General features: G+C 31.5%; 32 protein-coding genes, 1 tRNA gene and 1 pseudogene (1 of these 34 running past the window's edge). 9 read left to right on the top strand and 25 right to left on the bottom strand.

All coding sequences use genetic code 11. The features are described 5' to 3' along the window. The 17 genes from GQS57_RS07640 to GQS57_RS07560 form a co-directional block, all read right to left on the bottom strand. On the bottom strand, window positions 1-1,511 hold the 5' portion of the coding sequence (locus GQS57_RS07640; protein ID WP_165732098.1) for a glycosyl hydrolase 115 family protein. Its footprint begins 1,447 nt before the window's first position; the window shows 1,511 of its 2,958 coding nt (coding positions 1-1,511); the start codon lies at window positions 1,509-1,511; its stop codon lies beyond the left edge, outside the window. 6 nt (window positions 1,512-1,517) lie between these two features. Beyond that, the gene (locus tag GQS57_RS07635) at window positions 1,518-2,597 is read right to left on the bottom strand and encodes a phosphatidylinositol-specific phospholipase C1-like protein (protein WP_165732095.1); all 1,080 of its coding nucleotides are present in this window, start codon (window positions 2,595-2,597) and stop codon (window positions 1,518-1,520) included. Window positions 2,598-2,770: 173 nt separating this feature from the next. Next, window positions 2,771-3,652 carry an alpha/beta hydrolase gene (locus GQS57_RS07630; protein ID WP_165732093.1) on the bottom strand — a complete coding sequence of 294 codons (882 nt, stop codon included), beginning with the start codon at window positions 3,650-3,652 and terminating at the stop codon, window positions 2,771-2,773. Between the two features lie 59 nt (window positions 3,653-3,711). Beyond that, complete coding sequence (locus tag GQS57_RS07625) at window positions 3,712-5,577, bottom strand: family 78 glycoside hydrolase catalytic domain (RefSeq protein ID WP_165732091.1); 1,866 nt, start codon at window positions 5,575-5,577, stop codon at window positions 3,712-3,714. Window positions 5,578-5,617: 40 nt separating this feature from the next. Beyond that, window positions 5,618-8,173 carry a glycoside hydrolase family 3 C-terminal domain-containing protein gene (locus tag GQS57_RS07620; RefSeq protein ID WP_165732090.1) on the bottom strand — a complete coding sequence of 852 codons (2,556 nt, stop codon included), beginning with the start codon at window positions 8,171-8,173 and terminating at the stop codon, window positions 5,618-5,620. 66 nt (window positions 8,174-8,239) lie between these two features. Continuing rightward, window positions 8,240-9,541, bottom strand: coding sequence for an alpha-L-fucosidase (locus tag GQS57_RS07615; RefSeq protein ID WP_165732088.1), 1,302 nt, complete (start codon window positions 9,539-9,541; stop codon window positions 8,240-8,242). 28 nt (window positions 9,542-9,569) lie between these two features. After that, the gene (locus GQS57_RS07610) at window positions 9,570-11,903 is read right to left on the bottom strand and encodes a GH92 family glycosyl hydrolase (protein ID WP_165732086.1); all 2,334 of its coding nucleotides are present in this window, start codon (window positions 11,901-11,903) and stop codon (window positions 9,570-9,572) included. Between the two features lie 51 nt (window positions 11,904-11,954). After that, entirely contained in the window at window positions 11,955-13,931 is a 1,977-nt protein-coding gene (locus GQS57_RS07605; RefSeq protein ID WP_165732084.1) for a glycosyl hydrolase 115 family protein, read from the bottom strand. A 397-nt stretch (window positions 13,932-14,328) separates the two neighbouring features. Next, window positions 14,329-17,130: a heparinase II/III family protein gene (locus GQS57_RS07600; protein WP_165732083.1), complete on the bottom strand. Its 2,802-nt coding sequence runs from the start codon at window positions 17,128-17,130 to the stop codon at window positions 14,329-14,331. A 132-nt stretch (window positions 17,131-17,262) separates the two neighbouring features. Next, window positions 17,263-19,695, bottom strand: a complete 2,433-nt coding sequence (locus tag GQS57_RS07595) for a glycoside hydrolase family 3 N-terminal domain-containing protein (RefSeq protein ID WP_165732081.1) — start codon at window positions 19,693-19,695, stop codon at window positions 17,263-17,265. A gap of 231 nt (window positions 19,696-19,926) precedes the next feature. After that, window positions 19,927-21,075: a glycoside hydrolase family 88 protein gene (locus GQS57_RS07590; RefSeq protein WP_240915452.1), complete on the bottom strand. Its 1,149-nt coding sequence runs from the start codon at window positions 21,073-21,075 to the stop codon at window positions 19,927-19,929. 138 nt (window positions 21,076-21,213) lie between these two features. Beyond that, window positions 21,214-23,634: a glycoside hydrolase family 3 N-terminal domain-containing protein gene (locus tag GQS57_RS07585; protein ID WP_165732079.1), complete on the bottom strand. Its 2,421-nt coding sequence runs from the start codon at window positions 23,632-23,634 to the stop codon at window positions 21,214-21,216. A 358-nt stretch (window positions 23,635-23,992) separates the two neighbouring features. Continuing rightward, window positions 23,993-25,639 (bottom strand): RagB/SusD family nutrient uptake outer membrane protein, encoded by a 1,647-nt coding sequence (locus GQS57_RS07580; protein WP_165732077.1) that lies wholly within the window; start codon window positions 25,637-25,639, stop codon window positions 23,993-23,995. An 18-nt stretch (window positions 25,640-25,657) separates the two neighbouring features. After that, a complete protein-coding gene (locus GQS57_RS07575) occupies window positions 25,658-28,726 on the bottom strand; it encodes a TonB-dependent receptor (RefSeq protein WP_165732075.1) in 3,069 nt (1,022 codons plus the stop codon). A gap of 696 nt (window positions 28,727-29,422) precedes the next feature. Beyond that, window positions 29,423-29,509, bottom strand: a tRNA-Ser gene (locus tag GQS57_RS07570). 5 nt (window positions 29,510-29,514) lie between these two features. Beyond that, window positions 29,515-30,042 carry a ribosome maturation factor RimM gene (gene rimM / locus GQS57_RS07565; RefSeq protein WP_165732073.1) on the bottom strand — a complete coding sequence of 176 codons (528 nt, stop codon included), beginning with the start codon at window positions 30,040-30,042 and terminating at the stop codon, window positions 29,515-29,517. A gap of 19 nt (window positions 30,043-30,061) precedes the next feature. Continuing rightward, window positions 30,062-30,598, bottom strand: coding sequence for a 30S ribosomal protein S16 (locus GQS57_RS07560; RefSeq protein ID WP_165732072.1), 537 nt, complete (start codon window positions 30,596-30,598; stop codon window positions 30,062-30,064). Window positions 30,599-31,073: 475 nt separating this feature from the next. On the opposite strand from GQS57_RS07560, the gene GQS57_RS07555 reads away from it, so the two are divergent. The 4 genes from GQS57_RS07555 (at window position 31,074) to GQS57_RS07540 (ending at window position 38,587) form a co-directional block, all read left to right on the top strand. Continuing rightward, window positions 31,074-31,520 carry a PA2169 family four-helix-bundle protein gene (locus tag GQS57_RS07555; protein WP_165732069.1) on the top strand — a complete coding sequence of 149 codons (447 nt, stop codon included), beginning with the start codon at window positions 31,074-31,076 and terminating at the stop codon, window positions 31,518-31,520. Between the two features lie 682 nt (window positions 31,521-32,202). Next, a complete protein-coding gene (gene dnaE / locus GQS57_RS07550; protein WP_165732067.1) occupies window positions 32,203-36,543 on the top strand; it encodes a DNA polymerase III subunit alpha in 4,341 nt (1,446 codons plus the stop codon). An 80-nt stretch (window positions 36,544-36,623) separates the two neighbouring features. Beyond that, complete coding sequence (locus GQS57_RS07545; protein WP_165732065.1) at window positions 36,624-37,937, top strand: D-arabinono-1,4-lactone oxidase; 1,314 nt, start codon at window positions 36,624-36,626, stop codon at window positions 37,935-37,937. Then, window positions 37,937-38,587, top strand: coding sequence for an HAD family phosphatase (locus GQS57_RS07540; RefSeq protein ID WP_205860234.1), 651 nt, complete (start codon window positions 37,937-37,939; stop codon window positions 38,585-38,587). The genes GQS57_RS07545 and GQS57_RS07540 overlap by 1 nt, the downstream gene beginning before the upstream one ends. A 175-nt stretch (window positions 38,588-38,762) precedes the next feature. Here GQS57_RS07540 and gldA read toward each other — a convergent pair whose 3' ends face one another. The 4 genes from gldA to GQS57_RS07520 form a co-directional block, all read right to left on the bottom strand. Further along, a complete protein-coding gene (gene gldA / locus GQS57_RS07535; protein WP_165732063.1) occupies window positions 38,763-39,656 on the bottom strand; it encodes a gliding motility-associated ABC transporter ATP-binding subunit GldA in 894 nt (297 codons plus the stop codon). A gap of 48 nt (window positions 39,657-39,704) precedes the next feature. Next, window positions 39,705-40,475: a hypothetical protein gene (locus GQS57_RS07530; RefSeq protein WP_165732061.1), complete on the bottom strand. Its 771-nt coding sequence runs from the start codon at window positions 40,473-40,475 to the stop codon at window positions 39,705-39,707. Window positions 40,476-40,550: 75 nt separating this feature from the next. Then, on the bottom strand, window positions 40,551-43,280 hold the full coding sequence (locus GQS57_RS07525) for an outer membrane beta-barrel protein (protein WP_165732059.1): 2,730 nt from the start codon (window positions 43,278-43,280) through the stop codon (window positions 40,551-40,553). Between the two features lie 29 nt (window positions 43,281-43,309). Further along, window positions 43,310-44,164 carry a GLPGLI family protein gene (locus GQS57_RS07520; protein ID WP_165732057.1) on the bottom strand — a complete coding sequence of 285 codons (855 nt, stop codon included), beginning with the start codon at window positions 44,162-44,164 and terminating at the stop codon, window positions 43,310-43,312. Window positions 44,165-44,392: 228 nt separating this feature from the next. Here GQS57_RS07520 and GQS57_RS07515 point away from each other — a divergent pair, with 228 nt between their 5' ends. Then, window positions 44,393-45,007 carry a deoxynucleoside kinase gene (locus GQS57_RS07515; protein ID WP_165732055.1) on the top strand — a complete coding sequence of 205 codons (615 nt, stop codon included), beginning with the start codon at window positions 44,393-44,395 and terminating at the stop codon, window positions 45,005-45,007. Between the two features lie 152 nt (window positions 45,008-45,159). Here the strand turns inward: GQS57_RS07515 and GQS57_RS07510 are convergent, their stop codons facing one another. Further along, window positions 45,160-45,993: a small-conductance mechanosensitive channel gene (locus tag GQS57_RS07510; protein ID WP_165732053.1), complete on the bottom strand. Its 834-nt coding sequence runs from the start codon at window positions 45,991-45,993 to the stop codon at window positions 45,160-45,162. A gap of 193 nt (window positions 45,994-46,186) precedes the next feature. Beyond that, a complete protein-coding gene (locus GQS57_RS07505; RefSeq protein ID WP_165732051.1) occupies window positions 46,187-46,756 on the bottom strand; it encodes an RNA polymerase sigma factor in 570 nt (189 codons plus the stop codon). Window positions 46,757-46,957: 201 nt separating this feature from the next. On the opposite strand from GQS57_RS07505, the gene GQS57_RS07500 reads away from it, so the two are divergent. The 3 genes from GQS57_RS07500 to GQS57_RS07490 all read left to right on the top strand — a co-directional run bounded on the left by GQS57_RS07500 (window position 46,958) and on the right by GQS57_RS07490 (window position 51,237). Further along, on the top strand, window positions 46,958-47,821 hold the full coding sequence (locus tag GQS57_RS07500; protein ID WP_015482077.1) for an RNA polymerase sigma factor RpoD/SigA: 864 nt from the start codon (window positions 46,958-46,960) through the stop codon (window positions 47,819-47,821). Window positions 47,822-49,206: 1,385 nt separating this feature from the next. Further along, on the top strand, window positions 49,207-49,863 hold the full coding sequence (rpe, locus tag GQS57_RS07495; protein WP_165732049.1) for a ribulose-phosphate 3-epimerase: 657 nt from the start codon (window positions 49,207-49,209) through the stop codon (window positions 49,861-49,863). Continuing rightward, window positions 49,864-51,237: an exonuclease domain-containing protein gene (locus tag GQS57_RS07490; RefSeq protein WP_165732047.1), complete on the top strand. Its 1,374-nt coding sequence runs from the start codon at window positions 49,864-49,866 to the stop codon at window positions 51,235-51,237. A 51-nt stretch (window positions 51,238-51,288) separates the two neighbouring features. On the opposite strand, the gene GQS57_RS07485 is transcribed toward GQS57_RS07490, so the two are convergent. Both GQS57_RS07485 and GQS57_RS07480 read right to left on the bottom strand, forming a co-directional pair. Next, window positions 51,289-52,419 (bottom strand): PepSY domain-containing protein, encoded by a 1,131-nt coding sequence (locus GQS57_RS07485; protein ID WP_165732045.1) that lies wholly within the window; start codon window positions 52,417-52,419, stop codon window positions 51,289-51,291. A gap of 223 nt (window positions 52,420-52,642) precedes the next feature. After that, complete coding sequence (locus tag GQS57_RS07480; RefSeq protein ID WP_025562381.1) at window positions 52,643-53,059, bottom strand: CBS domain-containing protein; 417 nt, start codon at window positions 53,057-53,059, stop codon at window positions 52,643-52,645. A gap of 597 nt (window positions 53,060-53,656) precedes the next feature. On the opposite strand from GQS57_RS07480, the pseudogene GQS57_RS07475 reads away from it, so the two are divergent. Further along, window positions 53,657-57,671 (top strand): annotated as a pseudogene (locus GQS57_RS07475) (hypothetical protein); the annotation flags it as partial.

Raw genomic sequence — 57,671 nt, 5'->3', positions numbered from 1 at the left:
GCTGTTATTTCTTCCGCATTTTCATTTCCAAATTCTCTAGAGGCCCAATTTGTATGATGTTCTTTTACTTGAGTACTTTCTTTAAAATTTTCCATATTCCAAGCCATATCTAAAAACAGCTCAATATTGTATTCGTGTGGTTTTATATCTCCACAATTTAAAATCCATAAATTACGAGACTTAAACTCATAAGCTTTAGACATTTCTTCCCACATTAAAACAGGGTTTGTAGAGTTTAACCACAAATAATCATGAGGTCTTCCCCAATAAGATGTGTGATAATAAATACCTGCGCCACCACTTCTTAGTTGTTCTTCGGGAGTGCTTAACTGACGTATATAACCATAATTATCATCTGTCCAAACCAAACTAATATCTTCTGGCAACTCCATACCTCCTTGATAATAGGTTAACACTTCTTTATACGGAATAAAAATTTGTGGCACATCTTCTTTATTTTTCCCTGAGTTTAAATCTAGAATATTTCGTTGATCAGATACTACTTTTTCTAATAATTTCATTTGAGAATCTGAGTCATCTTCACCAACAATCATAGGCGAATCGTGCTCTCCACGCATTCCCATCGTATACATACTTTCAAATCCATTCGTTTCTTTTGTTCTATCCTTAAAAAGTTCTTTAATGCTAGTTTCGTTATTATCATAACGCCATTCTCCCATTTTTTTACTTTCCCATTCAGAATTAATATTACACAACATTGGCTCGCAATGAGAAGTACCAACAACAATTGCATAATCGTCTGCTACTTGCTTATTTTTAGGATACGAATAAAATGGCGCTGTACAAGAATGCATTGCAGGCCAAAGCGTATTAGCACGTAAACGCAACACCAATTCAAAAACTTTTGCATAAGTTTTAGGTCCGATATCTCCAGTTTCTGGCTCAAAATTTAAGGCTGCCCAACGTTGTAAACCCCAATCTTCATCATTTAAAAAGATACCTCTATATTTAACAGAAGGCGATCCATAAATTTTAGTTTCAACTTTTAAAACAATCTCTTTTTGTTTTGCTGGTGTAACATCTGCCCACCATTCCCACGGAGAAACGCCAATCATTCTTGAAATTTCTAACAAACCAAAAGCAGTTGCTCTTCTGTCTGAACCTACAACAACCAATGCTTTATCAATTTCTTTTGTAGGATTATTTACTACTTGAATAGAATAGGTTTCCCATTTATCTTTTACTTTAGAAACATCTATTTTATTATTCGAAATTAAATCATCAATCCATTTACTTTCTCCAATAGTTCCTGCAATAATTACATTTTTTGAAGAGCCAGAATTTAATAACACTTTAGAATTTGATACTTTTAAAATATCTTGAGAAAGTATTTCTGATGCTATTTCAACCACTTTTGCATCATCCTTATCAAAAAGAATTGATGTAGCTACTCCTTTTGTAACCACTGAAAACTTGCTTGTTTTTTGTGCAGAAACGGTAATTCCTATAAACAGCATAAAAGCTATTAATATCTTTTTTAGATTCTTCATATTCTATTACTGCTTAATTTGTTGGTAAGTATTATTTTTAAAACTAACTTTAAAAGTTGATGGAAATAAATTTGTTGGAATGTAATAATCTGTTGATATTACTTGTGCTCCAGAAGCTTTTGCTTTTTCAAACCTTGTATAATCGTTTGTGCGAGATTCTTTAGTTGCTGCATCTGCTCTGGTTCTAACCAAATATCCTTTTTTAACCAATTCTTTTATATAATCAAAATCTCTAATTGGGTTATTAATAATTCTAAAACCTGCTTCTGGATTTCCTTCCGGACTATTTACAAAAAGGACTCTATCTTTTAAGCCTGCGTGTCCCTCTAAATACCGACTTATTTTCTCAGTTTTTTCATCTAACACAAAAAGAAAACGTCCATTTACAGCTTCCATCTCTGGCCAACCATTTGTTAAAATTGCTTCTTCTAAACTTTCGAAATTACCTCTAACCAAATCGGGGGTAATTAAATCGTCCTTAGAAAAAACAGACAAAATTTCTTTATCTAAATCATTAAAAGCTTCTTTACTAAAGGAAAGAGGGTTGCGTGTTCCTTTTACTTTTTGATCTTTGGTATTCATCAACACAAAAATTGGAGTGTGATTTGGGTTTTTATCAGACCATTTTTTCATCATCTTTAAACAATCTTTAAATAAAAGGTGATGACTTCTAAAATCGATATCCTGAACATGAAACATCTTTAAACCTGGTTCTGCCAATTTATTTTCTAGATCATATGCTAACGGAGTTTCTCCGTTATTTCTAAGTAACTCTAAACCCTTTGGATTAGAAAAATGGCCTCCTTTTGGATCAAAAAAAACATCTAACTCAACATTTCTTAAACCTAAATTTAATTGTTCTAAAATAGAAACATGTCCGTATTGTAATGATTTTGCTTTTGCTGAATCTTGCGAGAACAAGTAATTCCAAAGTGGTTTTTCGATAGGGATTTTATAAGAATTATGACTACCAATAACTTGTATGTCATTTAGCTTAAGTGCTGCTTTATTTTCTACACAAGAAGTAAATATTGAGAAAATTAAATAAGCCGCTAAAAATGAGTAGTTATTTTTTAATAAGATCATTTAAATAAATTATAGGTCCTATCACAAATCTCAAGAAAAAAGATCACTTCTATATGAATGAATCCTTCATATATATGGACAAATCATTTAATATAAACAAAGCGTTCTAAGAAAAATGAATATTAACTACACACAACAACAGAACTCTAAAAAAATATTCTTCTAGACTTTGTTTATTTTTGATTTCTAACATATTTATTCAACTCACTAGAATCAACCATACGTCTTAACCAATCTTCTGCAAGAGAAGGCCAATTTTCTGCGGCAACATTACCTGCACGTAACCCATAACCGTGTCCTCCTTTATATTGATAATGCAACTCTACAGGAACATTATTATCTCTAAGAGCACTTGTCATTACTAAAGAACTATTTCCATACTTATCATCAGCAGTTCCAAAAATAAAACAAGGCGGTGTGTTATTACTTATTTTTAATTCAGGAGTAAGACTTCTATTTTTTCCTTTATCAAGGTAAGCCGGATAAATTAACATAGAAAAATCTGGTCGGCAAGACAACTGATCAATAGCATCTATTTTAGAATATGAAACTTCTTTAAATAGTGTTGATGCACGAGCACACAAACTTCCGCCAGCAGAAAACCCTATAACTCCAATTTTATTAGAATCTAATTGATACTCATTAGATTTACTTCTTACAAATCTAATAGCTCTTTGAATATCGTTTAACGCACCTTTTTGTTTCTGAGGTACACGATATTGCAAAACAAAAGCAGTATAGCCTAATTTATTTAGCCACTCTGCCACTTCGTACCCCTCTTTATCTACAGCTAAAATATTATAACCTCCTCCAGGACAAACAATAATGGCTGCACCTGATTTATTTGCTTTTTCTGGCTTAAAAACTATTAATGAAGGATTTGTAACTTTAGACAAGCGAATTACATTCCCTTTTGTATTCTTAGATTTTATTGCAGTATGTTTTACGTCTATTTCACCTGGTACTTTGTTAGGCCATAAGAATATAGTATCTCTAGCTTGTGCCTGACTAAGTAATATCACAAAAAATAAAAGTACCGTGAAAATTAATCTCATAACAAACTATTTATATCTGATTCTATATTTTGATTTAACAAGACTAAGATAAAAAAAGATTACTTACGCTTTATCAGCAAAACATTTACACCCTTTTTTAATTTTACAGTTTTCACATTAGAACTCATCATTTTCTTATTAAGAAGTACTTCTGTCTTATCACCCAAAATAATAAATTCACCGTCCATATTTTTAGGAAGCTTTATTTCATAACGCTCATAACCTTCATTTGTTAAGCTATACTTAGCAAATATACTTCCTTTAATTGTTGGTACTTTTATTTCTGATGAACTTAAAGTATGTAATTGAGGTTTAATTTGAACAGTTCCAAACCCTGGTGTTTTTGGTGTAATTCCCCACATATAACGAGAAATTATATTTGTAGGAGCGGTACCCCAAGCATGGTTCCAGTCAGAATTTGGTTTGTATTTCATATCCCAAGCTTCTAACGCCATTGTAGAACCAATTTTAATCATATTCCACCAAGAACGATCACTTTCTGTTTCTGTTATCAATTCTAATGCATACTCTGCTTCATTGGCTTTGTATAAACCTTCCAATAAATATTGTGCCCCATAAACACTGCAAGCCATTCCTCTTGTTTTAATAAATTCTGTTACCGTTTTTTTATGTTTATTTGGTACAAGATCAAATGCTAAAGGAAACATATTAGCATGCAGAGAAGCATGAGAAGATCCTTCTCCATCAATATATATCCCTCTAGATTCATCAAATAATTTATTATTTATAACTTCTTTAACTTGTGCTGCTTTCTGTGTAAAAAAGGTAACATCTTCTGTTTTATCAAGAGCATCAGCAATTTTAGACATTAAGTGTAAATTGTAATAGTAAAATGAATTCACTACGGTATTAATAGCCACCATTTCGTATCCATCTCGTTCTCCATTTTTATTGGCTAATTTCCATCCTGTATCTTTTTGTCCTGCTGGCCAATCTACTATATCTCTAACTCTAGTATCTGGTTTTGTAAAACCTAGTTCTAACTTAAAATCTCCTGTTAATTTATCAGATTTAGAGCTAATTAATCCATCTTTACGCTCTAAGTCCATTAAAGTTCTTGTCTTTAGAACATCGTAATACTTCTCTAGCATTTCCACTTCTCCTGTATACATGTAATCTTGATAAAACAATAATACCGTATGAAGAAGCCATTCTGTTGGCCAAGTAGGATGATTTATAAAGTATTCATTTGTTCTACGTGCTAACGAATATTCACTATCTAAAGCATAATGACTTAACTGATTGATGTATGCGTCAGCTTCATACGGAATGCGTTCCCTATCTCCATCTACATAATAACCTGTAAAACTTGTTGCCTTTATAGTATGTTTACCTAAATCCCAAACTGCATTTAATATAGTATCTGATGATTTAAAAATAGCTGCTTCATCATCAAATTTATAATAATATCCTTTTTGATAAATATCTAATTCCTCAATTGGAATTTTAAGATTCTCTATTTCACAATATCTAAAAGGCATAATTACCCCAAAAGAACTAGGCAATTGAATGGCACCTACTTTTGTGTTTCTTTTATCAGCCTTTAGGCTGATAACTATATTTTGATTAGCATCTAATTGATTTAACTTTGCTTTTTGATAACGTATTGTTCCTCCTGGTGTTTTATCAATTAGTTTATTATCATTTAATTTTTCGCCTAAATGAACAATCAAACTATCGTTTTGTTGCTTTTTAGAATGCATAACAACTGTACCAAAATAAGCCTTACCAAAATCGATAAAATAATGACCTTCTGCTACCTTTATTACTTTTACAGGCTTAACGAGTTCTGTTTCAAAATCATTCTTTGTTGGCGCACTTGTAATTTGCGATTGAACAAAAGTGAATGATAATAAAAAGATGGCTTGAAAAAAATAATACTTTCTTTTAGATCTTAATTTCATTAATTTATTTTTATACAATTAGACTCATAAAGGGTAAAACCTATTTTATCTTAAACGTTTTATTTAAACGGATGTCACTTGAAGATGCTCCTAACATAAATTCAAATTTACCCGCTTCAAAAACCCACTGATTACTTTCTTCGTCCCAAAACATTAATTTGTCTTTTGAAACTTCGAATGATATTGTTTTTGCTTCACCAACTTTAAGCGAAACTCTATCAAAACCAACTAATTGTTTAATAGGTCTTTTTACAGATGATTTTACATCGTTTACATACAACTGAACAACCTCATCTCCTTTATATTTACCTGTGTTTTTTACAGTCATAGAAACAGTAATAGTATCGTCTTTTCTATCAATTGACATATTATTGTATTCAAAAGAAGTATAACTTAAACCATATCCAAAAGGATAAAGAGCTTCACCTTCAAAATACATATAAGTTCTACCATTTGTTACTTCGTAATCATCCATTGGTGGTAAATCTTTCTCAGATTTATAGAACGTAAAAGGCAAACGGCCTCCAGGATTATAATCTCCAAATAACACATCAGCAATAGCTGTACCACCACTTTCTCCAGGATACCAAGCTTCTACAATTGCAGGCACATTTTTATCCATCCAATTAACAGATAATGAGCTTCCTGCTACAAGTACAACAACTACATTTTTGTTTATGCTATACATTTTCTTTAAGTAGTTTACTTGATCTTCAGGTAATCCTAACTCAGTTCTATCTTTTCCTTCTTTTTCTATAGTTTTATTAATTCCCATTACAGCAATAACATAATCGCTAGTTCTGGCAGCTTTCCAATCCTCTTCATATATATCTCCAGAACCACCTGGAACTTTCCATAATAATTGGCAAATAGCATCTCCTCCATTATCAAAATATTCTAACTTAATGCTGTATTTTTTACCAGCTTCCATTTTAATATCTACTTGGTCGGTCGTTTTACCTCTATTGTGCCATTCATCAACAACTAATTTATCATTTAACCATAAACGAACTCCATCATCAGAATTAACTCCTATTTTATAAGATCCAGTAATATTAGGCGTAATATAACCTGTCCATCTCATAGATTTGTGACGGTAATTACTATATGAATCTGGTGGTTGATTAACAGGGTCGAAATTAACTACTTTATCGGTTCTTGTTCTTGGAGTTCCTTCTAAAAATTTATCGTCATAATATTCTGCAAACAACCCTTTTTCATCGTTTTTATCGTTACGTAAATATTCCGATTCTAAAAGATTTAAATTTCTAGCTGCAGTTTTCCATTTTACGTATTTAACGTCTATATTTTTACCCACTTTATTTTGAATACCTTTAAGTGGTGATACTGGAGCAATAACAGATAACCCACTATAATCCCCAAAAACTACTTGGTTTGCATTGAAACCAACTACTGCTATTTTTTTAATTTTAGTAGCGTCTAAAGGCAATATTTTATTTTGATTTTTAAGCAATACAATAGATTGACGAGAAGTTTCTAATGCAAGATCTTGATGTTTTTGTGAACCAATAACATCTGGTGAAATTCTTGTGTAAGGGTTATTTTCTTTAGGATCGAAAATACCCAACTTAAATCTAGACTCTAAGATTCTTCTAACAGATTGGTTAATTAATTCTTCTGTAATTAATCCTTGTTCTAATGCAGGAATAAGATATTTTTTATAAATATTATCGCCACATTCTAAATCTAAACCTGCCTCAATAGCTACTTTTGCCGCTAAAGTATCATTACTAACATAATGATGCGATTTTTTTAAATAAGTAGGTGCTCCGCAATCACTAACAACATATCCTTTAAAGCCCCATTCTTTTCTTAAAATATCATTTAATAACATAGAATTTGCTGTAGCAGGAATTCCGTTTATTGCATTGTAAGCACTCATTATAGATTGTGCTTTTCCTTCTACAATAGCTGTTTTAAAAGCGGGTAAATAATATTCTCTTAAAGCTCTTTCTGATATTTCTGCATTATAAGCAAATCTATTTTCTTCTTGATTATTGGCTACAAAGTGCTTTGGCGTAGAAACTACTTTTAAATATTTATCGTCATCACCTTGTAAACCTTTTACAAAAGAAAGACCTATTCTACCTGTTAAATAAGGATCTTCTCCGTATGTTTCTGGAGTACGTCCCCAACGTGGATCTCTTGCCATATTAATTGTAGGAGACCACATGGTTAATAAATCACTATATGGGTTTAGTTGATCTCTTCCTTGATTATAGAAATTCCATTTAGCTCTCGCTTCATCAGAAATAGCAGTTGCTACATTGTGAATAAGGTTAGGATTCCAAGTTGAAGCAAGTGCAACAGCTTGAGGAAACACCGTAAAACGACCTCCTTTAACAACCCCATGTAATCCTTCATTACCATGGTAATATTTATCTACCTCTAAACGTTTTATTTCTTCTGCAGTACTAACAAGTAAAGATACCTTTTCTGTAATTGTTAACCTACCTAATAAATCTTCTACTCTAGTATCTATTGGTAAATCTGGGTTATTAAAAGGATATTTAGCTTGACTAAACACATAAAATGGCAACATCATAATTACCAAAATGCTTAATATTTTTCTCATAAAATCTAGTTTAAAGGTAGTAACTTACTATAATCGTATCTATTTATTCTTTTAATAGAATAAAGTTTATTTAATAAATTCAACATCTGTTAATTTAACAACAATTGGATTATGCCAAATTTTATTATTATAGAGGCGTTGGGCTCTACTTACAGAAATTTCTAATAATTCTTTATGTTGAATATACCTTGTAGTTGGTAAGTTTTCTGGCCAGTATTCTACCACTAAATCATTCTGACCTAATACAGAAGCCGTAGTTTTTGATGTAGCTCTCATATTTTTCAGAAGAAAATTTCTTCTACCACCTTTAAACCAATTTTTTTGTCCCGTAATAAAAACATAAGCTGTTTTATCATCTTTACCTTTTGTGAACCACATATCTCCATCTTTAATTATTGTTGGAACTGTTCTCACATTTTTAACACCTTCTTCGTTAACATACATCCACAATGCAATTTCACGTAAACGCTCTTCTTGCTCTTTTGGGATTTCACCATTTGGTTTAGGACCAATATTCATCAAGAAATTCCCGCCTTTTGCACGAATTTCTATCAATTTCTCTATTAATTCAGAACCATCCTTATAAACATCATTGGTAGGTTTATACTGCCATTGTGTTCCCATAGTCATACAGGTTTCCCAAGGTCCTGGCATTGCGCCTCCTGGAATAGATTGTTCTGGTGTTTTCATTTCACCTCTAGTAACAACAATTTCCGGAGCTATTTTATGAACATACTGCGCCATAGGTTTAGATTGAAATGCATCAAAAAACATAACATCTATTGGTCCATAATTATTAATTAACTCTCTAACCTGAGCTTTATCATATTCAAAAAGCTCTTTATTAGCTCCAATTTGTGTCATTGGTCCTTTTCGAGAAATTAAGTGTCCTTGTTTATGGATAAAACTAAAATCTTCTGGAGAAAAATAAATACCTACTTTTAAATCGTATTTACGTAAAGCTGCAACAAGCTCTGCCACAATATCTTTTCCGTAAGGAGTATTCATTATATTGAAATCTGTAGTTTTGGTATCCCACATACAAAAACCATTATGATGCTTTGCTGTAAAAACTACATATTCTGCTCCAGATATTTTAAATAAACGAGCCCATTCTTCCGCATCAAATTTATCTGGATAAAATGTTTTTGGAAGTTCATTAAAATATTTATTTACATAATTGTCTGAGGCTCCAACTAAAGAGTGACTTATCACACTCCCTAATTGAGAATCCATGCTCCAATGCACAAAAATTCCAAAACCCATATCCATAAAATCTTCATCTAGTTGGGGTTTATTCTTAAGCTGTCCAAAAACAGAAAAACAAGTTATGAACAGTACAAGTATTAAATTTATTTTTTTCTTCATTTTAAGTACTTTATATAATTAATAATATCTATTCGCTTAATGTATTTGTCATTTCTAAAACCAAAGAACCTCCATTTATAATATCTTGATGACTAATATTTAAATTATCTATCGATTGATTATTTAGTTTTACATTTTTAATATAAAAATTTTCTTCTGAATTATTTTTTGTTTCAATAACAAATTCTTTCCCTGAATAATAATCAGGATTTAATTGTACTGTTACTTTATCAAAAATTGGACTTCCAATTTGATATTCTGGATTTTTCTCAGTTCCTCCATTCATTTGAAATAAACCAATCTTTAATAATACAGATAAACTTCCCATTAAACCTTGATCTTCATCACCATTAAACCCAGTATTTGGACCTAGCCCAGAAAACACACTTTTTACTACTTTACGAGTCCAAAATTGAGCTAAATCTGGACGATCTAATTGATTAAATATTTGTGCTGTTTGCATAGAAGGTTGATTTCCGTAATTGATAGGAATTCTTCTATATTCTGGATGTAATTCTCTATCATGAGAGCTACCAGAAGTAAAACCAATTTTTTCTGCGGTTTTAAACTGAGTATTTAATTGTGCTATTGCTTTTTCTTTTCCACCCATTAAATCTGCTAAACCAGCAAGATCATGAGGTACAAACCAAGTTGATTGAGCTCCATTAGATTCATTAAACCCAGTTTCATACATATAAGGATCTAAATCTCCATGCCATTTTCCGTTAACCTCACGTGGACGCATCCAACCAGATGCAGTATCAAAAGTGTTTTTATAATTATTAGATCTTTTTAAAAAGTATTCATAATCTTCTTTATGACCAAGTTTCTTAGCCAATTGCGCCAACGTAAAATCTTGATACGCATACTCCATTGTTAAACTAGCTCCATCTTGATGATGACCAAATTTACCTTCTGGAATTGGGTAAGGAACATATCCTATTTCTAAGTAATGTTTTAAACCACCTCCTAATGATGTTTTGTGTTCATAACCTGCTTTTTCCATTATTCCACCAGGCATGTGTGTCTTTTTTAATGCTTGGTAAATACCTTCTAAATTATCAGTAACAATACCTTTTTGTATTGCACTAACCATAAATGGCGTAGCTGAAGCTCCGGTCATTACATACGTATAATTACCACCAGAAGGTCCACGAGGAACAATACCTCCGTCTTTATAATATTGCATTAAAGAATTCACAAACTCATCCATTATCTCTGGATATACAAGTCCCCAAAGGGTGTTTATAGTCCATTGTGCCCCCCAAAAAGCATCCGTATTATAATGGTTAAACAAAGGTTTTCCGTTAGCATCTACAGGTAATTGACCAATTCTAAAAGCATCTCCAGTATTATCTGGGTACGCACCATTAGCATCGTTAATAGTTCTTCTACCTTGTAAACCATGCCATAAATCTGTATAGAATCTTCTTTGTGCTGTTTCAGAATTTCCTTCCACTTTAATTCTACCTAACATGCCATTCCATTCGGTTCTTGATTCTTTTATTACAGTATCAAAATTCCAATGGTCTAACTCTGTTTTCATGTTTTCTGATGCATTTTTAACAGACGTGTACGAAATAGCAACTTTCATAAGTACTTCTGCTTTGTCATCAGAAAGATCTATAAGATAATTTCCCGTTAGAGCATCTTTAGTTACAGCTTTAACTTTAGTATTTAATTGAACACTAAAAAACACTTTAGTTGGTTTTGGTCTTCTAATTGTTGGTGCATTTACCAATTCTCCAGACAACTCATAATCTCCTGTTTTAATCAGTTTTCCATCGGTAATAATACAAGGACCTAACTTTCCATTCAAGCTAAATAAAATAGCTTTCTGTTTTTCTTCTAAAAAATTATAACGATGAAAACCAACTCGTTTTGTACTTGTTAATTCTACTTTAGTTTGAGATCTATCTAAAAAAACTTGATGATATCCTGGAGATACTTCTTCCGTTTCATGATTAAATTTAGAGTAGAAATCTGTATAAATTGTTTTTCTATTATCATTATTAATAGCAACAGGCATTACAGATAACCCAGAAAGTTGCCAAGCATGAATATGACTAAATCCTTTTATAGTATCCGTTTTATAACGATAACCACTTCCCCATGCTCCGCCTACTTGAGTATCTGGACTTAAATTAACCATACCAAAAGGACGACTTGCAGATGAGAAGAAAAACCAACGAGAATTCTCTGTATCTAACAAAGGATAAACCATGTCAACAGGTTCTACAACTGCCGTAGTTTCTTTTATTTCTGATGAACCACAACTATTTAGCAGTAATAATCCAAAAATTCCTAAACCCAAAAATATGGCTTTAAAATTTTTTAAGTATTTTATTTTCGTCTGATTCATTCTTTTTTGTTTAATATAACTAGCCTAAAAACTGGTTATAATCTATTAATATTATTCTATCTCTTTTAGTACTTTTCTTATTTTTGAAATATCTTCCATCTTAGGAAAACCGTTATTTGGTCTTCTAATTTCTGGGTTATACCAGTTGGCCCACTTCTCATTTTTATCACCTTCTAAACTATTCTTGTACACCAACTCTAATTGAGTTTCTGCCTTATCTAAAAGTAATAATGCTTTTACTATTAATTCTTTTTTACACGTTTCTTCAAATTCTTTCTTTAATAAAGCTATCTGGTGCAGTGTACGCTCAAACGTTATTAAATCTGAGTATAATGTTACAGGTAAAAGAATATAAGAATTATAAAAATCTTTGTTTTTTTTATTAACCTTTGCACCAAGTTTTGCAGCTTTAACAGCTTCTTGAAACATATCTAATTCTCGTTTTAAATTATCTATATCCTCATAAACTCTATCATAATTATAAGGTATAGGAGTTTTACCGGGACGCTCTAAAGGAGAATTAGAGAGATAAGAGGTCGTTTTTTTTATTCCCCATAAATGCTGCACGTAACCATTACGACCTACTTGTGTTTTATGTAATACTTTCATTGATGCTACAGCATGTTTTGCAGCATCTTTACTAAAATATCTCTCCGTCCATGATTTATAAAATCGCTCTCCATCAAACTCTTTTGGGTTATTACTAACCTCACTATAAGCTTCTAAGTTTAATAAAAAAGGTCTAAAATTTTGTCCGTTTACTTGGCAATACTTATCAGCTCCATAATCCTTAAACATTTCCTTCATCACTGTATCCACTTTCTTAGGATAAGGGTTATGAACGGTATGATTTTTCCAGAAACCGGCATGCATATAAGTTCCAAAATCGTATCCTTTTGTACTCTTTGGTAGATAATCGAAATCTCCAAAACCATCATCACACCAAACAACAATCCAATCTTTTGGGGGATTAAAATCGCCATTAAACATTTCCATTCCATCATGATAACAAAAGGCAATCTTTGTAGCTTCTGGTTTATAATGGTCTATTAGCTTGTCTAATTCTTTATATACTTCGTTAAAAACGGTTGTTTTATCTTCTCCACAATTACTATTATATTCCCAATCCCAAACTTGGTGCCTAGGTCTTAATGAAAAAATATCCGCTTTTCCTACTGGCGTTTTTTCAAAATAATATTTCCATGCTTCTATCCACTTATCTTTATAAGTAGACCAACAATAAGATTCTTCTATAGACAATGATTTCATTTGATATCCTAAAGACAAATCTATTTGCACCTTCATTCCTTTAAGATGTGCATAGTCTATCATTTTATCAAGATACGCTACATCAATCTGATAATTTGGACTTATTTTTTTATACTCTGGACGTACAAAAAATTCAGGTCGACCTAACATATCAAAAAACTGAATGCTGTTATAACGAATTCGCACTAAAGAGTTAATCATCTCTGTATAAGATTCCCAGTCGTATTCTAACAACTTGCCTCTATAGTTTGCTAACTCGTCTACATCATTTTCAAAATAACACATTATTGGTACTAAAGGGGGACTGATTATTTTATTTTTGAAGTTAAATAAGTCTAATTTTTTATTCTTTTCAGGAATCTTTCCTGTCCAATATTCAAAAGGATCAACACCTAAAATCTGATGAGAATAATCATAAATAGAATACTGTAATCCTTCTACATCAGAACCAGCAATTACAATTACTTTACTTTGTTTTTTAGAATTTAATTTTGCCCATAATCCTCCACGAGATCCAGGGAATTTTGACGATAAATTAATTTCTTTCGTTTTAGAAAGTTTCGCTATTTTTTTATTAGATTCTATGGTACCTAACAAAAAAACAACTCCGTCTTTTGGCGTTTTAACCGTATCTGTAATTATTAAAACTTCTTTATTAATTACTTTTAATAAATCTTTTTTAAAATCAAGCACAGTACTTTTTTCAACTTTATTGGCTTTTACACCTTGCACCAAGTACACCTTTTTTTGAGCAGACAACTGGGTGTTAATTGAAAAGAGAACTATTATAAATAGCAGCTTAACCTTTTTCCATTTCAATTTAATAATCATATTTCTTAACAATTTAGGTAATCAAAAAAAATGCTTCTAATTTTTTATTGTTGATAAATTTTACAGAAGAAACGCTTCTTTATATTTCAAAAATAGAACTAGACTTTAATTTAGCTATGGATTTTTTAATCACAAGTATGGACTAAACATTACTACCTCATTACAAACAACTTACGTCTTAATTATTTTTAAAAAATAAATAAATTATATATCTAATTTGCAAATAGTAACGGTTTTAGATATGAAGGGTTTTAATAAAAACAAAAAAATGTTTTACATTTTTACTTTGTCTCATTCCGTTAACTCAACCCCATACTACTAAGCGCTATTTTTTTAGTACAACAACTACTTTTTTGTAAGCTTTATTCAATCTAAAATCAACTTGATTTGGGTTATTTCGGTTTACAAAAACATCTCGTTGTTCTATTAGTTTTTCACCATCATAGATTTTTAATTTGTAAGGATGATGGCCATCTACATATGGTATTTTAATTACAACTGGGTTATCGTTTTGTATAACATAACCTTCCGCTGTTTTTTCTATACTTAACGAAACTGCTTTTGCATAAGATAAAATACCCCAATTTTTATAATCAAATTTATAAACATCAGAAACGAATAAAAATGTAGGAGCCTTTTCTGTATCAGAATGTCTAATAACTGACAAAAGTCCGTTTTGATACAAATCATCATCTAACGCAATATCATTTTGTGATGCATTTGCTATAATAACATCCTTTGTTTTTAAATCTTTATGAATAACCTCAATTTTTTGAGCATCTGGAGTTTCAGTTAAACTAGGATATTCTACGCTAGAAATAGGGTTTTCACCTCCATCCATATAAGGGTTAAAAACTACTGCAAAAGGATTTCTCCACGCTTCGGTTTCTCTTCTTAAAATAAGCGTTTTCATTTTCTGCTTCAACACTTCAACTGGAGCTGTTCCTTTTGTTATTGCATTAGATTTAGGAGCATCAACAGTAAAAACAGTCTGCTTTTCTTCTCCTTTTATCCACATCTTCATTAAATTATCTGGTTTGCCTTTACTTTTTAAAGTGAACAAAGCATTTATGTTTTTAGAAGTAGCGACGCTCTTTTTATCACTCAAATAATCGTAAGCTTTCATGTCTCCATGTTCGCTTACAAGTTCTTTGGTTGTTACTAATTTTAAAGGTTGATTCTTGTTATCAAAAACATCAAGATTTTGACCTAAATTATGATAGAAATATTCGTGTTTTTGTGTTGATAAATTTTTCTTTCTAGATCTAAAAACATCAATAATATACCCTTTACCAGACTCAGACTTTATCATAGCTGTAAGTCTTTGTTGATCTGACATTGTTTTTGGTTCTACCAAAGAAACATTAGCATAACTCACTTTATCAAATGCTATTTTAGATTCTGCTGACTTTGGAAAATGGTTATTTAACGTATACGGATGATAACCTCTCATTCTACCGTAAGAAGAAATTCCATCGACTACAACAGTGTTATGAGCAGGAAATTGAGAGTAATATTCTCGATGATCTGGATGCCAATAACTTGGCCCTTTAGACATATCTGGACCCAGTACATAATTATTAGCGTATAGTTCCATTGAAATTCCGTTTACGTGCGCATGATTTCCAAAAGCTCCCACAGTAGAAACCATCATTGCTTGCTCACCTTCTCCCATTCGTTGCACAAACATGCTTACATTGGGCGCATAGAAAGTTGGTGTTATTAAACTCTCAGAGAGTTCTTTAATCTCTAAATCATTTGTTTTTTTAAGCTTATTTACATAAAAAAACAGCTGAAAAAGGTCTTTACTATCTCTTTTGTACTCTTCTTTTTTTATTAACTGTTTAAGCAAACCAGATATTACCAATTCTTTTTCTTCTTTATGATACTTTCGATAATTAGTAATTAATAATTCAAAGTTTTCTGGAGGAATAATATCATGACGCGCATCACCAAAAGCAACTGTATAACCACTAGGAAAAAGATATTGAAACGCAGCTAATGCAGCTTTTTCTACAATAGGAAAATTAGAAAGTTCATCTTGTTGAGTAACATTATCTAGAAGAGTAAGTAAGCGAAGTAACGTGGTAGTTACGTGTAGTGAATAAGATGGAGATTCTGCCCATATTCCTGTTTTTTGATCATAACCAGAAACAGCTTCTTTTATAGACCATTGTCTTTTTGTAGATTGATTAAAAGTATACTTTAAATAATATTCTTGCCCTTTTCCATTATCATATTCCTTATCACTTTCTAAAGCTAAAGCAATATATGTTAAATACCTTGCCTGAAAAAGATTCCAATTATTGTCTGGAATTCCGTTTTTTATCATCTGATCTCCCCATTTCTGAAAAACAGCTGTAGTTTTACTTAAATCTCTATTATTTTCTTGTAAATAAGAATGTAAAAAATCATAACTAATAGTAAGATTCGCAATTATTTTATCATGAATTACCTCAAAAGTAGACAAACCAGAAACACCTTGTTGTACCGTATTATCTAGATCTAAAGGTGGCTCTCTATAATACATTCCTTCAGTGTATTTTAAAAAGATTGGTTCTGCAAATTTGGCATATTTTTCTTCACCAGTAAGCCAATACAAAAAAGCTGCATCTTCTACCAATAACATTATTTTTTGATTAATTCTTTCGATAGCAAACCCTACTTTAGACGGATGCACCCACTCCTTTTTACCCGTGTTTTTATTTTTAAGAAACATCCCTCTTTCATCATCTAAATAAGGTATAACTTCTTCTAAATTTGGCGTTAAATAATCTGTTGCCCAATCTCTAGTTCCAGAAAAACGAACTGTTGGAACCGGTGCAGATCCTGTAGAATGAGAAAAATTACCTCCGTGTAAAAAAACTTTAGTGTGCTTCGTTTTCCAATTCATTTGTAAACGAGAAACCAACCATTCTGGGTCAACTTTACATTTCTCTAGATATACCTCTAGATTTTCTTTCTTTTTTTGAATTAATTGCGCTTTCCAAACTACACCTTCGGTGGATTTTAAAAACGCTACATTACTTGTATTGCCAGTATAAATACGCGGATGACTTTTATTCTGGCTAACTAAATACCCAAAATTAAATATGAAAGCACCTATTAATATTATTTTATAATTCATACGTTTATCAATTTATTGTTACAATAAAATACCGATTTCTAATCGATGTAATCACATAAGAAAAACATCTTACAATTTACATTTCAATTAAAAATCGGTATTTAATCAATCCCTTTTTTCTATAAATTCTAATTAATATGAAAGCACTTCGAAACTTCCATTTAATTCTATCTCTGTAGATGAACTTCCTATTTTTACATTGAATTTACCTGGCTCTACAGACCAATTCATATCTTTATCTAGTAATTCTAAATCTGAAGGATGAAGTGTAAAATTAACCGTTTTAGTTTCTCCGGGTAATAACTTTACTCTTTCAAAACCTCTTAATTGAGATTCATAAGTGGTAACACTACTTACCAAATCTTCTATATAAAGTTGTACAATTTCATCTCCTTCTCTTTTACCTGTATTGCTCACTTTAAATGAAACATGAACATCAGACTGATTAAGCTTTGTATCTTGTTTTACCACCAAATCACTATATTCAAAAGAAGTATAACTTAAACCATACCCAAACGGATAAATTGGTCCAATTACTCTTGTTAATCCGTATCCGTTTCCAGGAATTTCACGCTGACCTGCTTGTGATCCTCTTTTAAAAGGAAAGTTTAAAGGTATTTGACCTGTAGATTTAGGGAATGTAACAGATAATTTTCCTCCTGGATTATAATCTCCAAATAAAGTTTCTGCAATAACATCTCCAGATGACGCTGCAGGAAACCAAGTTTCTAAAATAGCTGGTAAATATTTATCTTCCCAATTAATGGTTAATGGTCTTCCGTTTATCATTACCAAAACAACTGGTTTTCCAGTAGCATACAATGCTTTTAATAAATCTAATTGACGACCTGGTAAATTTAAATTGGTACGTGTTTTACTCTCTCCAACTGCAGCCTCATCTTCTCCCATTACAGCAATAATAACATCAGATTTTTTAGCTTGTTCTACAGCTGCTGCAATACCTGCTTTTTCTTCCGATGAAAGCGGCACATCCATTAATTCGCTTTCTGGCCAACTTGCATCAATAACATTGCAACCTTTTACGTAATTAACATTTAATTTTCCTTTACCATATTTTTTTATCCCTTTATAAACTGAAACAGAATTGTTACTAGAAGGACCATATCTACTATATGTATAATTTACTTCATCCGCCATAGGACCAGTAACTAATACGTTTTTAAGTTTAGAAAGATCTAATGGCAATAAATTATTTTCATTCTTTAATAACACTAAAGATTCTCTGGTAATTTGTCTAGAAAATTCTTCATCTTCATCTGTATGAACAATTTTATTAGCTAATTCTGTATCCTCTACATACGGTTGATCAAACAATCCTAATCTAAATTTTACACTTAACACCTCTGCAACTCTTTCATCAATAACTTTCATAGAAAGTTTTCCCTCCGTAATTAATTCACGTAATGGCTCAATGTAAGATTCTGGAGTTTTAAAACGAGTACGTACATTTAATCCTGCTTCTACAACCTGACGAATTCCTTCTTTGTAATCTTCTGCAACATTATGTTTTTCATTTAAATACTCTACAGCATCACTATCTGAAACCACATAGCCATTAAAACCATATTCTTCTCTTAATAGTTCTGTTAAAAAATAATGACTCCCCGTAATTGGCACTCCATCATAATCATTATAACTACTCATAACACCCATTGGTTTTGCTTCTTTAATAACCTTTTTAAAAGGATATAAATGCATTTGGTGCATTTCTCTTGGAGCAACATGCGGATCTGTTCTTGCTTCACCATCTCTAGCTCCTTTAGGAATACTATAAACTGCAAAATGTTTAATAGTAGAAGCAACTCCTTGCGACTGAATTCCTTTAGACATTTCTACACCCAATTCTCCAATATGAAAAGGGTCTTCTCCATAACATTCAATTACTCTTCCCCAACGAGGATCACGAGCAATATCTAATATTGGTGCATAAATATTAGTATAACCTAATGCTTTAGCTTCACGACCAACAGTTTGACCAGCTTTGTAAACCAAATCCTTATTCCAAGTAGAACCAATACCAATTGGAGCAGGAAGTGGTGTTGCTTTTTTATGACATAAACCGTGTACTCCTTCGTTTGTAAAATCTACCGGAATACCCATTCTTGTTTCTTCTATAAACCATTTCTGAATGGTATTAATAGCTTCTGCATGGTTGCTATACGGAAAAGCATGTTCTGTATTTGTATACGGGCGATTCGCAATTGTATTAAGATGTTCATCAATATTTGCTATTCCGTCTTTCCAAACACGATTTTTCCATTCTGCAGTAGGTAATTCATCTTCTAAAACTCTAGAAAAACCATATAGCGTTGTCATCTGACATGTTTTTTCTTCCATTGTCATTTGCGACAAAAGATCTGCTACTCTTGCATCTATTGTCTGTTTAGGATCTTCAAAAATATCCTTAACTCCGTTTTTATTAAAGTCAATCCATCCTTTTTTATAGATATCTTGTTTGTTTTCTAAGCCATCTGCCGATGTTAAAAAAAGCAAGCAAAAGACAGGTGCCAGCAACTTGACTATTTTCTTTTTAAGTAAAATCATTTCTTATATTTTTCAGTTTGATACTCAAAACTACCATTTAGTCATTTAAACAATATGGATTTATTTCTTTTAAATATGGATATATAACTCAAACCAACCAAATAAGTAGAAAAGACAACACATTTTTAAAATAAATATATTTCAAACAGTGGTAAAGATTAGTTTGATAAGCAATTTAATAAATTGATTTGCTTTACAATTTCATTTTAAGGTTAAGATACTTTTTATTGATTATCCTTTTAAACTCATTTTTTTTAATAACAGTAAAGCTTCTATAAAATAATAATCGGCATAAATTATAGACACGTCTACTTCTTTATTTTTAGGTTTATTTCCTGTAGAATGTAATAGAAAGGCATCGTTTTTATCTTTACTTAAATACATATCCGAAGACAATGATTGCAACATTTCAATAGCAATACTCTTGTATTTTTCTGATATTAAAGCATCTATTTTTAAACTGGATAATTCTAATAAAGCAGACGCTACAACAGCAGCTGCAGAAGCATCACGAGGAGTATTAGGAATACTTGGGTCATTAAAATCCCAATACGGAATTAAATCATTGGGTAAGTTTTTAATATAAGCATCAGCCAACTTTATAGCTGTTTCCATAAATTCTACTTTTCCTGTTTCTCGATAACACATCGTAAAACCATAAATCCCCCATGCTTGTCCTCTAGCCCATAATGAATCATCAGCATATCCTTGATGTGTTTTTCCTTTGATAAAATCACCATTTTTATCATTATAAAAAACCACATGATAAGTTGTATTATCCGTACGAATATGGTGTTTCATTGTTGTTTCGGCATGTTTAACAGCAATATTATACAAGTTTTTATCACCTCCATTTTTAGCAGCCCAAAACAAAAGTTCTAAATTCATCATATTATCTATAATAGTATGATGAGGCCAATTGTTATTTTTTCTTTTAGATGGCCATGAAAGTATAGTGCCAACTGTAGGATTATAAAGTGTTGCCAAGGAATCTGCTGCACTTAAAAGCAAGGTTTTATAGGCAGGATTTTTTGTAAGTCTATAGCCATTACCATAACTACAATAAAGCATAAACCCTAAATCATGACTACGAATAGGTTTATACATTATAACCTGTTGCTTTTGGGTATATAATGCTGCACTTTGCTTTAATGCTAGATTGTTAGAGGCCTCAAACGAATACCATAAAATACCTGGCCAAAAACCACTAATCCAATTCTCTACTTTATCAGACTCCCAATGTGTAGCATCCGCTTCTATATATCTTGGAAATTTATCGTTATCACTTAAAGAAGAAACAGTATGTAAACTCTTATCAATACAATAATCTAATACTTTTTGATAATCAAATTGATCTTTATTTTGCTCTTGAGAAAACATTGATTTTGACATCAATATTAAAACAAACACCATCGAAAATTTATTAATAAAGCTTTTATTTATCATATTTATGAGTACAATTACTGTTTTTATAATGATTTACATATTCTAACTTATAATGAACTTATGCAGTTAAAATTAATCAATTGGTAGTATTTCAAACCCTTTTGTTAAATGAATGTTTTCAGAAGAACTTCCAATCATTATTTTAAAACTTCCTGGTTCTACAACCCAATTCATATCTTTATCTAACAGTTCTAAATCATCTGAATGCAATACAAAGCTTACTGTCTTTGTTTCCCCTGGAAGTAAATGAACTCGCTTAAAACCTCTTAACTGAGATTCATAAGTAGTTACGCTACTCACTTCATCTTTTAAATACAGTTGAACAACCTCATCTCCTTCTCTCTTTCCTGTATTTTTAATTTTAAATGAAATATGAATATCAGATTTAATCTTCCCTTTTGTTGGGCTTACTTTTAAATCGCTATAATCAAACGTAGTGTAACTTAATCCAAATCCGAAGGGATAAATAGGTCCTAAAACTCTTGTATTTCCATAACCATTTGGTCCTTCTCCTGGTTGACTTGCTTGAGAACCTGGTTTAAATGGAAAATTTAATGGAATTTGACCTACAGCTTTAGGAAACGTAACTGGTAACTTTCCTCCTGGGTTATAATCTCCAAATAAAGTTTCGGCAATTACTTCTCCTGCAGATGGTCCAGGAAACCAAGCTTCCAAAATAGCTGGTATAAATTTATCCTCCCAATTAATAGTTAACGGACGTCCATTAACCATAACTAAAACAACCGGTTTTCCTGTTTTGTATAAAGCCTGTATTAGTTGAAATTGTCTACCAGGTAAACCTAAACTTGTTCTAGATCTAGATTCTCCTACTCTTTTTTCATCTTCACCAAGTACGGCAATTATAATATCAGACTCGTTTGCTTTTGCAACTGCGTCATCTATACCTTGTTGTTCTTCTGCAGAAAGTTCTGTTGGTATAATTTCACTCCCTGGCCAATTAGGGTCTACTACATTACATCCTTTTACATAATTTACATTTAGGTTATTGCCTGCATATTCTTTTATTCCTTTATAAACAGAAGTTGCAGGATTGTTTGCAGGTCCATATCTACTATACGTAAAACTTACTTCATCCGCTAACGGACCTGTAACCAAAATGTTTTTGTAGTTCTTAATGTTTAATGGCAATAAATTATCTTCATTCTTTAATAAAACCAATGATTCTCTACTAATTTGCTTTGCAAACTCCTCATCTTCTTCTGTATGAACTAACTTGTTAGATTCTTTAGGGTTCTCTACAAAAGGTTGATCAAATAAGCCTAATCTAAATTTTACAGACAAAACATCGGCTACACGAGTATCTATAGTCTTCATTGATATTGCACCTTCTTTAATTAGTTCGCGTAATGGTTCTAAATAAGATTCTGGTGATTTAAAATTGGTTCTAACATTTAAACCTGCTTCTACAACTTGCCTAACAGATTCTTTATAATCTTTTGCTACATGATGTTTAGAGGATAAAAACTTAACGGCATCACTATCTGACACAATATAGCCATCAAACCCATATTGATTTCTTAATAATTCTGTTAAAAAATAATGACTACCAGTAACCGGAACTCCGTCATAATCATTATAACTACTCATTATCCCCATAGGTTTTGCCTCTTCAATAACCTTTTTAAAAGGATATAAATACATTTGATGTAATTCTCTTGGAGCAACATGCGGATCTGTTCTCGCTTTTCCTTCTCGTCCACCTTTAGGCACACTATATACGGCAAAATGCTTTAATGTAGAAGCGACCCCTTCAGATTGAATTCCTTTTGTCATTTGTATTCCTAATTCAGAAATTAGAAATGGATCTTCACTAAAACTCTCTACAATTCTTCCCCATCTAGGATCTCTTGCAACATCTAAAATAGGAGCATATACATTGGTATAACCAAGTGCTTTGGCTTCTCTTCCAATAATTTTCCCTGCTTTATTTACTAATTCCGTATTCCAAGTACTACCAATTCCTATAGGAGCAGGTAACGGAGTTGCTCTATCATGTGTTAAACCATGTGTTCCTTCATTTGTAAAATCTACAGGTATGCCAAGTCTTGTTTCTTCTATAAACCATTTTTGAATGGTATTTATAGCTTCTGCATGACTGCTATACGGAAATGAATAATCGTTATATGTTGAAGGACGGTTTTGAATCGTATTTAAATGCTCATCAATGTTAGCTATTCCATCTTTCCAAGCACTATTTTTCCATTCTTCAGTAGGTAATTCATCTTGTAAAATCCTAGAATACCCATACAAAGTAACCATTTGAGCTGTTTTTTCATTAACAGTCATTTGAGATAAAAGATTAGCGACTCTTGCATCTATTGTTTGGGTAGGATCTTCAAAAACATCCTTAACTCCATTTTTATTAAAATCAATCCATCCTTTTTTATAGATATCTTTCTTCTTTTTTAAAACCACTACAGATGTTAAAAAAACCAAACAAAAAACAGGTACAAAAAATTTAAATATTTTCATTTTATTCAATTATAATTCAATTTCAAAGTTACTTTCTAAACTTTTTTTTAATATGGATTTATAATAGAAATATATGGATATATCATTCATTGATATAAAAACAGAAGAAAATCTACAGTTTTAGAACCGTTATTAAAGTGATATTGATAAAAAAGTATTGCACAAAAAAAAACAGGTAGAAGCTATTAACTTCTACCTATATAAACATCAATTAAAATTGATTAAAGATTTACTTCTTCTTAAGAAATAAGTTTATAGTATTTTTTATTTTAACTACTTATTGAAGTATAGACAGGTAACTTTTATACCTGTCCATATTTCAAAACCAGCTCAAAACAAACTTATTTTTATACTGTTATTAGTATCCAGGATTTTGCACCATAGTATCAGGAGAAAGTGTTAATTCTTGATCTGGAATTGGACGTAATAAATGAATACTAGCATCAAAAGCGCCATGATCTATTACTGCCGGATTATAAAGTTTAATTCTTTCTTCTAATTTACCTGTTCTTTTTAAAACAGCCCATCTATCATCTTCAGCCGCAAGTTCTAATGCTCGTTCATTTAAAATATCATCTATAGTTATAGAGGTATATTCGTTAGCAACTCCTGTAGCACGCTCTCTAACTATGTTAATATGATTTAATGCTGATGCTAAATTATTAGCTCCTAAATATGCTTCTGCAGCTATTAAATGTGTTCCTGCTACTCTAAAGATAAAAGTATCACGAGATCCCTCTCCATCCTCACTAAAATCTTGATCATCAAATTTCTTAAAAATTGGAAAGTTTGTAAATTCTGTATTTTCAGAATATAAGAAAGTGGTCCCAGGAACATCTGTTGGTCTACCAAAGCCATATTGATCTGGTTGATATACCCAATGACGATCTAAATGATCTGCTAATTCTGCCGCACTTAATGCTACTTTTGGAAAATAAACAATAGTATCACCAACAGATATAGGCGCTATACCTCCTGTTTCATCTTCATTTGCAATAAGAGCACGATGTATAGTAACATCTTCTCTAGAATCATTATCTGCAAATAAAGAATAGAAAAATGGTGTTGGCATATCACTTCCACTTTTTAACCCATAAGAATTAACTCTAGATATACCTGGTAAGTTAAAAACTTGATACATAAAAAGCGCATGCTTATTATTATTTTTATCTGCTGTAATACCTTCTGATCCCCATTGTGCTGCAAATAAAACCTCATCATTTACTTGATTATTAAAATCAAAAACCTGAGCAAAAGACTGACTTCTAATATCATAAGAACCTATTGCTGATTCTGCTAAAGCTGCTGCAGTTGCAAAATCTGTACTTAAACCATAAGATTTATACGCTCTAGTTAAATATACCTCTGCTAATAAGTGTTGCGCAGCTCTTTTAGAAAAACGTCCTGCTTCTGGAGCAACTTCTAAATCTGGAATTGCCGCTTCTAATTCTTCTATTATAAGTGTATACGTTTCTTCTTCTGTAGAACGCGTATAATCTGAACGAATAGTTTGTGGCTCTTCTAAATCTAATACTACACCTCCAAATTGTTGTACTAAATTAAAAAAAGCTAATGCTCTTAATCCTTTCGCTTGCGCAATACCATAAGCTTTATCTGCTAATCTTGGAGTACTCCAATCTATTTGGTTTTCATAACGATTAATTGCTGTATTAGACTTTGCAATAACATCGTAATTATTAGACCAAACGCTGTTAGTGTTTGGAGCCGTAAAACCAACATAGTCATTAGCAGAACTCGTAGCAGTTACATCATTTTGATTAGTAAAGATATCAGTACCTTGAAATTTATAACCGTAATTTTTATAAACCGAACGCACTTGAGTATAAACACCTACCACTAATTGATCTGCAGTATCTTCGGTAATAAAGTTTTCGCTTGTTATATCTGAGTATATCTTCTCTTCAATATAGCTTTCACAAGCATTTAATAGCATTATACAACTTAGTATACCTATTGAATATTTTATGTTTTTTAAAATTTTCATCTTTTATATAGTTTAAAATTAATAAGATAATTTAAGACCGAATAATACTGTTTTAGTCAAATATCCTCCATTATAATTGTTTTGAAGTCCTGTTTCTGGATCTGAACCTTCATAATCTGTAAATGTAAATGGGTTTTGAATATTTACTGATAAACGTAAACTCGACATTTGTAATTTATCTAACATCTTATCAGAAAATTGATATCCTAAACCAATATTACCAATACGAACAAAATCGAAATCTGTATAGTAATCTCCATTTGCACCATATTCTAAAGCTGGATTTTCTGAATCTGGGTTATTAGGTGTCCAATAATCTAAATCAACTTTATTAAAAGTAGCATCATCACCATTCCATGGCACAGATAGTGAATTAAATTCTGAATGACCATAACTACCTTGTCTTGTATAGGCTTGAATTGAAAGATCTAAATTTTTATACGTAAATGTATTTGTAAGACCCGCCGTCCAATCTGGAGATAATTGACCTAAGACAACTTTATCTTCATCATTTAATACACCATCATTATTTTGATCTACATATTTACGTTGTCCTGGATCTTGACCATAAACATCTGCTTCTGCAATTTCATCTAATTGCCAAATACCATCTCTTTGGTAACTCCAAATAGCATCAGCTGGTTGTCCTACCTGTAAAACACCATGATCTTCGTAAGGCAATAAATCTAAATCTCCATCTAATTCAAGAATCTCATTCTTGTTTTTAGCAAAATTAAAACTAGTTCTCCAGCTAAAGTTATCTGTTTGAATATTTCTTGTATTTAAAGTAATTTCTATACCACTATTTCTTACAGAACCAAAATTACCAATTGCAGCACTAAAACCAGAAATAGGAGATAATGTTCTTCCAAAAATACTACCCACTGTTTTTTTATTATAAAGTTCTAAAGACAATGCTACTCTATTTTGTATAATACCAAAATCTAAACCAATATTAAATTCTTTTGTACGTTCCCAAGTTAAATTACTATTAGGTAAACCAGATACACTAACACCGTTTGCTGCAGATTCTCCAAATAAATAATCATTATTACTTAAAAAAGCAAGAGAATCATATGCACTAACAGAAGTATCATTACCTGCTTCACCATAACTTAAACGTAATTTTAAGTTACTTAACCAATCTGTATTGTGTATAAAATCTTCATCTGATATTTTCCAAGCAAAAGCTGCTGATGGAAAGAATGCCCATTTATTATCTGTTGCTAATTTAGAAGAACCATCATACCTTCCAGAAAAAGTAAAAAGATACTTATCATTAATGCTGTAATTTATTCTTCCTGCAAAAGACGCTAATGATTCTTTAACATATTCAGTATCATAATCTCTTATATCTGTACCAGATTCTGTATTATAAAACAAATATTCATTGGTATCAAAATTTCTAGTTTCTATTTTCCCATTCTCTCTTTGGTTATAATACAATGAAGAAATAAGTGTTGCTTTAAGATTGTGACCTTTTGCAACATCAAAATTAAAATCAACAATATTATCCCAACTATAAGATGTATTAAAATAAGTATCATAGTGTGATTGTATTCTACTAGGATCATTACGAGCAGCTTTAGTGTACAAACCTCTAAACTCTCCAAATCTGGTCGTTTTAATATTTGGTGCAAATTGCGTTTTAAAACTAACCCAATCTGTAGGCTTATAGTTTACAAACACATTTGCTATAACATCTAAAGATTTTGTATTTACAGTCCATTCTCCATTTGCATCGTAATAAGGATTTGTAAAACGGGTATCTTGATCATCTGGAAATAAAATAAGATTACCATCTGTATCACGAGAGTTTACTGTTGGTGCTAAACGTTGTGTACTTCTATATAATTCTCTACTTCCTTCTTCTCTTTCAGAAAAAGCCAAATAAGATTTTAAGCCTACAGTTAACTTATCAGACACTCTTTTAGAAAGTGAAAGGCTTAAATTATAACGTTCATAAGCTTCTATACCTATAACACCTTCATCACTTAAATACCCTAAACTAGCACTATATACCAAACCATTTGTTCCACCAGACATCCCAAAATTATGACTCGTTTGCAAGCCTGTTTTTTGATAATCTTTTATCCAGTTTGTATAACGTCTGTTAGCTACATTACTAGCTTCTTCATTTGTTGTTCTTATTTCTGTGTTTATAAAAGAAGACACATCTATATTATTATAATCTGCTACAGTAGGCATTCCTGAATTAAATAATTTTCCAAACTCTCTACTTCTTATAACATCATCTACAAAAGCTACATATTCATCACCTGTAAAAAAATCTGGCTCATTTGCTACAGTTCTAAACCCCATTGTTGCCTCATATGTAAAAACTGTTTTTCCTTCTACACCATTTTTGGTTGTTATAATAACTACACCGTTTGCTCCACGAGAACCATATATAGCCGTTGCAGATGCATCCTTCAAAATATCCATTTGTTGAATATCTGCTGGATTTAAAATATTTATATCTTCAAAGAAAATACCATCTACCACATATAATGGTTTTGTTCTATCCAAAGTAGGATCATCACTTGCTCCGTCACGACCAACATATGCATCATTTCTAATAGCAGTATTACCTCTAATTCTAATACTAAGAGGTGCACCTGGTTTATTGCTAAGCGATCTAACATCTACCCCAGCAACTTGTCCTTTAACAGCTTGCCCAATATCTGTTTTCTTCTGTTCTGTTAATTCAGATGCTCCTATAGATGAAACAGCACCTGTTAAGTCAGACCTTTTAACAGAACCATAACCTACTACTACAATTTCTTCTAATGTTGCAGTATCTTCCTTTAATTGAACTGTTAAAGGTGATTGTCCGTTATAAGTAATTTCTAACGTTTTAAAGCCTAAATAAGAAAAGACAATAACATTACTTTTACTCGCTTTGATTTGATATTCACCATCAAAATCTGTAGTTGTTCCAATAGTGGTCCCTTTAATAAAGACACTAACTCCCGGAATAGGTTGGTTTTGTTCATCTGTTACAACACCAGATACAGAATCTTGTGCAAATGTTAAAGATGAAAAACCTATAATAAAGGCAATTAATAAGAGTTTAAGTTTTTCCATTTTAAATAGTTTAGTTAAAATAATTTTTAGTTAATCGTTATAATAATTATTAATATTTCGTTAAAATTAGTTCAGTAGTTTATTTTTGGTATGGACATTTTACTCAAAAATATAGATTTATATGTATTTTTTTTTAGATACAAAAAGCACAATAAACTACTCGTTTATACAATGTTTACAAGAGATGCCCTACTTTTTAAATAGTAATTTTCACAACAACACGACAAACCTTAAAAGTATTTAGATAGACTTGAATGCTTTTTAATAAAAAAACTTCAAAAAAATCTTTTAAAACTATGTATTAAGAAGTGTATTATATTCTTTAACAAATATTAGTAATATCTTTTTAATTTGCACTTATTTTTTTAATTACTTAAAATCATAGGTAACAAATTACGATATCTTTATATTTTATATATTTATTATCAAAAAAAAGTAAAGAGTAAAAAAATGGCTGTATACATTTTCATTTTTACATTACAATAAGAATAAAAAAATGAACACACTTTTTAAAAAATAAGGTGCAGATATTTAATATCTGTAGATTAATTTAATGAAGTTTATTAACTACTATATTTCTTTAATCTTAGCACAAATTTTACACACCTAAAATTTAGACAAATAATAGGTATATAAAATATTAAAACCGAAAAAACCCTATAAACAATTTGCTTATAGGGTTTTTTAATTTTTCAGTAGAGAGGAAGGGATTCGAACCCTCGGTACCGTTACCAGTACACTACCTTTCCAAGGTAGCTCTTTCGACCACTCAGACACCTCTCTTTACTTTAAGACAAATACAACTCAATTAATCCTTCTGGAGTATCTACCTGAATTGTTTTGTTCTCTCTATCTACTTTTTTAATAAAATCATCTACCATCGGAATAAAAATCTCTGTTCCTTCTCTGTCAATTTCAAAAAGTGGTTGCGCTGCTTTATCGTTTATATGAACAATTTGTCCAACTTCTCCAAAATTAGCATCAACAACTGTAAAACCAATTACTTCATGATAGTAAAATTTATCGCCCGTTAATTCTGGCAACATTGTATTTGGTAAATAAACACCACATTTTAAGATAGAATCTGCTTCCTCATCAGAATAAACATCCTCAAACTGAACGCGTAACTGATTTCCTTTGTGTAGTGAACTTTTATCAATAAAAAATGGAACCAAGTTTGTGCCGAATTCGACATAAACTGATTCCATTTCTGTATACAACTCAGGCTCGTCGGTATCTAATTTGATAACAACTTCACCTTTAAAACTATATTTTGTAACGATTTTGCCTAAATAAAAACAATCTTCTTTACGCATCTTCGTAATAATTTATAATTTATTCTGCTGCTTTTGCTGCTGCATCATCAATTGTTTCTGGAGCCTCTTCAGCTTCAGCAACAACCTCTTCTGCTACTTCTTCAACAACTGGTTTAGCTGCTTCAATTCTTGCTTCATTTACTGCTTTTTCTGCTGCCAATGCTGCTGCTTTCGCCTCAGATTGTGCTTTAGATAAACCAGCTTCTTTATCAGAAATCTTAGTAGCTTTTGCCTCTACCCACGCTGCAAATTTTGCATCTGCTTGCTCTTGAGTTAAAGCACCTTTTCTTACACCACCAGCTAAATGATTCTTTAACATTGCACCTTTATAAGATAAAATGTTTTTTGCAGTATCAGTTGGTTGTGCACCATTTTGTAACCAAGTTACAGCTAAATCTACATCTAAATCAATAATTGCAGGGTTAACGTTAGGATTGTAAGTACCAATTTTTTCTAAGTATTTACCATCTCTTTTTGCACGAGCATCAGCGGCAACGATCCAATAGAATGGTTTCCCTTTTTTACCGTGTCTTTGTAATCTAATCTTTACAGACATAATTTGTTAATTTATTAAGGTTCTCGACCTTTATTATTAAAAATCTCACTATCTCGTAGTAAGTGGGCGCAAAAGTACAAAACCTTTTTTAAACTAAAACGCTAAATATCAATATTTTTTAGGGCGTTACCACAAGGGTCGGGCTTTCGCTACTCGCTTCCCACAAAAAAATGTGGGAGAGCTCAAATAGACCGCTCTATCCCTAACGCAGACACTCATGCTACATAAACTTGTCACTTCGAACGCAGAGAGAAGTCACATAACAGTGATAACACAACAATATTAACAACAAAACAAACTGTATGCAATTTCCCCAATAGTTGAAAAAACAAAATAATACTATACAAAATCAAATGAGTCAAAATCAAAATCTTATGGACTCATGGCTCTCTCTAATATTTTATAGTTTTGTATCAGATGCTAAACAATACACATCTTAAAACAAGCTATTGGAATTTAAAATGAAAATGACAACATGAAGTACACAGAAAAAATTTCGAACAAATTAAACGAGTTATTAGAGAAAAATTATGATGCCGAAAAAGGATATCTAAACGCTGCAGAAAATGTAGAAAGTCCTAAATTAAAGATTTTCTTTAAAAATAGAGCCTCAGAAAGAAGTCAGTTTGCAAAAGAACTAAGAACAGAAATTCTTGTACACGGACAAATACCAGAAGACGATGGTTCTTTTAAAGGAACAATGCACCGAAATTGGATGACTCTAAAATCGCTATTTAGCTCAAATGATGAAGAGGCAATTTTAGAAGAATCTATTAGAGGTGAAAAAGCAAATTTAGAAGAGTATAAAAAAATATTACTAGATGATGTTTTTGCTCCTTCCACAAAAAAAATGCTAGAAGAACAGCAACAAAAAATTCAAGCTGCTATTAATTTACTGATGGTAAAAGAAGAGTTAGCCTAATCATAAAATATAAATAGGTTATAAATCTATTATTCATATTTTTATGAAACAGTTTAAAAAGCCAATCCTTAAATGGATTGGCTTTTTTATGCTCAGACTTGTTACTTAGAAACATTAGTAAATAATTTTATTCCTTCTCAATTTTATAAAAGTATATAAAAAGTAGACCCTTCAGGTTTTAAAAACCTGAAGGGTCTACTTTTTACCATTTTAGAAAAGAAAACTAATGTGACAAACTTGATGCTTTTACAAATTAAGAGTATCGAAATAAAAACACACGCTAACGCTCGTTTGTAACGAGTGAAATCAAAGGCCTAATTTCTCTAACTATATTACAAACAAACAACTTCCGCGTGAAGGATAGCAGAGAAAAGCCCACAGTGAGGTACGAACGAGGACTTGCAGCGGATAGCCTGACCATTTTTAAGACAAAAAGTACATGCTATTAACTTGGTGTATTAAAAAATGGGCACGCCCCAAAAAACAGACATATTCTCTCTCTCGGTTATAAACTAGTGTAATTAAGCACTAATTTATGATAAGAAACTAGTTACAAGCTAGCACAAGCCTAAGAGAAAATTTGTTGATAAACAAAACAAACTCATTCATCATTTGTAAGAACAAATTTCTATTTTTGCATGTTCTTTTAAACAGTTAAACACTTCAACATTTACACAGATTTATGTACTTAATTTTTGATACAGAAACTACCGGTTTACCTAAAAGTTGGAATGCTCCTATTACAGATACGGACAACTGGCCTAGGTGTATTCAAATTGCATGGCAACTCCATGATGAGATGGGAAATGTGTTAGAACACAACGATTTTCTAATACAACCAGACAACTTTAATATTCCGTACGATGCAGAAAGAATTCATGGAATTTCGACTGAATTAGCGGCAGAACAAGGTATTCCTTTAAGTGAAGGTTTGGTTTTATTTAATGAAGCGTTAGCTAAAACGAAGTTTATTGTTGGTCAGAATTTAAATTTCGACCTTAATATTATGGGATGTGAATTCCATAGATTAGGTGTAGAAAACAATTTAAATTCATTACCAATTTTAGATACTTGTACCGAGAAAACGGCTACTATGTGTCAGATTCCTGGGGGGCGTGGTGGTAAATTTAAACTACCAACGTTAACAGAATTACACAATCATTTATTTGGTGTTGGTTTTGGTGAAGCACACAATGCAACGGCCGATGTTGAGGCGACAACTCGTTGTTTTTTAGAATTAATTCGTTTAAGAGAATATACCAAAGAGCAGTTAGATGTAGATGAAGATTATTTTAAAAATTTCTCGGAAGCGAACCCAAAACCTATTCAGGTAATTGGTTTAAAGCACATCAATCTAAAGAAAGAGAGCGATATAATTCGCCAACGTTTAGAGAAATTAAAAGGTACTGCAACAACTAAATCTACATCAGATGGTTTAGCTGAGTTAGAAAACGTACAGTTTTCTCATCTACACAATCATACACAATATTCTGTTTTACAATCTACCATGCAATTGGGTAATATTGTAAAAGCTGCAGCAAAAGACAATATGCCTGCAGTTGCCATGACGGATACAGCAAACATGATGGGGGCTTTCCATTTTGTGAATGCAGTTTTAAATCATAATAAAAACGCAGAAACTCCTATGAAACCAATTATTGGTTGTGAGTTTAATATCTGTGAAGATCATAAAAATAAATCGCAAAAAGACAACGGTTATCAGGTTGTTTTGCTTGCTAAAAATAAAAAAGGGTATCACAATTTAGCAAAATTATCTTCTGCAGCCTTTGTAGATGGGTTTTACTATGTTCCTAGAATTGATAAAGCGCTTGTAGAACAATACAAAGAAGACATTATTGTTTTAACAGGAAACTTATATGGAGAGGTTCCTAGTAAAATTTTAAACTTAGGAGAAAAACAAGCGGAAGAAGCGTTAATCTGGTGGAAAGAACAATTTAACGACGACTTGTATATTGAGTTGATGCGTCATGACCAACAAGACGAAAAAATTGTAAACGAAACTTTATTAAAGTTTTCTAAAAAACATGATGTTAAAATTATTGCTACCAATAATACGTTTTACTTAGAAAAGAAAGATGCAAATGCACATGATATTTTATTGTGTGTAAAAGATGGTGAAAAACAATCGACGCCTATTGGTAAAGGACGTGGTTATAGATACGGATTGCCTAACGACGAGTATTACTTTAAGTCTACCGACGAAATGAAAAAGTTGTTTGCAGACATACCTGAAGCAATTAGTAACATTCAAGAAATTGTAGATAAAATTGAAATATTCACCCTTGCAAGAGATGTTTTATTGCCAGCTTTTAATATTGGTGATGAATTTAAAGATCCTGCGGATGAATTAGATGGAGGAAAACGTGGAGAAAATAATTTCTTAAAACACTTAACCTTTGAAGGGGCTAAAAAACGTTATGGAGAAATTACAGAATCTATTAAAGAACGTTTAGATTTTGAATTAGAAGTTATTGAAAAAACAGGGTATCCTGGTTATTTCTTAATTGTAGAAGATTTTATTAGAGCAGCAAGAAGAATGGATGTTGCTGTAGGTCCTGGTAGGGGTTCTGCAGCGGGTTCTGTGGTTGCTTATTGTCTTTGGATTACAAATATAGATCCTATTCAATACGATTTACTTTTTGAGCGTTTCTTAAATCCAGAACGTGTATCCATGCCCGATATTGATATTGATTTTGATGATGAAGGTCGTGGACGTGTAATGGATTATGTAATTGATAAATATGGTGCAAACCAAGTTGCTCAGATTATTACCTACGGAACCATGGCGGCAAAATCTTCTATTAGAGATACTGCCCGAGTTTTAGATTTACCACTTTTTGAAGCCGATAGAATTGCAAAATTAATTCCGGGAATTAAACTAAAAAATATTTTTGGCGATGATGCTAAAAGTAAAGGTAAAGTTGATGGTTTACGTGCAGAAGAAAAAGTTCTTATAGAAGAATTAAAACAAATGTCTTACGGAAACGACTTGGTTTCCGAAACAATAAACAAAGCCACCATTTTAGAGGGCTCTGTTAGAAATACCGGTATTCATGCCTGTGGTGTAATTATTACGCCTGGAGATATTACCAATTATGTACCCGTTGCTTTGGCAAAGGATTCTGATATGTATGTTACCCAATTTGATAACTCAGTCGTTGAAGACGCTGGTTTGTTAAAAATGGATTTCTTGGGATTAAAAACGTTGACTTTAATTAAAGACACCGTTAAAATTGTAAAAGCAAGACATGATATTACGTTAGATCCAGAAACGTTTCCTTTAGATGATGTAAAAACATACGAATTGTTCCAACGAGGAGAAACGGTAGGTATTTTCCAGTATGAATCTCCAGGAATGCAGAAACACATGCGTTCTTTAAAACCAACTGTTTTTGCCGATTTAATTGCAATGAATGCATTATATCGTCCAGGACCAATGGAATACATTCCGTCTTTTATTAATAGAAAACACGGAACCGAAGATATTGAGTACGATTTACCTGCCATGGAAGAGTACTTGGCAGAAACTTACGGAATTACAGTTTACCAAGAGCAAGTAATGCTTTTATCCCAAAAATTGGCAGATTTCACCAAAGGTGAAGCCGATGTTTTACGTAAGGCAATGGGTAAAAAGCAAATTGCGGTACTAGATAAAATGAAACCAAAGTTTGTAGAGCAAGCAGCTGCAAAAGGACATGACCCTGTAAAATTAGAGAAAATCTGGAAGGATTGGGAAGCTTTTGCAAGTTACGCCTTTAACAAATCTCACTCTACGTGTTATGCATGGATCGCTTATCAAACTGCCTATCTAAAAGCACATTACCCTGCAGAATATATGGCTTCTGTACTTTCTAATAATATGAAAGATATTAAAGCTGTCTCTTTCTTTATGGAAGAATGTAAACGAATGGAATTACAAGTTTTTGGTCCAGATTTAAATGAATCCTTCTTAAAATTCTCTGTAAATAATGAAGGTGCTGTCCGTTTTGGAATGGCAGCGGTAAAAGGTGTTGGAGCCGGAGCAGTGAGAGCTATTATTAAAGAGAGAGAAGAGAATGGAAATTATAATTCAATTTTTGATTTATCTAAACGGGTAGATTTAAGAGCTGCCAATAAAAAATCTTTTGATAGTTTGATAAAAGCTGGTGCTTTCGATTCTTTTACAGACACCCACAGAGCACAATATTTTGCTACCGATGAAAAAGGAATGACCTTTTTAGAACGTGCAATGAAATTTGGACATAAATATCAAGAAAACGAAAACTCTGCTCAGGTTTCTATGTTTGGAGAAGCTTCTACAGTCCAGTTTCCAGAACCAGACATTCCGGAATGTGAGACATGGGGAACTATGGAGTTGCTTCAACAAGAAAAGGAAGTTATTGGAATATATATTTCTGCACATCCTTTAGATGATTTTAAAAATGAAATAAAATTCTGCAACGCTTCCTTAAAATACTTTAAAGCCGATTTAGCAAAATTTGTAAATATGAATTTGGCTTTTGCTGGTATTGTTACCGATGTACAACACAGAGTTTCTAAAGCAGGTAAAGGTTGGGCAATGTTTACCGTTGAAGATTATGGAGATAGTAACGAGTTTAGAATTTTTGGGGAAGATTACCTAAGAATGCAACACTTCTTAGTACCTAATCAATTCTTATTTATACGTACTACCGTACAGCCTGGTTGGACTAATAAAGAAACAGGAATTGTTGGTGAACCTAGGTTAAAATTCTTAGAAATGAAATTGTTACATGATATTATGGATGAACTCTGTAAAAAAGTAACCATCCAACTTCCTTTAAGTGAAATTAAAGAAGATTCTATTTTAAACTTAGAATCCATTTTAAAGAAGACACCTGGTAAACAAAATTTAAATTTCACTATTTGGGACGAAAAAGAAAAACTAGAAATTAGCTTGCCTAGTAGAAATACAAAGGTTCACATAACCAACGAGCTACTAGCAAGTTTAGATACACAGCAAATTGCATATAAGTTAAATTAGTTCTAAATAATAGAAAAACACAAAACGAGTACTCTAAAAAAATTATATTGCTTACTTTTGTTTAATATTTTACAAAATAGATGAAACAAAATAAAAACGGAGTTTGGACGAGTTGGAACGAGAATCTAACCTACAATTACAAATCTCTTTATAAAATTACTTCAGAACAAGAGTTGCAAGAAGTTGTCAAAAAATCAGAAAAAATTCGTGTTTTTGGTAATAAACAATCTTCTGCTGATATTGCTTCTGGAGCCGCAACTTTAATTGACATTAGAACTTATAACAAAATTATTTCTTCTAATGATACTGAACATACAATTACAGTGCAATCTGGTGTAATTTTAGGAGATTTACTAGAGGCCGTAGAAGCAAAAGGTTGGTGTATTCCTTGCTTGCCAGATATTAATACCATTACAATTGGTGGAGCTTTAGCAACAGGAACTCATGGAACAAGTGGTAAACTTCTTTCTGAGTACATGACCAAATGTAGTATTGTTCTTGCAGATGGTTCTATTAAAATTATTACAGACAAAGATGATTTAATTGATGCTATAAGAGTTTCTTTGGGAGTTTTTGGTGTGTTTTCTGAAATAACTTTTAAGTGCGAACCTATTTATACTTTACACGTTAAAGAAGGTCCGGAAGACGATAAGGTTTGGTTACCAAAAATTGAAGAACGTTTAAAAAAGCATGATTTTCTAAGAATCTTATGGCTTCCTCATACTGATAAAGGATATGTTATTACAGGTGATAAAATAGACCCAAACACAGAAGTTATAGAAGATTTAGGTCCTAAATATTTAAAACATAGAAGAACGGCGTCTAAAATATTGTATAAATATTCACACGTTTTTCCTTGGATTACAGCCATTGCAAACAAACTTTTATACAGAGGTTTTTTTAGTTCTACAAAAGAACACAAAGGCTCGTTATACCAAGCTACCGTTACAAAATCTAGAGGATCTACTTTAGAATTAGCAGAATGGACCATTGGTTTAGATGTTTTTCCTACAGTTTTTGAAGAACTAAAAACAGAAATAAATAAGTGGAGTAACAAATCATTTATTCATATTCCTATGGATGTTCGTTTTGTGTACAAAGACAAATCTTGGTTAAGCTATGCTTACGAAAAAGACACTGTTACAATGGGTTGTGTCTCTAGAAATGCAGCAACTGCAGATACCTATGAAGCTTTTAAAAGTATTGAAAAAATATTTTTAAAGTATGGAGGGAAGCCACATTGGGCAAAACGTTTTACAGCTAAAGATGCAGAACTTTCTAAAGTGTATACAAAATGGGAAGATTTTAAACTTTTAAGAAGAGAATTAGATCCAACTAACAAATTTTTAAATCCGTATTTAACGGAAATTTTCAACGAAAAAACAAGTAACTAATGATATTACCTAAAGGATTTTTATTTGATTTTGATGGTGTAATTGTAGATAGTTTTGAAAGCCATTATTCTGCATGGACTTCCGCCTTTAAAGAGTTATTTGATAAAGACATTACTCCGTTTCCTAAAATGCACGCAGGAAAATCGCCAATGATTATTGCAGAATATTTTTGCGCTGTTATTGGTGAAGAAAAACGTACTAAAAAATTATTCCTTTTAAAGGATGAACATATAAAAACACACTTTAAAGTACCTAAGTTATTACCTGGAGTTAGAGAGTTTACAAGTCTTTTATCCGAAGAAAAAATACCATACGGAATTGCAAGTAACGCCACCAAACTGTTTTTAAAAAACAGCATCCATCATTTAAACCTAAACTTTACAACTGTTTTTGGAGTGCAAGATTATGTAAAACCAAAACCGGCACCAGAAGCATATATCTTACTTGCAGAAACACTAGGGTTTAAAGAAAGTGATTTTAAAGATATTTGGGTTTTTGAAGATAGTTTAACAGGAACAAAAGCAGCTAAAGCGGCAGGAATGGTTGCTATTGGAATTACAACGCAATATACCGCAGAAGAATTAAAAGAAGCAGGAAGTGTTTTAGTATTTCCAACTTTATTGGAAGCTTATGAGTATTTGACTAAATAATATTTCTGAATTAAGTAGCTTTCAAAACAAATAACACCTTTGAAAGTTTTACATACAGTTTATCATTTCAATCAGAGAGGTAAATCTCATAAAATCACAAAGTTTTGTGTTCTCAATGTTATACGACTTCTCATAACTTCTAAGTGACAAACTTTATAATTTATCGCTTAAAAAATTAAGCAGTAACCTCTCTAAAAAGCGTTTCTAAATTCTTGTTTTGAGTATTTAAGCTAAGAATTTTTAAACCATTTTCTTGAGCAAAATCAAAAATAACAGGTCGCATATCTTCTTCACTTTCAAAAGTGATAAACCAAGTATTGTCGTAATTATTTTTATAAGAAACCACGTTTGGTAACCTTTTTATGAATTGCTCTTCTATTTTATAATCAAACGTAACTTCTATTACTTGCTGATTATTTTCTTTGAGCTCTGCTAGTTTTTTATCAATTAAAAGTTCTCCTTTTTTAATGATGATCACACGATCGCAAACCGCTTCTACTTCTTGCATAATATGGGTAGAAAAAAGTACCGTTTTATCTTTTCCTAATTCTTTAATAAGTGCTCTAATTTCTACTAATTGATTAGGGTCTAAACCCGTTGTTGGCTCATCTAAAATTAACACTTTTGGGTTGTGTAAAATTGCCGCTGCCAAACCAACTCTTTGCTGATATCCTTTAGATAATTGATGTATTTTTTTATGTGCTTCTGCAGTTAACCCAACTTTTTCAATACAAATTTCTATTTGGCTTTTATCAACCTTAAAAATAGTTGCTTGAAACTGTAAATATTCACGCACATACATGTCAGTATACAGAGGGTTGTGCTCTGGCAAATACCCAATAGATTTTTGTGCTTCTAATGGATTTTGTAATACATTTATTTCATCAACAAAAACTTCACCTTCATTAGGTTTTATAAAACCTGTTAAGATTTTCATCATCGTAGATTTCCCAGCACCATTTGGACCTAAAAACCCAATTATTTGTCCTTTATCCGCAGAAAAAGAAACGTTATGTAATGCTTTTTGCGTTTTATAAACTTTGGAAACCGATGTTACTTTTATAGACATGTAATAAGAAAATTAGTGATCATTTAAATTAACGATATAAAAATACTTTTAGTTTGTGGCTTTAGACAGATTTAGTCTAATTTTTCTAATATTTTTCATTCTTAACCAAGCAGCTTTATGTCGTTTTTTATAAAACCACAAAGTTCCTAAATCTAGTAAAAAGTAAAAAAAACTAATTCCTGTTGGAGGATTATGACTTGGCAAGAAATCAAAGATTCCCCAAGCTGTAGTTGGCCACCACCAACACTCATAGGTTGTACCCACAATTTCTAAGAACGCAACTGCTAAATACATGGTTAAATAAAACAGCCTTTCACGAGGTTTCTTTATCAAGATTAACAGCGTTCCTGCAGTCATTACAAAACCAAAAACATCATTTCTAAAAATAAGAAATAAGGTAGCATATAGTATAATTATAACTGTTAGTATTTTCTCTAATTTTTGATGGTTATTTTTAGTAAAAGCTGTTTTCATAAAAAACAAAACTCCAGCATATACTAAGGCATGTCCCATAGGGATGTAATGAGGCACATTTTCTAACCGATACGTATACATACCCATTGCTATAGAAAACAAATATTCCCCAAAAAAACCTAATAAAACTGCGTAAAACAGTTGTTCTCTAATTCTTGGTGAAACTTTAAAACAGGTTACCGTAAAAACAATTACCATAACAATATTTGCAATCCATTGAGACTCTCCAAAATTTTCGGTTACATAAACACTGTCTATAAAAAGACCAATAAGTATGTAGAAAAAAAGGATGCCTAATGTTTTTATAAAGGCAGGAAAAAAAGTTTTGCTTGTTACTACACTCATTCGGCTAAAATAAAGAAAGAAAAGAAAAAGAGCTCAATAAATTGAGCTCTTTTTCAGTAAACAATGCCACTTAATTTATAGTTGATATTTTACTCTAAGACTAATAAATCTTGGTAAAACAAAGGTTTCATTTATTGTAAAAGCAATATTACTTGTATTTACAGAAGCTCTAGAACCAGAAGCTAAAAGGTTGCTTCCTACCAACTCATATTCCCATTTTGCATCTTTATCTTTTCTATAGGCAAAAGTAGCATCTAAACTTTGAAAAGTATTTGCAACTACTCCATCTTGTTTTACTTCATTGTAAGAAAAGTCTGAACGAATCGTTAACGATTTCCAAACATAAGCGTCAAAACTAATAGAAGGTGCATTAGTAACACCTTTTATAACGGCATCTCTAGAACTATTATCTTGGTCTGATAAACTTAATCTATACCCTAAAGACACATTTGGAGCTTTGTTAAAATTGGTACTTACACTTGCAGAATAACTTTGAGAAAATAGTTTATTTGTATTAAACTCATCATTTAAAGACTGAAATGTTTTACTGTAACCATAATTAGCTCCTAAAGATGTTTTGATCTTATTAAAAGTTTTACCAACTCTTGCAGAACCCGTAAAGCTTTCATTATCAAAAGGTGAATTTAATGAAGTACTTGTAGAAACAACAGAACCTGGTTCAAAAATTGTATTTGAGTTAATTTGATCTATCGTTTTTTTGTAATTAAGTCTCGCAAATACATTTGTGTAATTAAATAAGTTAAAGCTAGAATAATTTAAATTCACATTATGTAAATGTGCATTGGTTAACTCATGATTACCATAATAAAAAGAACTATAACTATTTGCTACAATACCTTTGGCAAGTTGATTTACATCTGTAAAATTAACTTCTTGTTTGTAAGAAAACTGTAAAGATTCACTTTGTTTAAACTGTGCAATTATAGACAATTCTGGAAAGAATTTTTGAAATTGATCTTCAAAAATCTCTGTCTCATACTGCGTATTTTGAACATCATATGCATGTAATGTAAAACCAGGTGTAAAAGTAAAAATACCTGCTTTTAAACGATATCTTAACCCTGCATAAATATCAGAAAAACCATATTCTGTATCGTTTGTAAATGATCTAGCATCATCTTCTGGAATAGTTCCTGTTGGAGTAGATTCGCTTCCATCTTCTAAAACTTGGAAAAACTTTGAATCAAAATTTTGCTTACTTTGTATGGTACCAACTACAAAGTTTAAATTACTCTTATCATTTAAAATATTATAGTAATCTAACTTTACGTCTAATTGATTCGACTTTACACGTCTGTCTTGTTCTAATGTGTAATACTCGTTAGTTGCACTTGGCTCTGTAAAACCTAAAGTTTCTGCCTCATCAACATAATTATCTTTGTCTAAAGATGCTACGTAAAAAGGATCCTCATCTTGTAATAAATGTTTTGCTTCTAATGCAAAGATATTTTTTTCATTTGCCGTATAGAAATAACTAAAATTTTGATTGATTGTATAAGGTGTTGCTTTTTCATCTTCTGTAATATTACCTAAAACATTAGACACAACATCATCTTTTCTAAATTCGTTTGTAAAACGACCAATTAAATCATAATTAAATTGCTTTCTTGCATTTTGCTTATATCCAGCACTCAACTTAATTAGTCCTGTATTACTTGTTTGGTCTGTTCTGCTCTCGGTATATTCATCTGGAGTCTCAGCATCTATATAATCTGTATCTACATTATTTTGTTGTCCGTTGCTATTACTAGAAAATATTAAAAATCCGCTTAAATCTAGTTTTGTAGTTGGCGAATAACTAAAATTCATAGCCATTAATTTGGTCTCTATTCTATTCGCATTTCTAGCATTTGCAGTTAAAAAACCAATACCTGCACTTGCCAAGCTTAAGTTCGTTCCGTTAGACGGACTTTGACTTCTAAAACCACCACTAAAACTTCTAATATCTCCTCTATCTAAAACAACTTCTCCCATATTATTAACATCACCAATAACATTAATGGTGTATTTTGGAGAGTAATAAAATAATTTTGGTTGTAATAAATATAAGGTTTCATCTGGTGCATCTCCTGCTCCTGCAGTTATATCTCCAAACCAAAAGTTCTTTTTTCCTTCTTTAAGTTTAATATTGATAGCAACTCTATCCTGATTGTTTTGTACACCACTAAGTTGACTTACATCTGCATAATTTCTTAAAACTTCTATTTTATCTAAAGCGTTAGATGGTATGTTTTTAGTAGCCAATTTTGTATCGCCATCAAAGAAATCTTTACCATCGATCATTATTTTTTCTACAGTTTTGCCTTCTACCTCAATTTCACCATCATCATTTATCTCTACACCAGGCAATTTTTTTAGTACATCTTCTAATTTCCTTTCACTACCATTCTGAAAAGAATCTGCATTGTACACAATTGTATCTCCTTTTACAGTAACCGGCATTTTAGAAACAATATTTATACCGTCTAATGCATTGTCAAAAGCTAACATTACATTTGTAACAATGTCACCTGACTTAGTTTCTAATGTAAAATCTGCAGATTGCATACCTACATAACTTATTTTTAATAAAACAGTAATGTTCTTATCTACATTTAATTTATAGAAACCTTTTTCATCTGTAAATCCGTAAGACGCTATTTTATTGGTAACCTTATCTATAGCTAAAACATTTGCCATTTCTAAAGGCTCTCCAATACTATCTTTAACAATACCTGTTAATTTTACTTGGGCATTGGTAAAAATGGTAACCATAAAAATGGCTAAGAATATTATTTTTTTCATTCTATATATTTAAAATTATTTTTGTTAATTTAGTTACGTCCGCCACCACGGTTACCACCTCTACCTCTATTTTGAAAGTTTTGTCTTAATTCTTCCATTTTTTTAGTTACGGTTTCTGTGTATTTTTCTCTTGTAATCTTTTTACCTTTTGATGGTGCTTCTATCGCTTCTTTTTCTGAAGGATTTAATACAATTTCTGTACATAAAATAGTAGTAGTTCCTTCGCTAATTTCTAAAATTAAACCAGGTAAACCCCAATACTCTCCAGGACCATTGCTTACAGGTATTTGTGGTGTATACCATGCAGTAACTAATATTTGTTTTACTTCTTTTTCTTCTTCTGATTTTTCTTCTGCTTCCTCACCTCTTCCTGGTCTTCTAAAGTTAGAAAAATCTAAAGGGTTTGCATCTTTAAGCAATGTTGCTTTATAACAAAGATAACTACCTATTTGTTTTGTTTCTCCGCCTAACTCCCATTGTGGTTGTTCCATTACGTCAGAAACTAAAAACTTTTTACCAAAAAACTCGGTAGCTTCTAATGCCACTTTATCTTTGGTATTTTTATACTTAGTTCCTCCACTAGTAAAACCACCAAATCCTCGTCCTCTTCCGCCTCCACTAGTAGTTGGTGCTTCTAATTTTTCATCTTCTTTATAAAGAGACGAGCTTTTATCAAAATTTAAAATAAATGTTTTTTCTAACTGAGATTTCATTCTTGCTTGAAGCTGTTTCTTTCTTGCTTCAGAAAGTTGTTCTCCACCTCGCGCAAAGTTGCTTAAGTCTATAGAGGTTTTAGACATATAAATAGCTTTCCCCTGAAAATCTTTTTGTCCAAAAGTAATAATTGAAACAAGCGCTAGAATGAATGTAAATAATGATTTCATGTGTTTGAGTTTAATGATCTATAAAATAAATAGGATTACATTTATTAAGACTCAAAAGAAACCTGAAAGTTTAATTAAAAAATTTAAAATAACTTTATTTCTTAAAGTTTCATGATTTTTTAAATGATAAGCACTATAAATTTTAGTTATAAATTAACCTGTTCGCCTTTTCTGTTTATTATTTTACCTATTTTTGCAACTCTGTTTAATCTTATTAGAATTTAATTTATGCACGTTGCAATTGCAGGAAATATAGGCGCTGGTAAAACCACGCTAACAAAATTATTAGCCAAACATTACAAATGGAAACCTCATTTTGAGTCTGTTGATGAAAATCCGTATTTAGACGATTTTTATACAGAAATGGAGCGTTGGTCTTTTAATTTACAAGTTTATTTTTTAAATAGTCGTTTTCGTCAGATTTTAGAATTAAGAGAATCTGGTGAAAATATCATTCAGGATAGAACTATTTATGAAGACGCACATATTTTTGCACCTAATTTACATGCAATGGGTCTAATGACCAATAGAGACTATAATAATTATAGTTCTTTGTTTGAGTTGATGGAAAATTTGGTTACACCTCCAGATTTATTAATTTATTTACGTGCAGACATTTCTACTTTAGTAGGACAAATTCATAAACGTGGTAGAGATTATGAAAACACTATTAGTATCGATTATTTAAGTAGGTTAAACGAGCGTTATGAAGCTTGGATATCTACCTATACAAAAGGGAAATTACTAATAATTGATGTAGATAACTTAGATTTTGTAGACAACCAAGAAGACTTAGGCTATATAATAGACAGGATAGACGCTCAAATAAATGGGCTTTTTTAGAACAAGATATTAAATTTAAGAACTTCCGAGACAAAGCCTTGTGAGATTTTTATAAAAGTAAAAGAGACCGTAAAAACGGTCTCTTTCTTTTTGTGATATTTCACAAATTTGGTAGTTTGTCCCCCAACATCCTACCAATTATTTAAAAGTAATCAATTAAATACTTCTATTTGATTATCTACTATTTCTTTTATTGGAATAATTACTTTTCCTTTTTCAGTAATTAACACTACACAAATATTATCTATCATACCAACAACACCTTCTATGCCATTAACATTTACTTTATCTCCTTCTTGTATGTTTTTTCTGGTATAATAACCAAATAACAGTCTTTTTATTACATCTCTAGAACCTAATCCAAAAGCAATGGTAAAGGAAGCTAAAATTGCTCCGAGAATTATAGATAAGTTACTTGTAATTAAATCTGTATTAACTCCTGCTTGGTTTAACGCAGTAACAGTAACTATTATTGCTAATAAATAAAAAGCAATATTACCTACTAAATTCCCACCTGTTAATTCTAAAGACTTAAACATCGCAAACAACGTTTTCTTTAGTATGTTTGCTATATAAATACCTATTGCAAAAATAACTAAGGCGCTAATTAACCTCGGTAAATACCCAATTAAATTACTTAATTGTTCAGAAACCATTCTTAAGCCTAAAAGTTCTGCACCTACAATTATAAAAACTAAAATTAAAACCCATTTTATAGCGGTAATAATTATTTTAGTTGGTTGAATTTTTAAAGATGATTCTCCAAAAATTTCATCTACATGAAGTTTTTCGGGTAAGCTATCTAATTTGGTAAAACCCAATGCTTTTTTTATAATGTAAAGCAATAACTTTATTAAAAGCCATCCAATTATTAAAAATATAATTCCTTTTAATAACTGCGGCAAAAAGTCAGTAAAATTATCCCAAAGTTTTTGTAGAAAACTAAAATCTATATTAGCATTTATTGCTAGTAGTTTGTTGGTCATTATTTTCATTTTTTTCGATTAGCCTTACTATCATTACTCAAAAAATCGCCAATTGTATTTGGATATTTCACTAAAAATAAATCAGCAATATCTAAAGTGAATTTAATCATCCCGATATCGCTTAGTACTTTTTCTTTGAGAACCTTAGGCACACTATGGTGGTGTATAATTTTCTTAAAAGGATTGTTCATAACTATAACTCTTCATACGTTCTTACAACTTTTTGTTTCGCTCTTTTAATTCTCATCTTAACAGCGCTTTCACCAATGTTTAAAAAATCTTTAATTTCTTTAATTGACATATCATCTTGATATTTCATTAAAAGAATCATCTTTTCTGTTGGATCAATTAAAGACAATGCTTTTGCTAATTTTTCTGATTTTAACTCAAATAAAGTTAAATCATCAATTTCTTGCGAAAGATCATCATCTTGTATATTATCTGTAACAACCGTAACTTTTTCTTTTTTCTTAAAATCATTTCTTTGTACATAATTTACACAGAAATTATACGTAAAAGAATATAACCAAGTAGAAAACTTAGAGTTACCTTTAAAGGTTTTTAATTTTACAAATAACCTGATAAAAACATCATGTGTTAAATCTTCTGCTTCTTCCTTATTTTTAGAAAAACCATAACATTTATTATAAACAACTTTAGAAAATCGATCATATAAAACAGCAAACAATTGTGTGTTGTTTGTTGCTACTATTTTAAAGATTAATTCCTCGTCGCTTAAAGCTTTAACGTCTATTGTTTTCAATTCAGTTATTATTTTGACACAAAGAAATCAAAGAAGTCACTATTAAATTAAAAAAAAAGTTGACAGGCAATTTTATGTCGGTGAATGGTAAAAAACATACTTTTAAAAAAATAATGAAACTTTTTGTAACATTTTCTTAAATACCAACGTATAATAGATTGTAGCAATACATTAATCCTTTAAAAAGTCATAGAGAATTAGATGAGACAACTTAAAATTACCAAGCAGGTTACTAATAGAGAAACCGCATCGTTAGATAAATATTTACAAGAAATAGGAAAAGTAGACTTAATTACTGCAGATGAAGAAGTAGAATTGGCACAGCTTATTAAAGCTGGAGACCAAAGAGCTTTAGAGAAATTAACGAAAGCCAATTTAAGATTTGTGGTATCTGTTGCAAAACAATATCAAAATCAAGGATTAACTTTACCCGATTTAATTAACGAAGGAAACTTAGGTTTAATTAAAGCTGCTAAACGTTTTGATGAAACGCGTGGTTTTAAATTTATATCGTATGCCGTATGGTGGATTCGTCAATCTATTTTACAAGCATTAGCAGAGCAATCTAGAATTGTACGTTTACCGTTAAATAAAATTGGTTCTATCAATAAAATTAACAAAATGTATGCTTTCTTAGAGCAAGAAAATGAAAGACCTCCAAGTCCAGAAGAAATTGCTAAGAAATTAGACATGACTGTGAATGACGTAAAAGAATCTATGAAAAATTCTGGTCGTCACGTATCTATGGATGCTCCTTTAATTGAAGGTGAAGATTCTAACTTATACGACGTTTTAAACTCTGGTGAGTCTCCAAACCCAGATAGAGTTTTATTACACGAATCTTTAAGAATAGAAATTAACAGAGCCTTAGAAACACTTACTCCAAGAGAAGCAGATGTTGTAAAATTATACTTCGGTTTAGGTGAGCACCAACCAATGACTTTAGAAGAAATTGGTGAAACTTTCGATTTAACTCGTGAGCGTGTTCGTCAAATTAAGGAAAAAGCAATTAGAAGATTAAAACATACATCTAGATCTAAAATTTTAATGACTTACCTTGGGTAGAGGTCGCAGACCTCTTTTGGTATTTCGCTCATGCTGTAAAAAGTATGAAATTTATATAAAACTCTCAAATTTATTTTTGAGAGTTTTTTTTTTATTTGAAGCTATTTCCCGCTTTCCACTATATCTTTTTTACTTCTGTTCTCGATACAAATTTTTGATTCTTTAAAATTCACTCTAACTGACAGTAAAAAAAAACTCAAACAAATAGCCCGTCTTTAGCCTAACGAAAGATTCAATCAGGGTTAAACATTTTAATCAGACATTTTACATTTTCGGTAACCTCTACCATGCTCAAAAACTGAATCACTTAGGCACATAGAAAGCATAGTACTCCCAATGCTAGTGCGAGCGTCTCGTTCGTACTCCATGAATCAGTTAAAAAAGAAAAATAGGATGAAAGCGATCAAACAAGTGGTGGTATTAGCACGAGCGGGACGCTCGCGCTAGCGGAGGCTAAACGTTTTAATTTAGTAACCTTATTATCTTAAAATAAGTTTTTTTCAAATCTAACAACGACCTACTTTTAATTTCTGTAAGAATTAAAATGATATAGAACGGCAAGCATCCAAAGAACGCAGTGGTTTGGATGCGATAGTGGAATATCATATAGAATTTAAAAAAATTAAAATCAGTCTAGATTTTTGTTTCTTTTTATCAATGGAAAAGAAAAAGATAAAAAAGATTATCCAATGCTAGTGCGAGCGTCTCGCTCGTACCCCATGAATCAGTTATAAAAGGAAAAAATAGTATGATCACTCAAAGAATTGGTGGTATTAGCACGAGCGGGACGCTCACGCTAACGGAGGCTAAACATTTTAATTTAGCAACCTTATTATCTTAAAATAAGTTTTTTTCAAATCTAACAACGACCTACTTTTAATTTTTGTAAGAATTCAAATGGTATGGAACGGCAAGCATCCAAAGAACGCAGTGGTCTGGATGCGATAGTAGAATAACATGTAGAATTCAAAAAAATTAAAATCAGTCTAGATTTTTGTTTCTTTTCATCAATGGAAAAGAAAAAAGATACAAACTGTTACAGTAACTTTTTTTTAAAATTTCAAAAAGATTACCCAATGCTAGTGCGAGCGTCTTGCTCGTACCCCATGAATCAGTTGTAAAAAAACAAAATAATATGATCGCTATCAAAGAAGTATTGGTATTAGCACGAGCGGAACGCTCGCGCTAGCGCAGAATTCAATATTCATCAACAGAAAAGAAAAAAGGCATAAAAAAATATACAAGCAACAACCTAACCTCAAAAGGAAAGCTTCCAAAACAAATATTTTTCATATCGAAGAAAACTTCACAAAATTTAACTCTTGGCTATCGCCCTGCGATTAATTACCTTTGTCGCATAAAAATAACAACACAACAACAAATAAATGAGTAATTTAATTGCACCTTCAGTATTAGCAGCAGATTTTGCTAACTTACAAAGAGACATAGAAATGGTAAACAATAGTGAAGCAGATTGGTTTCATATTGATATTATGGATGGTGTTTTTGTACCAAACATTTCTTTTGGAATGCCAGTTTTAAAAGCAATTGCTAAACACGCTACAAAAACAATAGATGTACATTTAATGATTGTAAACCCAGATCAGTACATACAAACATTTGCAGATTTAGGCGCAGACATTTTAACTGTACATTACGAAGCTTGTACACATTTACACAGAACAATTCAAGCAATTAAAGATGCAGGAATGAAAGCCGGAGTTGCTTTAAATCCACACACACCAATTGCAGTTTTAGAAGATATTATAGAAGATTTAGATTTAGTTTGTATAATGAGTGTAAACCCAGGTTTTGGCGGACAATCATTCATAGAAAACACATACAAAAAGGTAAGTCAATTAAAACACTTAATCGATTTTACTGAATCTGAATGTCAGATAGAAATAGATGGAGGCGTTACTTCTTATAATGCAAATGCATTAATTGAAGCTGGTGCAAATATTTTAGTGGCAGGTAGTTTTGTTTTCGGATCTGAAAACCCTACGCAAACTATTGCCGACTTAAAAAAGACAATCGAATAATTGTTATACACTGTCGTTGACATAGAAACCACAGGAAATGGATATAAAGGTTCTAAAATAACCGAAATATCCATTTTTGTTTTTGACGGTAAAAAAGTCATAGACGAATTTACTTCTTTGGTAAACCCAGAGCAAAATATCCCTGCATTTATTACCAATCTTACTGGTATTACAAATGCGATGGTTAGAAATGCGCCTAAGTTTTTCGAAATTGCAAAAAAGGTAGCAGAAATAACTGAAGGCACTATTTTTGTAGCGCATAATGTCAACTTCGATTATAATATTATTCAGGAAGAATTTAAAAATTTAGGCTTCGATTTTAAACGAAAAAAACTGTGTACTGTTCGTTTAACTAGAAAAATAATGCCTGGTTTAAGTTCTTACAGTTTAGGAAATATTTGTACGCATGAAAATATTCCTATTGTTGGTAGACACCGCGCAAAAGGAGATGCAGAAGCTACCACAGAATTGTTTAGAAGATTAATAGAAAGAGACGATAATTTTACCATCAACTCTTTTTTAAATCCAAAATCTAGACAAGCAACGCTACCTCCTCTTTTAGACAAAAAAGTTGTCGATAATTTACCCGAAACTTTTGGCGTTTATTACTTTAAAAACATAGAGAAAGAAATTATTTATGTTGGTAAAGCAAATAATATAAAGCAACGTGTGATCAGTCATTTTTATGACAAAAAGAAAAAAGAGCAAACCATGTGTATGGAAACTGCCGACATTTCATTTACAAAAACTGGGAGCGAGTTATTAGCACTCTTACATGAATCTGCAGAAATAAAACACCGATATCCTAAATTTAATAGAGCACAAAGAAGAGCTAGTGAAGCTATTGGTTTATTTTCTTACGAAGACCAAAAAGGCATTATTCATTTAGCCTACAATCGCTTAAAATTGGCGCCCAACCCTATTATGAAATATTATTCTGTTGCAGAATGTAGAAATCATTTAGAAGCGCTTTGCAAGGAGTTTGAATTGTGCCCAAAATATTGTCATTTACAAACCAATGTTGCCAGTTGTTTTCATTATCAACTAAAAGAATGTAAAGGGGTTTGTTGCGATAATGAAACGGTAGCAGATTATAATAAACGTGTAAAAGAAGCCATTAAATCGGTAGGCATTGGCGCAGAAAACTTAGTCATTAAAGAAACAGGGAGAACAGAAAACGAAGTCGGTTTTGCTTTAATTTTAGACGGAATTTATCAAGGTTTTGGGTATGTAGACATGCATCAATCAGCACAATTAGAAAACCCAGAAGATTACCAGTTTTTTGTAGAGCCTAAAAAAGATAATAGAGACATTCAGCGTATTATTGCGGCGTATTTAAAAAAACAAAAAACTGATAATACTGAAATTACCTAATAAGCAATCTTCATATTAACAGTATTTCTTTCAATTTTAAAGGGCACGTTATTACTTAGCCTTTTTAGTTTTCTTTAATTTATTTATCCAGATAATGGTTCCTGTAACGGGTAAACTTGTGGCAATTAAACACACTAAAAAATAAATTATTTTAGAAAATAGTCCATAAATATCTCCGGTATGAATCGGTTTTATTAACGATGCAAACTGTACGTTTAGTGGTTTGTCTTTAAAATAGTCTACCGCTAAAACTTCTCCAGAAGAAGCAACATACAATCTATCTGATGTTACTGGAGAAAAATTAGCTTCATTCGTTTTTCTAAAACTATAATAATTACTCTTTTTACTAGGGAAAGTTACAGTCAATTCTCCTTTATAATCAAGGGTTTTATTGGCTATTAAAATTGCTTCATCAACAGAAATCACTTTATTTTCTGGGTTCTTTTCTAGAGTAAACTCCGGACTAGAACGATCAAAAATTTGAGCACCAATTAAATCTCCTAAACCATTCCTATAACCTTCAAAAGACCAACACAAACCAGTAATTCCCATAATTACAAGAAATATACAGGCGTAAAAGCCTAATGTATTATGTAAATCATGATTGATGCGTTTCCAATTTGCTTTGGTTTTAATTTTAAAACCTTGTTTTATATTTCGCCATTTTAGTTTTTTAGGAAACCATAAATAAAGACCAGAAATAGATATTATTAAAAAGATAATAGTAGCAATTCCCACAATTGGCCTTCCTATTTTAATATCTAACAACAGCCATCTGTGTAATTTAAACATCGACATTAAAAATGCATCTGCACTTGTTTTTTGTACCGTTTTTATTTCACTAGAAAAAGGATTGACTAATACTTTAGAACCACGACGCTCTTTTAAATCTTTTTTTACGTTAAAAACATATGGTTCCTTTTCATCTGCAGCAATAGCTACTCCTGTTACAAACCCCATTTCAGCAACTTTTAAGTTTGTTACCAAAGTACTTACCAATTCTTTATTTTCCGTTTTTTCAACGATAAAGTCATCAGCAAAAAAATCTTTTATTTCATGCTCAAAGGTTAAAATTGTTCCGCTTAAACACACTAAGAATAAAATAATTCCACTAGCTAAACCCAACCATAAATGAATATCGTTTATTAACTTTCTAAAAGAATAAGAAGTTGTTTTTTTCATCAGTAAAGATTAGGTAGCAAAATGAGTTATTTTTAATAAAAACGCAAATATAAAACTCAACCTGACATTCTCAAAATTTATTTAGATTAAATATGAATAATTAACAATATAAACTCCTTTTTTATGAAAAACATTAAAAACAACACACACTTATTAATTTTATAACAAAAAAAGAGGCCTTATAAAAGCCTCTTTCTTACTAACTAACCAATATAAAAAACCACTATAATTTTGCTACCAAATATTTTACTAAATCTCTAGTAGTTACAATGCCTACTAGTTCAGAATCTTCAACTACTGGTAAAGCATGAAATCCTTTTGTTGTCAATAATTCTGCCGCATCTTTAATAGATGTATATGGCGGAATTGCTGTAATACTTTTATCCATAACTTGTGCTATAGAAAAATTGTTGTTTATATAACTATCTACAGATGTTTGGTCTTCATTTAAAACAGCAGAACTTACTGTTTGAATATCATAATAACTTAACATTCCTATAATTTCTTTATCACGAACCACCGGAATATGTTTTATTTTGTGTTCTATAAATAACTTTTCTGCAGTAACTAAATCATCAGTAACACATAAGGTAACTAAATTTGTTGCCATTATTGTAGATATAGGCTCATCTCTTCTCATAATTTAATCTTTTAATTATACCCACAAATTTCTGAATAAAACCAAGTTTAAAAGATGATTTTTATCAGTTTTGAAAAAAAATAAGAAAATTTTAAAATTTTCACCTAAAGTTAAGAAATCTTTAAATATTAAAAAGAAGTTAAAAGAAAACGAAAAAGGACAGCATTGAATCTCCTATTAATTAATTCCTGAAACTTTAACACTCTTCACACAATAAAGTGATTTTACTGATTTTCAAGCATCTGATAATTAGTGTTAAATATATAATAATTTGTATTTTTGTAATTTATAAAAAATTAACATGATTAAAAATCTAAAAAGATCGAGCGTTTTTGGGGAAATAGCTCGTTTCAATTTAGTTCCCCCAACAAGAAAAGTAAATGCTACTTTCAAATTCAATAAGGTTTCGCTCCTTATGTTACCAATACTTTTTCTGTTTGCTTTCCAGAGTATTTCTGGGCAAGTTGCATTGGAAAAAACTGTAATGTATAGTAGTGGTGATATACCTACATCATTTTTTAGTAATGATGGTCAGCTGCTATAAAAGTTTCACTTCCTGTTGGTGCAAATGTAACTAGTGTAGATGTAGAATATGATATGACAGCAGAAGCTGGATATAATGGTTCACAACAGTACTCTAAAATTACATACACAAATGGAGATGGTACAACCACTTCCGAAACTTTTTTTTCTCAAGGCCCAGAAGTAGCCGGAACTCAATCGTACAGTAGAACTGGCTTAACAATAGCTAATGGAATAGTAGACTTATCAGGCCTATTAAACTTTAATATGGAAGCCTTTAGATCCAGTGGGCTTAATGGTACAGATTATTGTAATACTGATTTTCATAAAGTTGATGCTAATACTTGGAAAATTACTGTATACTACGAAATTCCTGACCCTTGTGATGCTGCCGCTTCTGGAAACTTAGATACCGACGGAGATGGTGTATCAGACCTATGTGACGAAGATGATGATAATGATGGAATATTAGATACAGATGAACGAAATATACTAGATTGTAGCACAGGTAATAATCCTTCTTTTGGTTTAGCACAAGGTCCAAATAATTATAATGGCTCAAATATTGCGGATCCCAAAGTTGGTGATCAATTTTTATACACTGGTGTTTACACAGGTGTAGACGCTATTGTAACAATAGTTTCTTCTAATGATACAAGTATTAATGTACTAGATGTACCAGGCATTGGTACAGATGCTCTTGGAGTAGATGCTAATTTTCAACCACGTATTCAACATGCTAGCGCAACTAGTTTTACCGAATTTAGAATTGACTTTGTTGTTGCCGATAGTAACACAAGTGCACCACCAGCAACTTATGTGTTAACTACTGTAGATAATGATGTTAGTGAATTTGTAACATATATAGATGGCACAACTAATGACTTATTTATAGACACCCCAAATATCTTAAATCCTTATAGTAATCAAGCCGCTAATGGAGGTGGTTTTAGTCAAGGTTATGTTAGTAATGGTACTGTGATAAGCGGAATTGGTACTACTGATTCAAGAGCTCAAATATCAGGAGTTTACTCTTTAGTATCTTCTGTTAGTTTTAGATTTGGAGATGTAACTAGTAATCTATCTTACCACTCAATAGGCTTAAATCCATGTATAACTAATACTTGGGAAAACGAACCTGTAATATATGAAAACATAGATACAGACGGAGATGGTATTCCTAACCATTTAGATTTAGACTCAGATAACGACGGTTGTAGTGATGCATTAGAAGCAAATACAACGACCAACCAAACAACTAATTACCAATTTCCTTCAAACGATGTAAGCACTACAGGTGTGCCAAATACGGCTACCGCATCATCAGGTACAGACCATGTAAATGCAGCAGTAACGGCTTGCGATTGCCCTTTTGCTTCTGGAGTAGATACGGATGGGGATGGTGTAGATGATGTCTGTGATTTAGATGATGATAATGATGGAATTTTAGATACCGAAGAATGTTTTCCTTTTATAGATTCTAATTTTAATAATTGGGATCGTAATGGAGGCTGGGGAGTTATTGGTGATGGTGCTAATTCTCAAAACCAAGCTAATGGAGTAAACAATCAATCTATATGTTTTACGGTTCCTGATGTATCTAGTATTTCTAGTCCAACTGAAATCACTTTTCAAACCTCTCTACGTACAAATGGTTCTAGTAATAAAATTATTAATAATAGGTATGCAGATTTAATTTTTAGCGTAAATGATATAGATTATGTTACTTTTAGAAACCCTAATGATAACTCTAGTAGTAATGCTACCGTAACAACCACCAATGGAGCATCAACATCATTAAGTTCATTTGCTATTTCAACAACAAGTGGCCCTTATACCACAATATCTATTACAATACCTTGGTCTGGTAATGATGATACATTAGAGTTATGTTATACTATGACTGCAGATAACGATGATTGGAATGTATCTACAACAAAAATAATAGATGCAAATACGTATACATGTAACGATACAGATGGAGACGGAATACCTAATTATCTAGATTTAGATTCAGACAACGATGGTATTATAGATATTATTGAAGCAGGTGGTACAGATACTACTAGAGATGGTAAAGTAGATAATATTGATAGTACAGGAAAACTACTTACAGATGCCGACAATGATGGTTTTGCAGATGCTTATGACGGTTCTATTGGAACTCCATTAATTACTACTGGTACGGATACAAATAACGATGGAATTGCAGATACCTACACAAAAGGTGATGCAGACACAGATAATCTACCTAACTTTTTAGACATCGATGCTGATAATGATGGTATCCCTGATAATGTAGAAGGACAGTCTACTAGTGAATATAAAGCTCCAACAGGTATTGGAAGCGGAGTATCAGGAATCACAGATACCAATAAAAACGGTGTAGATGACGCTTATGAAGTAGGTGGTTTCGGTATTATCCCAGAAAACACTGACGGAATAGATAACCCTGATTATTTAGACTCAGATTCAGACAACGACGGTGTTTTAGATATTGAAGAAAATGGAGATACAACAAACAACGTACTTTCTGAGGGTGACGCTGACGGTGATGGTTTATTTGATATTTTTGATGATAATAACGATTCGAGTATTGCAGGTGCTACCGTAAATGATGGTGCTAATGGAAATGACACCGTAATAGATCTTATCAGTTTAGAAAACTCTTTTAAAGATACTGATAATGACTTCGATCCTTTAAATCCAACTACGGGTAATCTAGATTATAGAGATATTCCTGACGCTGCAAATGCTATGATTACACAAGTATATCAGTTTGGAGTTGAGAAATGGATTGAAATCACGAACATAGGAACAACAACAATTCCTGCAAACACTATTAAAATTCAATTGTACAAAGATAAAACGATTGATGATATGGTTACAGCTCCTAATACGCCTCCAACAACACCATCCGTAACCGTGAGTGTAAAATTACTTGCTGGTAAATCTGTTTTATTTAGAAACATTGACGCCACTAGTATTAACAATCTAGGGACTACTAATATTATTACAAATCCAGATTTAACAGATTTAGAACAAACCACTAATGATATCATTACCCTTTCTACTGCTATAGGAACATATTCATGGGCAAATAGATATGACATGGTTTCTAATATTGGTAACAAAACATCTGTTGTAAGAATAGATGACAGAGGAGATGGTACATTTGGACCATTAAAAGATTATATGAGTTCTGATTGGGTAGTATTTATAGATGATGCAATAACTCCTTACCAACCAATTGGTGATACTGAAGTTACTGGAACTAAAAGACACCCTCAAGATCCATTAATCTCCGAAATATTAAATTCTAGTAAAGAAGCAAATACTTTGTTAGGTTTACACAGAATTAAGAAAACGACTACAAATACTGATGGTAGTTGGGATAACGGTTTTCCTGACAGATCTCGTTATGTGGTAGTTGATCAAGATTTTGAGCATACTGGTAATAGATTAAGCGCTAGAAAACTTAAAGTTGATGCAAGTAAAACGTTAACAGTAACAGATCAATTATTAGTGGTTACAAATGATATTACTTTAGATGGTGATATTCGTTTAGCAGGTACTTTAGCACAATTGATACAAACGCATACTGGTACAAGTCTGATTTCTGGTACTGGTAAATTATTGGTAGATCAAAACTCAGATATACCGAGTTTATATAGATATGGGTACATGAGTTCTCCTGTTAATTCAGGAACTAACACCTACACTATAGAAGATGTATTAAAAGATGGTACAGATCCAAGCAATCCAAAAGACATAACATTTGTTGATGGTTATGATGGTTCTTTTACTAGCACAGGTATTTCATTAGCAGATTACTGGATTTACACCTATTCTCCTCAAACTAATGGTAGAATAAACTATGTACATAAATATGAAGATGGTATAATAAATAGAGGTGATGGATTTATTTTTAAAGGACCTGGTAAAGAAGATGGCCAAAATTATACTTTCTCAGGAACACCTAATGATGGTGATTTTAATACCGCATTTGACATAGGTATTGATCAAGATTACTTAATTGGTAACCCTTTCCCTTCTGCTATAAATACTAGAAAATTTATAGAAGACAATC

Origin of the sequence: Polaribacter sp. 20A6, from assembly GCF_011378915.1 — a bacterium.
Classification (GTDB): domain Bacteria; phylum Bacteroidota; class Bacteroidia; order Flavobacteriales; family Flavobacteriaceae; genus Polaribacter; species Polaribacter sejongensis.
This window is presented reverse-complemented; position numbering and strand designations above follow the sequence as displayed.

Coding starts and splice junctions, on each gene's coding strand:
- GQS57_RS07635 (WP_165732095.1), bottom strand. CDS start 2,597: ATGATCTTATTAAAAAATAACTACTCATTTTTAGCGGCTTATTTAATT.
- GQS57_RS07630 (WP_165732093.1), bottom strand. CDS start 3,652: ATGAGATTAATTTTCACGGTACTTTTATTTTTTGTGATATTACTTAGT.
- GQS57_RS07625 (WP_165732091.1), bottom strand. CDS start 5,577: ATGAAATTAAGATCTAAAAGAAAGTATTATTTTTTTCAAGCCATCTTT.
- GQS57_RS07620 (WP_165732090.1), bottom strand. CDS start 8,173: ATGAGAAAAATATTAAGCATTTTGGTAATTATGATGTTGCCATTTTAT.
- GQS57_RS07615 (WP_165732088.1), bottom strand. CDS start 9,541: ATGAAGAAAAAAATAAATTTAATACTTGTACTGTTCATAACTTGTTTT.
- GQS57_RS07610 (WP_165732086.1), bottom strand. CDS start 11,903: ATGAATCAGACGAAAATAAAATACTTAAAAAATTTTAAAGCCATATTT.
- GQS57_RS07600 (WP_165732083.1), bottom strand. CDS start 17,130: ATGAATTATAAAATAATATTAATAGGTGCTTTCATATTTAATTTTGGG.
- GQS57_RS07595 (WP_165732081.1), bottom strand. CDS start 19,695: ATGATTTTACTTAAAAAGAAAATAGTCAAGTTGCTGGCACCTGTCTTT.
- GQS57_RS07590 (WP_240915452.1), bottom strand. CDS start 21,075: ATGTTTTCTCAAGAGCAAAATAAAGATCAATTTGATTATCAAAAAGTA.
- GQS57_RS07585 (WP_165732079.1), bottom strand. CDS start 23,634: ATGAAAATATTTAAATTTTTTGTACCTGTTTTTTGTTTGGTTTTTTTA.
- GQS57_RS07580 (WP_165732077.1), bottom strand. CDS start 25,639: ATGAAAATTTTAAAAAACATAAAATATTCAATAGGTATACTAAGTTGT.
- GQS57_RS07575 (WP_165732075.1), bottom strand. CDS start 28,726: ATGGAAAAACTTAAACTCTTATTAATTGCCTTTATTATAGGTTTTTCA.
- rimM (WP_165732073.1), bottom strand. CDS start 30,042: ATGCGTAAAGAAGATTGTTTTTATTTAGGCAAAATCGTTACAAAATAT.
- GQS57_RS07560 (WP_165732072.1), bottom strand. CDS start 30,598: ATGTCTGTAAAGATTAGATTACAAAGACACGGTAAAAAAGGGAAACCA.
- GQS57_RS07555 (WP_165732069.1), top strand. CDS start 31,074: ATGAAGTACACAGAAAAAATTTCGAACAAATTAAACGAGTTATTAGAG.
- dnaE (WP_165732067.1), top strand. CDS start 32,203: ATGTACTTAATTTTTGATACAGAAACTACCGGTTTACCTAAAAGTTGG.
- GQS57_RS07545 (WP_165732065.1), top strand. CDS start 36,624: ATGAAACAAAATAAAAACGGAGTTTGGACGAGTTGGAACGAGAATCTA.
- GQS57_RS07540 (WP_205860234.1), top strand. CDS start 37,937: ATGATATTACCTAAAGGATTTTTATTTGATTTTGATGGTGTAATTGTA.
- gldA (WP_165732063.1), bottom strand. CDS start 39,656: ATGTCTATAAAAGTAACATCGGTTTCCAAAGTTTATAAAACGCAAAAA.
- GQS57_RS07530 (WP_165732061.1), bottom strand. CDS start 40,475: ATGAGTGTAGTAACAAGCAAAACTTTTTTTCCTGCCTTTATAAAAACA.
- GQS57_RS07525 (WP_165732059.1), bottom strand. CDS start 43,280: ATGAAAAAAATAATATTCTTAGCCATTTTTATGGTTACCATTTTTACC.
- GQS57_RS07520 (WP_165732057.1), bottom strand. CDS start 44,164: ATGAAATCATTATTTACATTCATTCTAGCGCTTGTTTCAATTATTACT.
- GQS57_RS07515 (WP_165732055.1), top strand. CDS start 44,393: ATGCACGTTGCAATTGCAGGAAATATAGGCGCTGGTAAAACCACGCTA.
- GQS57_RS07510 (WP_165732053.1), bottom strand. CDS start 45,993: ATGACCAACAAACTACTAGCAATAAATGCTAATATAGATTTTAGTTTT.
- GQS57_RS07500 (WP_015482077.1), top strand. CDS start 46,958: ATGAGACAACTTAAAATTACCAAGCAGGTTACTAATAGAGAAACCGCA.
- rpe (WP_165732049.1), top strand. CDS start 49,207: ATGAGTAATTTAATTGCACCTTCAGTATTAGCAGCAGATTTTGCTAAC.
- GQS57_RS07485 (WP_165732045.1), bottom strand. CDS start 52,419: ATGAAAAAAACAACTTCTTATTCTTTTAGAAAGTTAATAAACGATATT.
- GQS57_RS07480 (WP_025562381.1), bottom strand. CDS start 53,059: ATGAGAAGAGATGAGCCTATATCTACAATAATGGCAACAAATTTAGTT.